At 37.6% G+C, this 57,671-nt stretch carries 46 protein-coding genes (1 of these 46 only partly in view); 7 read left to right on the top strand and 39 right to left on the bottom strand.

What is annotated here, in order from left to right; all coding sequences use genetic code 11:
- Positions 1-203: 203 nt before the first annotated feature.
- From J6O61_RS04050 to J6O61_RS03945, 22 genes are all read right to left on the bottom strand, one after another.
- The gene (locus tag J6O61_RS04050; protein WP_292209921.1) at positions 204-839 is read right to left on the bottom strand and encodes an AAA family ATPase; all 636 of its coding nucleotides are present in this window, start codon (positions 837-839) and stop codon (positions 204-206) included.
- 36 nt (positions 840-875) lie between these two features.
- Positions 876-1,808 (bottom strand): RluA family pseudouridine synthase, encoded by a 933-nt coding sequence (locus J6O61_RS04045; RefSeq protein WP_292209920.1) that lies wholly within the window; start codon positions 1,806-1,808, stop codon positions 876-878.
- On the bottom strand, positions 1,808-2,350 hold the full coding sequence (gene lspA / locus J6O61_RS04040) for a signal peptidase II (RefSeq protein ID WP_292209919.1): 543 nt from the start codon (positions 2,348-2,350) through the stop codon (positions 1,808-1,810). Before lspA ends, J6O61_RS04045 begins: the two co-directional genes overlap by 1 nt.
- A 10-nt stretch (positions 2,351-2,360) precedes the next feature.
- Positions 2,361-3,461 (bottom strand): 3-dehydroquinate synthase, encoded by a 1,101-nt coding sequence (aroB, locus tag J6O61_RS04035; RefSeq protein WP_292209917.1) that lies wholly within the window; start codon positions 3,459-3,461, stop codon positions 2,361-2,363.
- 248 nt (positions 3,462-3,709) lie between these two features.
- Positions 3,710-4,234, bottom strand: coding sequence for a cell division protein SepF (locus tag J6O61_RS04030; protein WP_292209916.1), 525 nt, complete (start codon positions 4,232-4,234; stop codon positions 3,710-3,712).
- A gap of 139 nt (positions 4,235-4,373) precedes the next feature.
- Positions 4,374-5,999 carry an HlyD family efflux transporter periplasmic adaptor subunit gene (locus J6O61_RS04025; protein WP_292209914.1) on the bottom strand — a complete coding sequence of 542 codons (1,626 nt, stop codon included), beginning with the start codon at positions 5,997-5,999 and terminating at the stop codon, positions 4,374-4,376.
- 94 nt (positions 6,000-6,093) lie between these two features.
- Positions 6,094-6,513 (bottom strand): twitching motility protein PilT, encoded by a 420-nt coding sequence (locus J6O61_RS04020; protein WP_292209912.1) that lies wholly within the window; start codon positions 6,511-6,513, stop codon positions 6,094-6,096.
- A 73-nt stretch (positions 6,514-6,586) separates the two neighbouring features.
- Positions 6,587-7,549 carry a D-alanyl-D-alanine carboxypeptidase family protein gene (locus J6O61_RS04015; protein ID WP_292209909.1) on the bottom strand — a complete coding sequence of 321 codons (963 nt, stop codon included), beginning with the start codon at positions 7,547-7,549 and terminating at the stop codon, positions 6,587-6,589.
- The gene (gene mgsA, locus J6O61_RS04010) at positions 7,533-7,928 is read right to left on the bottom strand and encodes a methylglyoxal synthase (protein ID WP_074887428.1); all 396 of its coding nucleotides are present in this window, start codon (positions 7,926-7,928) and stop codon (positions 7,533-7,535) included. The genes J6O61_RS04015 and mgsA overlap by 17 nt, the downstream gene beginning before the upstream one ends.
- Positions 7,929-7,932: 4 nt before the next feature.
- The gene (locus tag J6O61_RS04005; RefSeq protein ID WP_292209907.1) at positions 7,933-9,057 is read right to left on the bottom strand and encodes an FtsW/RodA/SpoVE family cell cycle protein; all 1,125 of its coding nucleotides are present in this window, start codon (positions 9,055-9,057) and stop codon (positions 7,933-7,935) included.
- A gap of 12 nt (positions 9,058-9,069) precedes the next feature.
- Complete coding sequence (locus J6O61_RS04000; protein WP_292209905.1) at positions 9,070-11,928, bottom strand: penicillin-binding transpeptidase domain-containing protein; 2,859 nt, start codon at positions 11,926-11,928, stop codon at positions 9,070-9,072.
- Positions 11,921-12,445: a rod shape-determining protein MreD gene (mreD, locus tag J6O61_RS03995; RefSeq protein WP_292209903.1), complete on the bottom strand. Its 525-nt coding sequence runs from the start codon at positions 12,443-12,445 to the stop codon at positions 11,921-11,923. The genes J6O61_RS04000 and mreD overlap by 8 nt, the downstream gene beginning before the upstream one ends.
- A 7-nt stretch (positions 12,446-12,452) precedes the next feature.
- Positions 12,453-13,322, bottom strand: a complete 870-nt coding sequence (mreC, locus tag J6O61_RS03990) for a rod shape-determining protein MreC (RefSeq protein ID WP_292209901.1) — start codon at positions 13,320-13,322, stop codon at positions 12,453-12,455.
- Entirely contained in the window at positions 13,323-14,327 is a 1,005-nt protein-coding gene (mreB, locus tag J6O61_RS03985) for a rod shape-determining protein (RefSeq protein WP_292209899.1), read from the bottom strand.
- A gap of 9 nt (positions 14,328-14,336) precedes the next feature.
- Positions 14,337-15,050, bottom strand: a complete 714-nt coding sequence (gene radC, locus J6O61_RS03980; protein WP_292209897.1) for a RadC family protein — start codon at positions 15,048-15,050, stop codon at positions 14,337-14,339.
- Between the two features lie 79 nt (positions 15,051-15,129).
- Positions 15,130-16,413 (bottom strand): methionine gamma-lyase family protein, encoded by a 1,284-nt coding sequence (locus J6O61_RS03975; RefSeq protein WP_330613720.1) that lies wholly within the window; start codon positions 16,411-16,413, stop codon positions 15,130-15,132.
- The gene (gene miaA, locus J6O61_RS03970; protein ID WP_292209892.1) at positions 16,406-17,344 is read right to left on the bottom strand and encodes a tRNA (adenosine(37)-N6)-dimethylallyltransferase MiaA; all 939 of its coding nucleotides are present in this window, start codon (positions 17,342-17,344) and stop codon (positions 16,406-16,408) included. Before miaA ends, J6O61_RS03975 begins: the two co-directional genes overlap by 8 nt.
- Entirely contained in the window at positions 17,341-19,344 is a 2,004-nt protein-coding gene (gene mutL / locus J6O61_RS03965) for a DNA mismatch repair endonuclease MutL (RefSeq protein WP_292209889.1), read from the bottom strand. The genes miaA and mutL overlap by 4 nt, the downstream gene beginning before the upstream one ends.
- Positions 19,345-22,023 (bottom strand): DNA mismatch repair protein MutS, encoded by a 2,679-nt coding sequence (gene mutS / locus J6O61_RS03960; protein WP_292209886.1) that lies wholly within the window; start codon positions 22,021-22,023, stop codon positions 19,345-19,347.
- A 213-nt stretch (positions 22,024-22,236) separates the two neighbouring features.
- Positions 22,237-23,697 (bottom strand): tRNA (N6-isopentenyl adenosine(37)-C2)-methylthiotransferase MiaB, encoded by a 1,461-nt coding sequence (gene miaB / locus J6O61_RS03955; RefSeq protein WP_292209883.1) that lies wholly within the window; start codon positions 23,695-23,697, stop codon positions 22,237-22,239.
- Entirely contained in the window at positions 23,697-24,944 is a 1,248-nt protein-coding gene (pepT, locus tag J6O61_RS03950; RefSeq protein WP_292209880.1) for a peptidase T, read from the bottom strand. The genes miaB and pepT overlap by 1 nt, the downstream gene beginning before the upstream one ends.
- Positions 24,941-26,878, bottom strand: a complete 1,938-nt coding sequence (locus tag J6O61_RS03945; RefSeq protein ID WP_292209877.1) for a hypothetical protein — start codon at positions 26,876-26,878, stop codon at positions 24,941-24,943. The genes pepT and J6O61_RS03945 overlap by 4 nt, the downstream gene beginning before the upstream one ends.
- Positions 26,879-27,005: 127 nt before the next feature.
- Between J6O61_RS03945 and J6O61_RS03940 the strand changes: the two genes are divergently transcribed.
- Positions 27,006-27,362, top strand: coding sequence for a DUF1292 domain-containing protein (locus J6O61_RS03940; protein WP_292209875.1), 357 nt, complete (start codon positions 27,006-27,008; stop codon positions 27,360-27,362).
- On the opposite strand, the gene J6O61_RS03935 is transcribed toward J6O61_RS03940, so the two are convergent.
- On the bottom strand, positions 27,299-29,221 hold the full coding sequence (locus J6O61_RS03935) for an ATP-dependent helicase (protein WP_292209872.1): 1,923 nt from the start codon (positions 29,219-29,221) through the stop codon (positions 27,299-27,301). The genes J6O61_RS03940 and J6O61_RS03935 overlap by 64 nt on opposite strands.
- On the bottom strand, positions 29,211-30,674 hold the full coding sequence (gltX, locus tag J6O61_RS03930; RefSeq protein WP_292209869.1) for a glutamate--tRNA ligase: 1,464 nt from the start codon (positions 30,672-30,674) through the stop codon (positions 29,211-29,213). The genes J6O61_RS03935 and gltX overlap by 11 nt, the downstream gene beginning before the upstream one ends.
- A 259-nt stretch (positions 30,675-30,933) precedes the next feature.
- Here gltX and J6O61_RS03925 point away from each other — a divergent pair, with 259 nt between their 5' ends.
- The gene (locus tag J6O61_RS03925) at positions 30,934-31,371 is read left to right on the top strand and encodes a dUTP diphosphatase (RefSeq protein ID WP_292209867.1); all 438 of its coding nucleotides are present in this window, start codon (positions 30,934-30,936) and stop codon (positions 31,369-31,371) included.
- Between the two features lie 52 nt (positions 31,372-31,423).
- Here J6O61_RS03925 and J6O61_RS03920 read toward each other — a convergent pair whose 3' ends face one another.
- The 3 genes from J6O61_RS03920 to J6O61_RS03910 all read right to left on the bottom strand — a co-directional run bounded on the left by J6O61_RS03920 (position 31,424) and on the right by J6O61_RS03910 (position 35,396).
- Entirely contained in the window at positions 31,424-34,093 is a 2,670-nt protein-coding gene (locus tag J6O61_RS03920) for a heavy metal translocating P-type ATPase (RefSeq protein ID WP_292209864.1), read from the bottom strand.
- A 5-nt stretch (positions 34,094-34,098) separates the two neighbouring features.
- Positions 34,099-34,413, bottom strand: a complete 315-nt coding sequence (locus J6O61_RS03915; RefSeq protein ID WP_292209861.1) for a metal-sensing transcriptional repressor — start codon at positions 34,411-34,413, stop codon at positions 34,099-34,101.
- A 170-nt stretch (positions 34,414-34,583) separates the two neighbouring features.
- Positions 34,584-35,396, bottom strand: coding sequence for a DUF975 family protein (locus J6O61_RS03910; RefSeq protein WP_292209860.1), 813 nt, complete (start codon positions 35,394-35,396; stop codon positions 34,584-34,586).
- Positions 35,397-35,612: 216 nt separating this feature from the next.
- Here J6O61_RS03910 and J6O61_RS03905 point away from each other — a divergent pair, with 216 nt between their 5' ends.
- Positions 35,613-36,386 carry a flagellin gene (locus tag J6O61_RS03905; RefSeq protein ID WP_292209859.1) on the top strand — a complete coding sequence of 258 codons (774 nt, stop codon included), beginning with the start codon at positions 35,613-35,615 and terminating at the stop codon, positions 36,384-36,386.
- Between the two features lie 195 nt (positions 36,387-36,581).
- Here the strand turns inward: J6O61_RS03905 and J6O61_RS03900 are convergent, their stop codons facing one another.
- Positions 36,582-38,216, bottom strand: coding sequence for a class I adenylate-forming enzyme family protein (locus J6O61_RS03900; protein ID WP_292209856.1), 1,635 nt, complete (start codon positions 38,214-38,216; stop codon positions 36,582-36,584).
- Between the two features lie 218 nt (positions 38,217-38,434).
- Between J6O61_RS03900 and iorA the strand changes: the two genes are divergently transcribed.
- The 4 genes from iorA to J6O61_RS03880 all read left to right on the top strand — a co-directional run bounded on the left by iorA (position 38,435) and on the right by J6O61_RS03880 (position 42,619).
- The gene (gene iorA / locus J6O61_RS03895) at positions 38,435-40,189 is read left to right on the top strand and encodes an indolepyruvate ferredoxin oxidoreductase subunit alpha (protein ID WP_292209854.1); all 1,755 of its coding nucleotides are present in this window, start codon (positions 38,435-38,437) and stop codon (positions 40,187-40,189) included.
- 3 nt (positions 40,190-40,192) lie between these two features.
- Positions 40,193-40,768 (top strand): indolepyruvate oxidoreductase subunit beta, encoded by a 576-nt coding sequence (locus J6O61_RS03890; RefSeq protein WP_292209852.1) that lies wholly within the window; start codon positions 40,193-40,195, stop codon positions 40,766-40,768.
- A gap of 47 nt (positions 40,769-40,815) precedes the next feature.
- Positions 40,816-42,117, top strand: a complete 1,302-nt coding sequence (locus J6O61_RS03885; protein ID WP_292209850.1) for a phenylacetate--CoA ligase family protein — start codon at positions 40,816-40,818, stop codon at positions 42,115-42,117.
- Between the two features lie 67 nt (positions 42,118-42,184).
- Positions 42,185-42,619, top strand: a complete 435-nt coding sequence (locus J6O61_RS03880) for an acetolactate synthase (RefSeq protein ID WP_292209847.1) — start codon at positions 42,185-42,187, stop codon at positions 42,617-42,619.
- Between the two features lie 13 nt (positions 42,620-42,632).
- Here the strand turns inward: J6O61_RS03880 and J6O61_RS03875 are convergent, their stop codons facing one another.
- The 11 genes from J6O61_RS03875 to J6O61_RS03825 form a co-directional block, all read right to left on the bottom strand.
- Positions 42,633-44,813 (bottom strand): ATP-binding cassette domain-containing protein, encoded by a 2,181-nt coding sequence (locus tag J6O61_RS03875; RefSeq protein ID WP_292209845.1) that lies wholly within the window; start codon positions 44,811-44,813, stop codon positions 42,633-42,635.
- A gap of 12 nt (positions 44,814-44,825) precedes the next feature.
- Positions 44,826-47,003: an NHLP family bacteriocin export ABC transporter peptidase/permease/ATPase subunit gene (locus J6O61_RS03870; protein ID WP_292209842.1), complete on the bottom strand. Its 2,178-nt coding sequence runs from the start codon at positions 47,001-47,003 to the stop codon at positions 44,826-44,828.
- Between the two features lie 16 nt (positions 47,004-47,019).
- The gene (locus tag J6O61_RS03865; RefSeq protein WP_292209839.1) at positions 47,020-47,439 is read right to left on the bottom strand and encodes a hypothetical protein; all 420 of its coding nucleotides are present in this window, start codon (positions 47,437-47,439) and stop codon (positions 47,020-47,022) included.
- 88 nt (positions 47,440-47,527) lie between these two features.
- On the bottom strand, positions 47,528-47,938 hold the full coding sequence (locus tag J6O61_RS03860; protein ID WP_292209835.1) for a hypothetical protein: 411 nt from the start codon (positions 47,936-47,938) through the stop codon (positions 47,528-47,530).
- Positions 47,938-49,365 (bottom strand): radical SAM family RiPP maturation amino acid epimerase, encoded by a 1,428-nt coding sequence (locus tag J6O61_RS03855; RefSeq protein ID WP_292209832.1) that lies wholly within the window; start codon positions 49,363-49,365, stop codon positions 47,938-47,940. Before J6O61_RS03855 ends, J6O61_RS03860 begins: the two co-directional genes overlap by 1 nt.
- A 25-nt stretch (positions 49,366-49,390) precedes the next feature.
- Entirely contained in the window at positions 49,391-50,797 is a 1,407-nt protein-coding gene (locus J6O61_RS03850) for a radical SAM/SPASM domain-containing protein (RefSeq protein WP_292209828.1), read from the bottom strand.
- A gap of 69 nt (positions 50,798-50,866) precedes the next feature.
- Entirely contained in the window at positions 50,867-52,630 is a 1,764-nt protein-coding gene (locus J6O61_RS03845; RefSeq protein WP_292209826.1) for a sensor domain-containing diguanylate cyclase, read from the bottom strand.
- A 76-nt stretch (positions 52,631-52,706) separates the two neighbouring features.
- Entirely contained in the window at positions 52,707-53,174 is a 468-nt protein-coding gene (locus J6O61_RS03840) for a GNAT family N-acetyltransferase (RefSeq protein ID WP_292209823.1), read from the bottom strand.
- 32 nt (positions 53,175-53,206) lie between these two features.
- Positions 53,207-54,760, bottom strand: a complete 1,554-nt coding sequence (locus J6O61_RS03835; protein ID WP_292209821.1) for a sodium:solute symporter family protein — start codon at positions 54,758-54,760, stop codon at positions 53,207-53,209.
- A 262-nt stretch (positions 54,761-55,022) separates the two neighbouring features.
- Positions 55,023-55,523 (bottom strand): sortase, encoded by a 501-nt coding sequence (locus J6O61_RS03830; RefSeq protein WP_292209819.1) that lies wholly within the window; start codon positions 55,521-55,523, stop codon positions 55,023-55,025.
- Positions 55,524-55,602: 79 nt separating this feature from the next.
- Positions 55,603-57,671 carry the end of a hypothetical protein gene (locus J6O61_RS03825; RefSeq protein ID WP_292209817.1) on the bottom strand. Its footprint extends 3,544 nt past the window's final position, so the window shows 2,069 of its 5,613 coding nt (coding positions 3,545-5,613); its start codon lies off the right edge, out of view; the stop codon is at positions 55,603-55,605.

The raw sequence follows: 57,671 nt of genomic DNA, 5'->3' as shown, positions 1-57,671 counted from the left end.
TGTGCAAGAAAACGTGAAATGGGAAAAAATCACACAATTATTGTTTTATGGCTCTAGCGTATCATCTTATTATCCATTAACCAATTAAATAAATATTAAATTACATATTGTTCATAATAAAATTACAAAAATATAGTTGCAATAATGAAACTTTTATTCAGTGTTAAAAAGTGTACTTTCTTGCAAGTATACGCATATGAACTTTAAATTCTTTTTGCCTGCTCGTAATCTTCAATGTACTGAGTAATAAACTTAACAGTACCTTCGATTCCAAGAATACTTGAATTAATACATAGGTCATAGCTATCAGCACGTCCCCATTTTTTTGAAGAATAATAATTATAATAGCTTTGACGCTGCTTATCCTTTTTGTTCATCATTTCTCTTGCTTTATCATCGGAATTGATGTCTTCAAAACGCTCTTTAATACGTTTAATCTTACATTCCTCATCAGCCGTGATAAAAAGATTTAATACATTCGGAAAATCTGAAAGCGCATAATCGGCGCATCTTCCAACAATCACGCAAGGACCTTCCTGAGCTATCTTTTTTATGGTGTCAAACTGTGCCAAAAACACTTTATGGCTAATCGGCATATCGACAAAGCTTGAAGAATTATATCCAAAAGAATATGTATCCATAACCAGATTATAAAGAAATGAGTTAGTTGGACGTTCGTCGTGATTTTGAATCATTTCTTCGCAAAAACCGCTTTCCTTTGCTGCTCTGGAAAGAAGCTCTTTGTCGTAACATTTAATTCCGAAGTGATCAGCAACCATCTCACCTATTTCTCTTCCGCCTGATCCAAATTGTCTTCCAATAGTGATTATAGTATTCATAAATTATCACCCCTTTCCCCTTTTTCTTATTTTACATTATTTAAGAACATTGAGCAAATGCGTAAAGTATTCAGGAAGCTCTGCATCTGTTTCAATATACTCGTTTGTAACAGGATGTATAAAGCCTAAAGTTTTTGCATGAAGACATTGTCCTTTAAGCTTAAATTTGCTTTTTCTGCCATTACCATAGACCTCATCACCAAGTAAAGGATGGCCGATATGAGCCATATGAACCCTAATCTGATGAGTTCTTCCCGTTTCCAGCCTGCATTCAATATAGGTCATATTGTCAGCTTCAAATCGCTTTAGAACCCGAAAATGAGTGATTGCTTCTTTCCCACCGGAGAGAACAACTGCCATTTTCTTTCTATCAGTGGGGCTTCTTCCTATCAAAGACGAGATAGTCCCCTCATCTTCTTTTATGATTCCGTAGCATATAGCATGATATACTCTATTAATTGAATGCTCTTTTAACTGCTCAGCAATTTTCTGATGTGCGTTATCATTTTTGCATATAATAACTGATCCGGTAGTATCTTTATCAATTCTATGAACAATTCCAGGTCTCATAACTCCATTAATACCTGAAAGGTTATCGTGACAATGATACATTACAGCATTGACCAACGTATCCTTATAGTGACCTGCCGCCGGATGAACAACCATATCCTTTGGCTTATTAACCACTAAAACATCACTGTCTTCATAAATGATATCAAGAGGTATATCTTGAGGAAGTATCTCAGGAATCTGCGCCGGAGGAATTTCCATCCTTATGAAATCATTTTCAGATATCTGGAAACTGGCTTTTACATTCTTTCCATTGCAAAAAACCTTTTTATCATCAATAAGCTTTTTTATGTAAGTACGGGAAAAAGAAGGACAAAGCTCAGAAAGAAGCTTATCAATTCTTAACCCCTCATATTCATCCGTGACTGAATATTCAAAACTTTTTACTTCATTTTCCATTACTTTATTTCCCTGAATTTCTTTTGCTGGTTAAAACTAAGGAAATTAAAATCATTTTCTTTGTAGTAAAAAAGAAAAAGTAAAACAAAAAGGAATGTCGAAACAGTAACATAAATATCAGCCACATTAAATATTGGGAAATTGATAATTACAAAATAAATAAAATCAACAACATAGTCATTTTTTATTCTGTCAATCATATTGCCGGCAGCACCGCTTGCTATCATCACAAGAAGAATATGCATGATATTATATTTTTTATCATCGGGCATTCTGAATAATACATAGGCTATAATAAACAGGATAATTACAGCAACCAATATGAAGAAAACCTTCTGATTCTGCAAAAGTCCAAAGGCAGCGCCACTGTTTTTAAGAAAATTAAGTTCTAAAATACCATCAATAATTTTGATTGCAGGCTTATCTTCCAAATGCTGTACAGCTAAATATTTAGTGAACTGATCCAAAAATACCAAAAGAATTATCAGTAAAAAATCAACGAATAAAAAGATTTTTTTCTTTTTTGAAAGTGTATTGTTCATATAAACTTAATCAGTCTCCATTCTCCACATAAATAATTTCATCAAGAGCTGCTCTCATTTCATCCTCACTAACAGATGTGTCAATGAATGCCTTTCCGATTTTTTTAAGAAGTATAAACTTGATTTTATTTCCATCAGATTTTTTATCTGACTTTGTGAATCTTATGACTTCATCCGCATCAATATCTTCAACTGAAATAGGAAGATTAAATGGTACAAACATATCTCTTATCTCGTAATACTCTTCCATTGAAATCAACTCTTTTTTCCACGAAATAAAAGCAGCAGCCACACAACCAAGGGCTACACATTCTCCATGAGGTAGTGAGAATTCCTTAGCTTTTTCTATTGCATGTCCGAGAGTATGTCCAAAATTAAGAAGCGCTCTGTCACCCTTTTCGGTTGGATCCTTTTCCACAACAGCTTTCTTAATCTCACAGCTTCTTTTAACCATTTCAAGAACAACATCTGTGTCTTTATCTTCTATTTCATACATGTTCTCAATAAGCCAGGAATAAAATGCAGCATCTTTAATAAGGCCATTCTTCATTACTTCTGCAAAACCGGATGCATACTGCCTGTCACTAAGTGAATTAAGCGTTGAAATATTCATATATACAAGCCTTGGCATATGAAATGCGCCGACCATATTTTTATATTCATCAAAATCAACGCCTGTTTTGCCACCGATACTGCTATCACTCTGAGCCAAAAGAGTTGTGGGAATCTGAATAAAGTCGATTCCCCTAAGATATGTAGCTGAAGCAAATCCTGCCATATCACCGACAACACCGCCACCAAGAGCAACTATCAAATCGTGTCTGCCAAAATGATTTTCAATTAAAAATTTATATATCTTTTCAATTTCTTTAAGATTCTTATTCTCTTCACCGGCAGGAATGACATAGGTAAATACCTTATCTGAAACTTTTAATAGCTCATCTGAAACATCTTTAGCATAGAGCTTTTCGACATTACTATCAGTGATGATTGCAATTTTTCTCTCCTCAAAGCCAAGCTCCTTAACCTTATCACTCAGGCCATTAAAATCCTTCTCAAATATAATCTCATAACATGGCTTTCCACCATAGTTAACAACTAAACTTTCCATATCTTGTATCCTTTATTATTAACGTATATTTCAGTTAACAGTGTGTATATTGAAATAAGTTTATGTATGATTTGGCTGTCTTGAAAAACGTCGGTACTTGGTTATTGTTTTATAATAACCTAGTACCGCTACGTTTTTCACGAAGCGAAAGCGTCAGTCAAAACAGACATAAACGGTTTTCAATATACACTGGTAACTGTACAAAAACTAAAAAAATTAAGCTGCTGTGAATGCAGCAGCTTGTGCGATTAATCGATTTGATGAGGTCCTTCCGGAATACCACTTCCAAAACCACTTAAAATATTCTGGAAATCACCTGATATATCTACTGACGCTGGTGTAATAATGAAAATGTATCTTGATATCTTCTGAAGATTACCTGAAATAGCAAATGTTGAACCGGATGTAAAATCAATAATTCTCTGGGCAATATCAACATCAAGTCCTTCTAAATTAAGCACTACAGTACGGTTAGCTAAAAGAGTTTCTGTGATCTCCCTGGCATCCTCTACTGACGTTGGCTTAATAACACAAACTTCCATTCCTGCAGCTGATAAAGCTTTTTTTGATCTTGACGGAACAACTTTTGGTGTGGCTTTTTTAGTTTCTTTTTCAGAAACATCAATAGTGGGATCATCTTTTCCAATAGGAGCCTGATTATTTATTGACTCAATCTTGGATCCACCATCATAATATGTGTCATCCTCGTCATAATAACCATCTTCATCCCCATTAAGCTGAATTGCTTTTAAGAATTTGTCCATTACGCTCATTTTATCTAATGCTCCTCACAAATATTTTCCCAACAAAAATCTCATTTAATATTAACGTAGTTTTACGTAATATGTCAAATTTTATAGTGATATTAACAATTTTTAATTTAATGTATTGTTACTATTTACTGAACTGTAACTATGTATTTTCAGATAAAGAACTTTCTTCACCACCGGCAGCGGTTGAACTTTCGGATGAGTTTTCTGTAGCATCATCAGAAGAACTACCTGAAGAACTATCAGAAGAACTTTCGCTTGAAGCTTCTGCAGTACTTTCATTTGAAGCATTACTACTCCCATATACGCTCTCATCCTGAATACTATTTGCTGTATCACTATTATCCTGCTCTTCATCACTTGCAGCATCCGATGCTTCAGATGCATTTTCATCCACTGTTGTAGAATCAAGAACTATATAGTCGTAAACATTAAGACCATACATAGTATTTGAACGTACTATAGCATATTCATCATTTTGATAAAGAATCTTAACCTGCCTGAAATCAGCGTATCCTTTATTAATATTATAAACTCCTATAAGAGTATCTGTCTTGCTAACAGTAAACCTTTCATTTGAATCAGGCTTGATTAGTGTGTCTCCTGCACGCAGAGTATCTGTATCAATATAATACTCCGTATCAGTTTCATTATATATCGACAAATTCACAAATTCAGTAGATGCATTGCCCTGTTCATCATACTTTTCTCTAAGTACTCCTGTGGAATTGTCATTATTACTGATGAGATAAGACTTTGGAATAAGGAAAAAGCTCTTATTTACAATTGAAGAATTCGGAATCTTAAGTCCTGTCTCATCTTCTGTAATCAATTCAACATTTAGAAATCTGTCTCTGCAGAATGTAATCATGGAATTAGTAAATGTCAGTTGAACAAAACTATCACCATCCACATTTGTATAAGTTGAAACTTTTCCCCACGATTCATCCTGATTTTTTATAAATCTTACTTTAATATATTCAAGCTCTTCAAACTCTTTAACTCTTTCAGGATCCTGTTCATTGATGATAATAGACCATTCCTCATTCGTACAAAGTTTATATACCGGATCTCCGGCTTTAACCAGAGTATTATTTATAAGCTGATTTTTTTCATAATTTTTCTGATCAAGCTTATCAATTGTCATGGTTTCAAGGGTAAGATCTTCATATCCATCAATGGAATATACAACAATTCCGGTATCCGGAGCATTTTTATAACTAATGGATGACAATTTTCCGCTACTTGAATTAAGAGACTGTATATTCTGTAAAATATTATTGTTGGAAAGTTTTTGAACCGTTCCGTCAATACTGGTTTTAAAATCATATACTGTATAAAAATTTTGAGGATCAAATGTAGAACCAAAATTTACAATCTGACTTCTGAGTTCTGAAAGATCTTCATCCCCGAGAGCAACCTCTTCGGAGCCCTGCGATTTAAGGTATTCAAGAAGCTGTCCGGACTCATCTACAGTATAAACAAGGTTACCTACTGCCACTCTTCCTCCTTCAGTAGCAAAGTAGTTCACATAACCTGCATTATCACTTGTAACTATTTTTTCTGTTCGAACAGCCACTGCATCATAGATATTATTGGTTGAAAGAGCACCTTCTTTTACCTGATATCCAACCATATGATCCCTGCGCATATAAGTAATTACACTGATAATAATATAAATTGCCATTACAGCAAAAAATATCATACCTATATTTATATTATTTATATTGCCCGGATATTTTGTAACACGGCTATTCTTTTTGGCCATTATAAGTTCCTGTTAAATAAAATAGATTTTTAAAAACATTATTACATTATATAAGCCGCGGAAAGCCCGCGGCTTATATATCTTATACTTTAAATTAAAGTGAAATTACAACTTTGGATTTAACATTCTCCGGCAGTTCTGATTCATCCATCGATACACTTAAGATAAAATCAATATTGAATTTTTCAGAAAGCTTTTCGAGTTTTTCTACAGTATCTGTTATATCCTTGCCCTCTAAACAGGAAATATTTAAAAAACCGTCGAAATACATCTGCTGGAGATCGTGGTCTTGAGAAATGATACCACTTACGAATCCGATGAACTCATCAGAATTTGAAATCATGAACTCTGGAACTACAATAAGTCTTATCTTATTGTTTAATTCATACATGTGCTTGGTGTTCTTATCAAGAAATACTACGCTTCCGAGTACATTCTTAACCTCGGTATTAACCTTGTCCAATAAACATTTTGTCTTTCCTTTACCCTTTTTCCCAACAATTAACTGAACCATCGGCATACCCTCCTGCAAGTTAGAATTAAAATTCTTATATTAATTATAGAATAATAGATGCTAAAAAACAACTCTATTTGGTTATTTCTCCGAGCAAAGATGACATATCCGAATATAGTGTCCCACTATCTGTATCGCGCATGATTACAGCAATATACGGACTTCCGTTAGTATCTCTTGCAAGCAGTATAAGGCAATGTCCTGCGGCAGATGTTGTACCTGTTTTTCCTCCGATAACAGTTACGCCCATCGGTGCAGACTGACTTCCTGATAAATACGCATTCGTATTGGAAATAGAGATTTCTTTTGAATTACCTGACGAATCCAGATAGCTTGTGGTGTACTCCGTCATATTGATAATTTCGCTGAATGTATCGTATTGCATGGCAGCATTAAAGATAAGATACATATCATATGCTGTTACATAATGATTATCATCTGTCAGACCATGAGGATTGCTAAAATGAGAATTAGTGGCTCCGATTGCAAGAGCTTCAGTATTCATAAGTTCTGCAAAACCTTCAATAGATCCTCCAATATTTGTAGCAATAAGATTAGCCACATCATTGGCGGAATAAACCAAAAGAATTCTGAGAGCCTGGTCAAGAGTCATCCTGTCGCCTTCTTTTAAGTTGACTTTCTGAGCTCCGCTCTCATTAACATAAACATTACTATCAGCTACAAGTACCTGATCAAGCTTACCATACTTAAGTGCAACAAGAGCTGTCATGACCTTTGTAAGGCTGGCCGGATGAACCTGTACATTTACACTTTTGGCATATAAAGTTTCCTTGTTATTTAAATCAAAAAGTCCGGCGCTGATATTTTCAGAAAGAGAATCCTCTTCACCTGTAACGTCTTCGTCAGCTACACACAGATCAGAAGCAAAAGTCGGATAATAAAGAGTTTTTCTGGTATCATCATCAGAAGTTGATACAGAATACTTTGCTGAATATGAAAAGTAAGAACAGCCGGTTAATCCGGTCGTTCCTACTAAAAGACATAATAATAAAGCTATCTTACTTGTACATTTCACGCCACTCAAAATCTCCCCTATCCAATGACTTTAGTAAAAGCTCGGCTGATGCAAGATTAGTAGCAACCGGAATATTATGCATATCACATAAAGACATGATATTGCTGATATCCGGTTCATGAGATTTTACAGTTAATGGATCTCTAAGGAAAATAACAAGATCTATCTCGTTGTGTTCGATAGCAGCTCCAAGCTGTTGAGCGCCACCCAAATGTCCCGCAAGATATTTATGAATCGAAAGATTTGTAACCTCTTCTACAAGCCTTCCTGTAGTTCCTGTAGCATAAAGATCGTTTTTGCTGAGAATACCTCTATAAGCTATACAGAAATTCTGCATAAGTTTCTTTTTCGCATCATGTGCAATTAAAGCAATATTCATACTGTTAACCTCTCCCCAAAATATATTTATTACCCTGAAGCTTGACATTCAGCACAAAGCCTATGCCAATATAAACACTCAGAAGTGAAGTAAGACCCGCACTGACAAATGGTAGCGGAAGTCCTGTATTGGGTAAAACACCGGTTGCAACGCCGATATTTATTATACCCTGAAAACCAATCCATCCACCTACGCCGGCAGCGATGACCTCGCCAGCCTTATCTTTAGCCCTCATGGAAACCATAAAACATTCTATGGCAATCGCAAGGATAAGAACCACAACTATACATGCGCCAATAAAGCCAAACTCCTCTCCGATAACAGTAAAGATAAAGTCTGTCTGAGATTCGGAAATAAAGCCACCATTTAGTACAGAGCTAATTTCATTAGTATTGTATCCTTTGCCATAAAGCTGCCCTGAACCAATAGCCATCATAGAATTAAGGGTCTGATAAGCTTCAGAGTTAGCATACTCCTCCGGATGTAACCATGCAAGAATTCTTCTCTGCTGATAATCCTTAAGAATGCTACTATCTTCCTGTACAGCATTATAAATTACAAATAATACTGTTGGAATTGAAACAGATAATACGAAAGCTACCAGTTTCCAGTTAACACCTGCAACAAATATCATAGATGAAAAGATCATCATTACCATAATACATGTAGACAGGTCAGGCTGTGAATAAATAAGCCCTAAAGGAATAACCAGCAATGCCAAACAAATAAAAACAAAGCTTATATTCTTAACTTTGTCTTTATATTTCATGATAAACTGAGCATAAAATAAAATCAATAAAATTTTAGCCGCTTCCGAAGGCTGAAAAGTAATGCCAAACAGACTTATCCATCTTTGAGCTCCGTTTGTACTACTGCCAAGAGGTGATAAAACGAGTCCCAGCAAAGCGGCATTTATAAGATAAAACGGAATATACAGCTTGATGATAAAAGAATAATCAAGCAGCGATATAAATATCATCAAAACTATTCCAAACACCATTCCTGCAGTCTGCTTGGAGACATATGAAGGATTGGCAGAACTAATGGCCATTATTCCGAATATTGTCAGTCCCACTACCATTATGATAAGCGGAAAATCATAATCGATAATTTTGTACTTCTTTAACATAAAAGCCCCCAATTAATCTGCGTTAGTTGCACCATCCAAAAGTTCTCTGGCTGTTCCTGACAAAATATCATCTTCGTCTCTAAGCTCGAAATAGTATGACAATGCTTCTTTTGTTATCTGGGCAGCATAACTTGATGTATAACCATACGCAATTCTTGTTGCAATCGCTATCTCAGGTTTCTCGTAAGGAGCATAGCAGATAAACAATGAGTGGTTAGGTCTGCTCTTGGATTCCTGCGCTGTACCTGTCTTACCTGCTACATTAACTCCAAGATTTGCATAATAAGATTTATCCTGAACAACCTGCCTCATTCCAAGATGTATTGCGTTCCAATAAGACTGAGGCATCTCAATGGTATTCCTGACAGAAGCACTATAATCTTCCAATAAATTACCGCTTGAATCGGTGGTTTTATCAATCAAAGAAAGATTATAGCATGTTCCGCTATTGGCAATTGTCGTTACATATCGTGCAAGTCCTACTGTTGTATATGAGTGACTACCCTGACCGATAGCTGAACGGACAGCATCCTGATCTGATACAGAAGGCTCTGACTCTGCAATCTCAATTCCGGATTTTTCTGTAAGTCCATACATATCTGCGTATGTTGCAAGTTTTTCAAGACCTGTCTCTGAAGAATAGGAGTTTCCAAGTAGTCCTAATCTATAACCCACTTCATAGAAAAATACGTTACAGGAATTTCTAATGCCGCCAGTTACATTCAGACTTCCATGTCCACTAGGATAAATCCAACATTTAGGCGGATGATCCAGTTTATCAAAAATACCGCCGCAGTAAATTGTTGAATCAGTTGTTATTACACCTTCAGTCAAGCCTGCTGTCGCAGAAACAATCTTAAAAGTAGAACCGGGAGCTGTTTTCTGCTGGGTTGCATAGTTATATAAAGGATTAGAATTATCACTGCGAAGTTTGGCGTAGTACTCAGCATCTACTCCATTGGCCATTTTATTATTGTCATAACCCGGATATGAAACAAGAGCTAAAACATCACCCGTATTAACATCTGTAACAACCATTGATCCCGTGCATGGGTCAAGGGCAAGCTGTGCAGGTGTAATATCAAGCGATGAAATCCTGTTTGTCATAAATGTATAAGCAGTCTCTCCGCCTCTGTCCCAAATGCCCTGTTCTTCTTCTGATAAAGTCACAACGTCCTGTTCGAGCAAAAGATTGCAGACTTGTGTACCTGTAATATTTCCATCAAGCAAAAGATATTTATAGAGTCTTGTCTGGAAATCATAATCAGATGACATTTTATCTATAATATAATCTACTATCTGAGAAAAAATCTCTTCAGAATCTGCATATTGATTATCAATACTAAGTTTTGAAACATCAATCCAGTTCATTGCAATGGCATACTTTAAGTATTCGGTAAGAGAAATTGTCTCATCCGTAGTCCATGCAATATAAACATCATCTTCTTTATCAACAAGAGTAGAATTAATAACACCGTCTGAATAAAGCATTGCTGCAATATGGCTCATATACCACTGATACTCACTTGAAAGAGCATTATAAGGAGTTTGGATAACTTCAAATTCATCTCTAAGATTTGATAAAACGGAAGCATTCTTTTCAACAAATGACTGATATACAGCCTTTTCAGTATCCTTAGCATCGCTTTCGGCAAAGTGAGGGATATCTACAACATCGTTATCAAATATTGCGTAATAGACATCATAAATAGGAATTACAATACTGCTTGAACTGCTGGTTTCCGTATACGTATATGTCTTAACATTCTGAATTTTTGAAACCAAAATACCTGCAAGTGACTGTTCAATAATATCGTAACAGGCTTCAGTCAGATCCTTATCAATGGTAAGATACACATCATTACCGGCAATAGAATCCACATAGTTACTGGTCTCAATTACCTGACCGGTATTATCTACATAGACTGTTTCAGAACCTTTTGTTCCCTGAAGTACAGACTCCATTGACTGCTCAATACCGGATTTACCAACAGTATCATTTAAACCATAGCTTGCATTTGTCTGTTGAAGCTCTGCAAGTTCATCTTCAGAAACCTTGCCTGTATATCCAAGAAGATGCGAAAAGTACTCTGAATCCACGTATTTTCTGGCTGTGCTCTCCTCGATTGAAACACCGTCCAAAGTTCCAAGATTCTCCATAACATCCGCAACGGTCTGATCACTGACATCTGATGCGACAGTTGTATCAATATATTTCTGATAGCTGTTGGAGTCCATATTATAACGTACAGTTAACACTTTTAGAGCCCTGTCATTCGTATACCCTTGACGGGCTACAAAAGATGAGGAATCACCTGGTGTTTCATATTCTCCGACACCGAATTTCTTGCATAGATCATCGATTACATTTTCAGGGGTTTTTGTTTTTTCCTCATACTTAAGATCGTTTATTGAAGTATGTCCGTAAATGTCTGCAAGGAACCTAAGGAGCGAGTTTCCTGTAACTTTAAACTCAAACTCATTACTCTCATTAAGAATAATATTGAAATCCTGATCAACAGTATCTCCGTTGCCTTCAATAATATCTATAAGGATATTTAAAGTCTGATTAATAGCAGCATTTTTTCCTGAGCCCGACTTGTAAACATCTTCAATCGTTACTGAATTGGCAAGCTCATTGTATGCTAAAAGATTACCGTTTCTATCGTAAATATTTCCTCTTGTCGCTGCAATTGTCTTTTCTTTTTTTATCCTAAGCTTAAATGAATCAAGGTAATAATCTCCGTTGATTATCTGCAAGGAAAAAAGCCTGTATATCATTACACAAGCCAATGAAAAAAGAACAAAAGAAACAATTACTGCTCTTGAAGTTATAAATTTTATGATATTATCTTTAATTTCATTAAACAAATTTCCTGGCGCTCCTTTGTTCCTTTTCGTCAATGGAATTATTGACTTTCAGGATAAATGGATAAATAAAAATAGCCACTATTGCTGTATAAACCACTTCCGGCAAAATAACGGTTTCCATGTAGTAACCAATATTAAACTTTGTTCTGAAAAGGAACATAAGTACATAACAAATAAAACCAAAAACAAAGTCTGAAATTGTAATTACAAGTATTGGGATAGCTACATTTTGAGAAAAAAAGATAATGTGAAGCTTTCCTACAATAAAACCTATGTACATATAAATAAGAGCATAAAATCCCAAATATGTACCAAAGAAAATATCGACAAGAAGGCCACAGAAAAAACCCGTCAAAAGACCGGCTTTATCACCCTTGATAAAAGCGGTCGAAGAAGTCATTATCATAAGGATATTGGGGGCAATACCTCCAAAATCCAAGGCTCTGAAAAGCGTAGTCTGTAAAATAAATGACACAATAATAAATATGAAGTTTACAAGTATACGCCTAATATTCATAAATAAATCAATTTCCGCCGTTATTTTTAACCTGAAGTATTACAAGTACTTCATTCATATGTTCAAAATCTACAGCCGGAGAAAGGGTTCCCGACTTTGTCAGATTATTGGAATCATCTTCAAGTGTTGCAATATATCCAATAAGGATTCCCGGCAAATACTTATCACTGATATTGGAAGTGACAATCTTATCTCCTATGCTTACTTTATCAGCATCATCCACAAGCTTTGAAAAACTGATATACCCACTTCTGTAAAGCTCCAGATCACCTGAAACTATAAGATTGTCCGATGAAGATAAAACCATACCGCTCACTGCAGAATTATCTGCAATTATAGACTGTACTTTTGCCCAGTCAGGGCCAACATCAATTACTCTTCCAACAAGTCCTGCTCCGGCGATAACATTCATATCAACAGTAATCCCGTCATCAGAACCTTTATCGATTACAAATGAATAGTACCAGTTTCCGGCATCCTTAGCGATAATTCTGGCTCCGGTCTTAGGATAATCCGCATACTTGGAATCAAGCTCATACAAAGCTCTCAATTCCGTCAATTCATACTTTTCCTGTTCAAGGTTTGTATTTGCAATTGTAAGCTCATCTATCTGTTGTTTTAGCTTCTCATTTTCGTCTAAAAGCTGAGTGATTGATGCAAGTTTATCTGTTGTATCCTTTATATAGCTGGAACAAACCGTAATACCCTTTTGAAAAGGCACCACAAAAATACCTGCAAAGGAATTAAGAGGTCCCGTAAACAGGTTTGTGTTAAATGTAATCACAATAAGTGCCGTACATAGAATTGTTAAAATAAAGAGGAGATATTTACTTGGAAGGGTAAATTCTTCTCCTCTCTGCCTTATAATAGGACTCATTTATCTATCCTCTTCAATACCGTATGCAAGAGGTTTATACTGATCATCTTTAATGATCTTGGCAAGACCAAGAGCACCTGAACCGATAGGGTTCTCTGCAAGGTTTACGTTCAGTCCTACACCATTGCTAAGTCTCTGCGCAAGATGGCAAACCTGAGAAGCACCACCTGTAAGATAAAGACCATGCTTAAAGATATCAGCTGCAAGCTCCGGCGGAGTCTTTTCAAGAGTAGCCTTAACATTATCAAGAATAACGTCAAAGTTCTCAACAAGTGCCTGATTAAGAAGGTCTGTAGGAATTTTTCTCTCTACAGGAAGTCCTGTAACAATATCTCTTCCGTAAACAACCGCATCCTTGCCCTCTTTTTCAAGTTCCTTAAGGGAAATCTTAACACTTTCAGAAGTCTTTTCACCAATAAGAAGACCAAATTCCTTACGAATAACATTTCTTATTGATTCATCAAACTTCTTACCACCAACCTTTATAAGTTTACTGACAACAATTCCTCTAAGAGAAAGAATAGAGATTTCAGTTGTATCGTATCCGACATTCACGACCAAAACACCCTGAGAGTTCATAACATCTACGTTCATTCCAAGGCCGTCTGCCAGAGGCTTTTTAACCATCATAATCTTTTTGGCTTTGATTCCGGCATCGTTAATAAGGTCATGGAAAGCTCTTCTCTCAACTTCAGTTACATCCTTGGGTACTGCGATATAAACATCGCAGGGCTTAACACTACCCTTCATCTGATCTGTTATAAAGAGCTTAACAAGGGTTTCCATATGCTCAATATCTGCGATAACACCACTGTTTAGAGGATATGAAATTTTAATCTTATCAGGAGCCTTCTCATACATCTCATAAGCGGAATTACCGTATGCAAAGATGTTAGTCTTATTTTCAATAGCTATCATGTTTTTTTCAACTGTAAGACTATCCTCATCTCTGTTAAAGATTTTGATGTTACTTGTTCCAAGATCAATTCCAAAAATATTAGCCATTTTTTCTCCTTATTGCCATAAAAGCCCTTTTTCGTTAAAGCTGTAATATGACTGATTTCCTATAATTATATGATCAAGTAATCTGACATCAAGCATATTGCCCGACTCACTGATCTTATTTGTAAGTTCTACATCAGCCCTTGAAGGAGTTGGGTCTCCACTGGGATGATTATGTAAAAGAACTATGGACGAAGCACCTGTTTTTAGGGCATGAATAAATAAATCCCTTGGTGATACCGATGCTGAGTTGACTGTTCCAATAGAAAGAACTGTCTCATTTAAAAGCTTATGTTTGTTGTTTAAACATAACAAAACAGCCCTTTCCCTGTCATCGTGGCGCATTTTTTCCATGTACTGCCCGGCAATCTGCCTTGATGATTCAAAAAAAGTACCACTAAAAGAGCCCTGATAAGCCATTCTCTTTGCCAGCTCCGACAAACATTTTAGCTTTACTGCCTTAACTTCACCAATTCCATGGACACTTTTAAGTTCATCAAGTGTAAGCGTATACAGACTGTTCAGCCCACGCTCTTTCCCGCCTGATAAATTCAAAATTTGATGTGCAATCTCAATGGGAGTCAAGGTTCCACTTCCCGTACGGATAATAATAGCCAAAAGCTCAGCATCCGTAAGACTTTCAGGTCCTGCATTGATAAAGCGCTCATAAGGAAGCATTTCCTTATATGCATCACATTCAAATAACTTTTTATTAATTGTATTCATTTTTACCTTTCTGATTTTGTGCTATACACAAGTTCTCCGGGTGATCAGAAAAGTATAAAAAGATACAGCTATTAGTTTATCACAAAGATACCATTTTTACATCATAAAGCTTTTGTAAAGTCTTTAAAATGCCATATTTGGCATGAGGCCAGGTAAGTCCTCCCTGGAAAAATACTGAATAAGGCTCCTTTATAGGACCATCAGCCGAAAGTTCAATTGATGAACCCGATACAAATGCTCCTGCAGCCATAATAACCTGTGCATCATATCCCGGCATATCCCAAGGCTCCGGTGTGACAAAAGAATCTACCGGCGCAGCGGCCTGAATGCCTTCACAAAAAGCAATAACTCCCTCAGGTTTACCAAAAGTCACAGCCTGAATAATATCAAACCTGTCTTCACTACCGTTTGGACATACATCAAACCCAAGTTTTTCATATATATTAGCTGCAAAAATTGCACCCTTAAGCGCAGAAGCTGTTACTGTAGGAGCAAGGAAAAATCCCTGATAAAACTGAGGAAGTATTCCAAGGGAAGCTCCAACCTCTTTTCCAAGTCCCGGTGAAGTTAGTCTGAATGCAGCATTTTCAACACATTCTTTTTTACCTGCAATGTATCCGCCAATTGGAGCAAGTCCACCGCCGGGATTCTTAATAAGAGATCCCACAACCATATCGGCACCAAGGTCTGTAGGCTCAATTCTCTCTACAAACTCACCGTAACAGTTATCAACCATACAGATAACGTCACTCTTTATATTCTTTATGAAGCTTATAAGTTCACCTATTCTTTCAACGGAAAGAGTCGGTCTTGTCTGATAGCCCTTTGACCTTTGAATAGTCACAAGCCTAATGTTGTCATTTGCAAGAAGAACTTTTTTAATATTATCAAAGTCAAAACTGCCATCCGGTAAAAGATCCACCTGCGAATATGAAACGCCATATTCTGCAAGAGAACCTTTAGACGGTCTGATTCCTATTACCTCTTCGAGTGTGTCATAGGGCTTTCCGACAGGTGAAAAAAGCATGTCACCGGGGCGAAGATTACTCATAAGAGCAAGCGCCAGAGCATGCGTTCCACAAGTTATCTGAGGCCTTACAAGTGCATCCTCTGTGTGGAATACCGATGCATAAACAGCTTCAAGCTTTTCTCTTCCCATGTCATTATAGCCATAGCCTGTAGTACCTAAAAGACAAGCCTCACTTACATTATTGTCCTGCATAGCCTTTAGGACTTTAAGCTGATTATATTCAGCTGTTTCATCTATAGTCTTAAACCTCGCCTCAAGGTCTTTACAAATTTTTTCTCCAAATTCATAAACTTCCTTGGAAATACCAAGTGATTCGTACATATTACTATTCATTTCCATAAATCCTAATTATCTCTTTCAATATTAAATCATCATCATGGCCAAACTTTTCTTTATCAAGCCATATTACATCTCTTTCACGTCTAAACCAGGTTAACTGCCTTTTTGCAAAATGTCTGGTATTAAGTTTGATAAGATAAATTGCTCTTTCAAGATCATAATCACCATTTATGTATCCGATCATTTCCCTGTATCCTAAACTTTGCATAGATGTTGCAGTCATCGGAATGTTCAATTTAACAAGTTTTCTGACTTCCTGTTCAAGACCATCATCAATCATCTTATCAACGCGAGCGTCTATGCGTGAGTATAACGCTTTTCTATCATCTGTCAAAACAAAATACTTAAAGTCATAAGGAGAGTCGTTACTGCTTTGTTCTTTATTGTGATCTGATATTTTTTTTCCTGTTTTCTTGTAATACTCAAGTGCTCTTATTACACGTTTTGAGTTATTCTCATGAATAACCTTCGCCGACTCAGGATCAACGCTTTTAAGCTCTTCAAAAAGTTCATGAGCCTCACCATTTTCAACTCTTTTTTCAAGTTCTTTTCTATAGGAATCATCCTCATCGGTCTCTGTAAAATCAATATCACGGAGAACCGCCTGAATATAAAAGCCGGTACCTCCCACCATAATCGGAACTTTTCCTCTGCTTGAAATATCATCGATCGCTTCTTTTACCAATTTCTGAAATAAAAAGACATTAAAATCCTCTTTCGGGTCAAGAAAATCAATCAAATGATGTCTGACACCTCCCGTTTTTTCGGGAGATATCTTGTCAGTACCAATGTTCATATACTTATATACCTGCATAGAATCAGCGGAGATAATCTCTCCGCCGATAGCTTTTGCAAGTTCAATTGATAGTTTTGATTTTCCAACAGCTGTTGGCCCGGTCAAAATAACAAGCTTTTGTTTACTCATTCAACTACCCGCTTAAATTTCTTGTCAATTTCGTATTTTGACATTGATATTATGGTTGGTCTGCCGTGAGGACAATTATATGGATTATCCAAGGTTAAAAGCTCATCCAAAAGAGCCTCCAACTCCTGCCTGCTCATTTTTGTGTTGCCCTTAACAGAAGCCTTGCAGGCCATACTTGCAATCTTATAATTTATTACATCAGGTGTTCTGTCAAGGTTTGTTTCATGGGACAATTCGTCAAGAATTTCAATGAACATTTCTTTTTCACTGTCACACCCGAAAAGATCAATGGGAATTGCCCTCATGGCATATTCATGTCCGCCAAAGTTCTCTATATTAAATCCAAGTTTTTCAAAATACTGTCTGTATTTAATAAACAACTCTTCCTCAGCAGCCGAAAGTGAGATTATAACAGGAGGATTTACCATCTGAGAAAGTTGCTCTCCTGCCTTGTATCTCTTCATCATACGCTCGTAGTTAACCTTTTCATGAGCAGCGTGCTGATCCATAAGGAATATTTTATCCTTAAAGCCTATAATCCAGTAAGTCCCAAAAATCTGTCCAATAATCTCATATTCTTTTACATTCTCTCTTGAAAGAACTTTTTCATCAAAAAGATTTAATTGAACAGGTTTTTCTACGATTACAGCTTCATCCTGCTTAATGATTGGTGAGGGCTTTTCAGCTTCCTTGGCCTTTGAACCGTCTGAATCTCCAAATATTCTGGTCCATACAGCTGATTTATTGGAATCCTCTATCTTAATCGGCTCTGCCTTTACTCCGGTAGCAAATACAGGTTCATCCTCTTTTAGACGATTTTCCTCAAAACGAATTTTTTCAAATGGCTGAGGTGCAATGCTCTTTTGAGGCTTGTCATTATCTTCAAAATCACTTATAACTTCAGTATTACTTGAATTTGATCCGTTTCCTGACACGTTACCTTCATTAACTACTTCCTCTGTCTTTTTCTTTACAGGTTCATCCTCACCAAGAAGTGCATCAGGTATCATTTCCTTATTTCGCAGAGTCGTTTCCACATTCTGCCTGATAAACTCATAAAGAGCAGGTTGATTGCCAAATCTGACTTCAAGCTTTGCAGGATGTACATTTACATCAACCATCGAAGGGTCAAGTCTTAAATGCAAAACCGCAAAAGGAAACTTATGCATCATCAGATACTGCTTGTAACCTTCTTCAAGAGCTTTTGACATCACCTTGTCTTTAACATATCTGCCATTTACAAAGAATATCTCGAAGTTTCTGTTAGACCTGTTGATGGAAGGCTCTCCGAGATACCCTTCAAGAGTATATCCGTTTTCTGATACATTTATAGGAACGAGACTTACAGAAATATCTCTGCCGTAAATACGATAGATGATTTCTTTAAGATCCCCGTTACCGGTAGTAGAAAACTTATCTTCTTTATTATTTATATAGTGAAAAGAAACCGTCGGATTATCCAGTGCAAGATGCTCCATTACATCTCCGATATAGCTTCCTTCAGTCTGAGGAGTCTTTAGAAACTTTTTTCTGGCAGGAGTATTGTAGAATAAATTTCTTACAATAAGGGACGTTCCGTCCGGAGCTCCTATCTCTTCAAATGCCACCTCTTCTCCACCGTTTATGGTATATCTGGTTCCGGTAAGATCATCAGCTGTCTTGGTTATCATATCGACCTGCGCAACAGACGAAATACTTGAAAGAGCCTCACCTCTAAAGCCAAGAGAATGAATGGTAAAAAGATCATCAATACAAGTAAGCTTACTTGTTGCATGTCTTTTAAAAGCTTTACGAATCTGACTTTTTTCAATTCCGCTTCCGTTATCCGTTACACGGATCATGTCAATTCCGCCGCCTTTTATCTCAACAGTAATAGCATTGGCACCACTGTCTATAGCATTCTCAACCAGCTCCTTTACAACACTTGCCGGTCTTTCAACTACTTCTCCTGCAGCAATCTGATCTATAGTATTTTTGTCCAGTTCGTTAATAAAAGCCATTTAGTTTTTCCACCTGTTTTTCAAATCACTCTGAAGCTTATAAAGCGTATTAAGTGCATCCATGGGAGTAAGTGTCGTTATATCTATTTCCTGAAGCCTCTTTAGTACATCTTCGTCGGTAACGGTATCAAAAAGAGTCATCTGGTCTATATCAACGTCATCATAATGTTGTACTTTTACTTTTTTGTCATTTTTTGAATCTCTGGCTATACTCTGAACCTTCTCAGTAATGTCATTGTCAGTAAGTTCAGCTACTATCTCTTTGGCTCGGTCAATTACCATATCAGGCACTCCCGCAAGCTTGGCAACCTGAATACCATAGCTCTTGTCAGCACCGCCCTTTATTATTTTTCTCAAAAAGACAATGTCATCACCATTTTCTTTAACAGCTATGCAATAGTTGTTTACGTTGTCCATTTTACCTTCAAGTTCGGTAAGCTCATGATAGTGAGTTGCAAATAATGTTTTGGCACCAAGGATTTTCCTGTTACTGATATGTTCCGTAACTGCCCATGCTATAGCAAGACCGTCATAGGTTGAAGTTCCACGTCCAATCTCATCAAGTATCAAAAGTGAGTTGGGAGTCGCATTTCTTAAGATGTTAGCCACTTCATTCATCTCAACCATGAATGTTGACTGGCCGCTACCAAGATCATCCGAAGCTCCGACTCTTGTAAAGATTCTGTCAACAACGCATATGTCTGCTTTTTGCGCAGGAACAAAAGAACCGATCTGTGCCATTAAAACAATAAGTGCAGTCTGTCTCATGTAAGTTGACTTACCTGCCATATTAGGGCCTGTGATAATTGAGATACAATGCTTTTTATTATCAAGAAACGTATCATTTGAAATAAACATATCAGAAGAATCAAGCATTTTCTCAACTACCGGATGTCTTCCATCCTTAATATTGATAACACCCTTATCATTAAGACTTGGCTTAACATATCTGTTTTTTTCAGCAACAAAGGCCAGACTTGCATATACATCCAAGAGAGCTATCGCTTTGGCAGTGTCTTGAATCCTGCCGATTTCAAGTGCGATAGAATCCCTTATTTTGCAGAACATGTCATACTCCAAGTTATTGAGCTTATCTTGAGCATTAAGGATTGTGTCCTCCAATTCCTTTAACTTGGGAGTTGTGTAACGTTCACAGTTTGTAAGGGTTTGCTTTCGTATAAAGTAATCGGGAACCTTGTCTTTAAAAGAATTTGTAACTTCAAAAGAATATCCGAATACATTACTGTACTTTATTCTGAGGTTCTTAATTCCGGTATTTTCCTTTTCCTCTTCCTCCAACTGCGAAAGCCACTGTTTTCCATTCGTTCCGGCTTCTCTGAAGTGATCAATATCTTTATCAAAACCATCTTTAATTATGCCGCTTTCCTTTATTGCCAAAGGCGGCTCTTCAACTATTGCACTGTCAATAAGGTCATGAATATCAGTTAATGGATCGAGTTTTGAAGTTAATTCTTTAATCTCAGGATCAGACTGTATATCCATAAGAGCAGTTATTATTGCAGGAATCATCTTAATTGAATTCCTGAATGCCAAAAGGTCTCTTGGATTTGCAGTTTTAAAAACAATCTTTGACATAAGTCTTTCAAGATCGTAAACAGGATTTAGATATTCTCTGATTTCTTCTCTGGTAACTACATTTTTAACCAAAGTTCCTACAGCGCCCTGCCTTAACAAAATAACATTTTTATCTATAAGCGGCTGCTCTATAAAGCTTCTTAATGTTCTGGCGCCCATAGCTGTTTTGGTTTTGTCAAGAACCCACAGAAGTGTGCCTCTTTTCTGTTTATCCCTCATAGTTTCAACAAGCTCAAGATTTCTTCTTGTCGAACTGTCAAGAAGCATGTACTTGCTTGTCAGGTATGGATAGATATGAGTGATATTGGAAATATCCGACTTTTGCATGTCTGTCAGATACTGTAAAAGAGATCCCGCAGCCACGATACCATTTGGAAAATCATCTATCCCAAGTCCTATGAGTGAAGAAACCTTAAAGTGCTTAAGTAAGAGTCTTTTACAGGAATCCTCATCATAATATCTGGAATCCAGAGGATTAACATATACTTCTAATCTGTTCTTTAAATCGTTTATATCAATTCCTGAAAATGTAAATGCTTCATTGCAGATAATCTCTGAAGGCATATATTTTACAATTTCATCGGTACATGCACGAAGCGAATCTACTTCCGTCAGAAAATAATCGCCTGTAGTCACATCGGCAATCGATATTCCTATATTATCGGGAGAATAAAGAACACTCATGATATAGTTATTCTTGGACTCCTCCAAAGCCTGCATATTAAGATTTGTTCCCGGAGTTACGATTCTTGTTACATCTCTTTTTACTATTCCTTTAGCAAGCTTTGGATCCTCTGTCTGCTCACAGATAGCAACCTTATATCCTCTTGACACAAGCTTTGTTAAATAAGAATCTACAGCATGGAATGGAACTCCGCACATGGGAGCCCTTTCCTCCAGACCGCACGCCTTACCTGTAAGTGTCAGTTCAAGTTCTTTTGAAGCAACCTTCGCATCATCAAAAAAGAGTTCATAAAAATCACCCAGTCTGTAAAACAAGATGCAGTCCTTATACTCCATTTTTGTCTGTAAATAGTGCTGCATCATAGGTGAAACTTTTTCTATATCTACATTTTCAAACATGGTAGTGTTCTCCACGTTTATATCCCCATTTCTTTTTATTCGTTGTGCAATGATGCAGTTTTTTGTTCGTGCGTAGTCATTTTGCGGACGCTTTCGCTCCGTTGTGCTTCGTAGCGGTACTAGCTCATAAAAAACATTCGCAAGTACCGACGAGCACAAAGGCTCGCAAAATCGCCTACGCACTTAGCACAAAACTGCAGCCATAGTAATCGTTTAAACAGTATGTCCCATGAAGTAGAAGCCCTTGCATTCATCGAGACTCACATCAACAAATGATCCGATAAGTGATTCATCTCCTGGGAAATGAACCAACGTATTGTTCGAAAGTCTACCTGTCATAAGAGAGTTGTCCTGCTCGTTAACACTTTCAACTAAAACCTTATCTATTTTGCCTGTCATCTTCTCGGACTGCTTTCTTGCAGTTTCCTGAACCACCTTAAGGAGTTTGTCGAAGTTTTTCTTTACCTCTTCCTCCGGAACCTGATTTTCAAAGGAGGCAGCAGGTGTCCCTGTACGCTTTGAATAAATGAAAGTAAATGCATTATCAAAAGCAGCCTTTTTTACTACGTCAATCGTATCGTCAACATCACTTTCCGTTTCACCGGGGAAACCAACGATAATATCTGTGGTAATTGAAACATCAGGAAGCATTTTATGAATCTTATCTACCAGTTCAAGATAGCTTTCCTTGGTGTATTTTCTGTTCATCCTGCGAAGAATTTCAGTATTTCCGGACTGCAAAGGCAAATGAATGTGTCTGGCAATCTTAGGATTTCTTGCTATTGTCTCAAGAAGTTCATCCGAAAAATCCTTTGGATGAGGAGTCATAAATCTAACTCTTTCAATTCCCTTAACCTTGGAAACTTCCTCCAAAAGTTCAGGGAAAGAAATTCTGTTTGAATCACCTTCCTTAAAGTCAAGACCGTAAGAATTGACGTTCTGACCAAGGAGCATTACTTCTTTAACGCCATCTGCTGCAAGCTTTTCACATTCTCTTATGATATCTTTGGGATTTCTGGAGCGCTCTCTTCCCCTTACATAAGGAACAATACAGTATGTGCAGAAATTATTGCAGCCGAACATAATGTTCACACCTGACTTAAATGGATACTTCCTAAATACAGGTAAATCCTCAACGATCTTGTCTGTCTCTTTCCAGATATCAATTATCATTCTGTCAGAAACAAGGCTGGTACATAAAAGTTCTGCAAACTTGTATATATTATGTGTTCCGAAAATAAGATCAACAAATCTGTAGCTCTTTTTAATCTTCTCAACAGCGCTCGCTTCCTGCATAAGACATCCACATATAGCAATCTTCATATGTGGATTTTTCTTTTTGTGACTTCCGCAGGATCCGAGCCTTCCATATACTCTCTGATCAGCATTATCTCTGACTGTGCAGGTATTATATAAAACAAAGTCAGCTTCTTCTGAATCAGTTTCTTCATATCCTACAAGTTTTAATATTGCCAAAAGCTTCTCGGAATCTCTTGCATTCATCTGACAGCCAAAGGTTACAACACATGCCTTAGGAGTTCTTCCAAGTTCCTCTTTAAGGTCTGCAACATACTTTTTCGCTTCTTCAATAAAGCCTAGCTGTTTTAAGCTTTCAGCGTCGCTTACTTCTTCTTTACTTGCATTTAATATATTTATTTCTTTATTTAATTCCATTACTTATAACTCTTTCCGTACTCGTTAACAATTCCAAGGAGAATATCTACAGTTTTTCTCATTTCCTGAACTGAAGCATATTCATATTTGCCGTGATAGTTGTAACCACCTGTACAAAGGTTTGGACATGGAAGCCCTTTGTAAGAGAGGCTCGCTCCGTCTGTGCCACCTCTTATCGGGAATTCAAGAGGTGTTACACCGATATCCGTCATGGCCTTTTTTGCATTTTCAATAAGGTGCATATGAGGTCTGATTTTTTCAATCATGTTCTTATACTGATCTCTCACTTTTACTTCAACTGTTCCTACACCGTACTTTTTATTAAGGTACTCAGCCGCAGAGACAAACAACTGCTTTTTCTTTTCAAACAGCTGTTCATCATGGTCACGGATAATATAACTTGCACTGGCTTTTTCAGTAGAGCCGCTGACTTCAGTCAGGTGGAAAAATCCCTCTCTGCCCTGCGTATACATTGGATTCATCTGAACAGGTAAAAGAGAATGGAACTCATAGCAGATAAGTGAAGCATTAACCATTTTGTCTTTTGCATCACCGGGATGAACACTTCTGCCATTTACAAAAATCTTCCCTTCAGCTGCATTGAAATTCTCATACTCAAGATCCCCAAGCTTACCTCCATCTACTGTATAAGCAAACTTCGCACCGAACCTTTCAATATCAAAATAAGCTGTACCCTCACCTATTTCTTCATCGGGAGTAAAGGCTATCTTAATATCTCCGTGAGGAATGTCAGGATTGGTTAAAAGAGTCTCAGCCATTGTCATAATCTCAGCTATTCCTGCTTTATCATCAGCTCCGAGAAGAGTTGTTCCATCTGTAACAATAAGTGTCTCGCCAACATGATTTTTAAGCTCTGGAAAATCTGAAGGAGAAAGCACAACGCCAAGTTCTTTATTAAGAACTATATCTCCGCCGTCATAATTTTCAACCTGTCTCGGATTTACATCCTTGCCGCTGACTTCATCGGATGTGTCCATGTGGGAAATAAATCCGATTGCAGGTCTTTCAATTCCATCATTTATATTTGAAGGAATTGATGCATATACATAGCAGTGTTCTTCATCATAATAAATATCAGAAGCGCCGATCTCACCCAGCTCTTTTACCAAAAACTTTGCAAGCTCATGCTGCTTCATGGTAGAAGGTGAAGTTCCTGTTGTATCATCAGACTGAGTGTCAAATTTGACATAATTTAAAAATTTAGAAATAACATCAGGTTTATTCATTTTCTTTTTGACTTCCTTTTACTTTTATTATCAGGATCAGATTCGCTGACATAGATTCGAACCGATCTCTCACTCATTTTTTCTACTGCTTCCTTTTTGCCGGCATGTTCCTCTATTCTTGATGCACTTTCTGTGTCAGAAATCATTTTCCATCTAAGGCCATCCGGCAATTTGGGAAGAGCTATTTCCTCCTGTGTCCAGTGCATATTATAACAGACATAGATAAAAGGACTGTTTTTATCTTCTTTATCATATTTACCGCAATAAAGCATTCCAAGAATATGACTGTGACCGGTAAAATCCGGTCTCCAGGCCTCTCTTCCGTGACAGGAAAGATCAGGATAACCGCAGGTAATGTAATCCATCAGTTTAAAAGGCTCGCTTTGATGAAGTATTCTGTGTTCAAATCGCAGGTTGACAAGGAATTTAAAGTAATCAAATATTTCAGCATTTTTTTCAAGCGCCTTCCAATCTACCCATCCCGTTTCATTGTCCTGACAATAAGGATTATTATTGCCGCCCTGTGAAGAACAGAATTCATCTCCGCTAAATATCATAGGTGTACCCTGTGCCAAAAAAAGCATTGTCAAAATATTTTTTATCTGCTTTTTCCTAAGTTCTAAAATACTGTGTTTTCTTGTACGCCCTTCTATTCCACAGTTCCAACTGAGGTTATTGTCTGTGCCGTCCTTATTGTTTTCGCCGTTTTCCTCATTGTGCTTGTGTTCATAGCTAACAAGGTCAGACAGTCTGAAACCTTCATAGTCACACACGTAGTTTATGACACCGTGACTTAGTGAACCTGTTATCATACCATGAAGAAAATCACCCGCAGAATTATCGTCACTTTTTAAAAACCTTCTGCTGGAATACAAAAAGGCGTTATTGTAGGTTGCCAGATATTTTTTTGAAACACCGGCCTCTTCATCAAACCAGTCATACCACAGCTTGGCATCAGCAAAAAGGGGCTCTCTTTTTATCAGATTTATCGGTATTTTAGCACCTTTACAGTGGAATCCGTCAACATGGTACGAGCATCTCCAATACCTTAGTGCATCCAAAATAAGACTTTCGTTCTCATTTTCCTCGAAAAAGAACTGCATTATAACTTCCAATCCGTATTTATGCATTGTCTTTACGAAGAACTTAAACTCATTTTCAGCATCATCGGGATTGGCACAGTAGGCTGTTCTCGGCGCAAAATAATACCCCTTTTTATATCCCCAGAAATTAAGCTTGGGTTTTATGGAATTTCTGTTTGATATACTTCCGTCCTTTGAATATAAAAGATCTCCCACGGACTTGCCGCCTCTGACCTTAACTGATTCTATTTCATTCATTTCAACGGCAGGCATCAGTTCTACTGTAGTTACACCTATAGATTTCAGATAAGGAATCTTATCAATAATGCCTAAAAATGTTCCTCTATGGGCAGCAGGTACCATGCTGCCCGGAGATTTAGTAAAGCCTCTCACATGAAGAAGATATACAAAACTATCTTCATAAGGAATATCCGGAAAAGCATCATCCTCCCAGTTAAAAGAATATTCGGATGCCTTCAGTGTCGATCTGTTATCAAGCTTGGCCCTTATATCGGTATCAGGCACGTCCTTACCAAAGGTTTCAAGGCCTACAAGGTGCTTGGCATAGGAATCGCAAAAGAACTCGGAATCCGCAAAATAATTGTATGAAGCATATTCATCTATATCCTCAATTCCTTTGATCCTTGCCGCGTAAATAGAACCTCGTTTTACAGTTTCCGGCAGTTTTATCTTAAGGGCAGAATCCTTATCTCCGGAAATGCCTTTATAAAGGGCAAGTCCGCAGCTTTTTGCATTATCAAAAACTGTTCGTACCACAAGCGACTTGTCATAATCAATGTAGCAACCAAGTGGGTAAGGTTTTTCCTTAAGAATTTCAAGCTTTCTGGCCATTTTTTCTCCATTCTACATGTACAAATACATAAGCCATAATATTTTATCACAAAACTTCTCATACTGCACCCGGTCGTGCTATAATCTTGATATATTAAAACGAAAAGTTTTTTCAGGAGGATTATTAATGGAATTTTCTAAAATTGCCACAGACATGAATACCAAAATCGAAAACGACGAGCAGATGACAGTAGATGTGGAACTTGATGGAGGCAAAGTTGTTACTTGTGCAATTATCATTGTCCTTACTGTAAATTCAAAGGACTATATTGTTCTTCTTCCTCTCGATAAAAACGGACAAAACAATGACGGTAATGTTTGGTTTTATGAATTCATCTATAAAGGTGAGGATGAAGATCCGGAACTGGGATATATTAGTGATGATGCCGAATATGAAGCTGTTGCCGAGGCCTTTAATCTTTATCTTGACGATGTAGAGTTTGATGAACTCGTTGACCTTCCGGAAGAAGGACTTGATGGCTGATCTTTATATTTTTCCAGCCACTTATTTTTAATTGGTCTTAAAAACCTTGATGGGAGCACAGCGTTTTCTTTTGTTCCTGTTACATAACTTACCATGAGCGCCTTTTTTGCCCTTGTCATTGCCACATAGAGCATTCGGCGCTCTTCTTCTATCTGGTCTTCTGTAAATGTTCCCCTTGACGGGATTATTCCTTCATTTATATCCGGAATCCAAACCATATCAAATTCCAGTCCCTTAGATCCATGCATTGTAAGAAGTCTTACAAAGTTACCATTATTTCTTTTGGCACGAATTTTATCACCGTTTTTTTCTTTAAATGTATCTTCTATTTCCTTCAAAAACAGTTTTGTATCAGAGTATTTTCCGGCAAGGTTTTCAAACTCATCAATTTTATCTTTTTCTTTTGGAAACTCTTTTTCTATTCCGACTTCTTTTCTTAAATACCTTACAGAAAGTGCAGGCCTCATATGAGATATCATATTAATCTGTGAAAAGAGTTTACTTACCCTATCTTTCATTTTAGGATTGCTATCATAAAATCTCTTAACCGATAGCTCATTTACCTTCTCACATAAAACAGCTTCTCTTGATATATAACGAAGCGGTTTATTCATTATTTTATAAAAATACTCACGTTTTCTTTCTATGCAGGCAAATTTAAGATAATTTATCATTATCTTTACCGCTTCGGAATCAAGAAAACATTCAGAATATCCATCAAGGTTTGTAGGGATTCCGGATTCTTTAAGCACAGACGCTACGCCCATACATTCAGAATTAGTCCTGCATATAACAGCGATATTACCAATATTATCTATTTGCTTTAAAAGAAATTTCTTTATGGAGTTGTACTGTATTTCCTTTGTGGTAAACATAAGCGGCACAAAAACGCCGCTTCCGTTAGATATATCTGCCTTAAGATCCTTTAACAGTCTGTTTTTATTATCGCCAATCACTAAAAGAGCACTATTTAATATTTCTCGTCCGCATCTGTAGTTTATATTAAGATTATAGGTCTTTGAATTATATTCTTTGTACTCATCGGCAAACTCCAGCATAAACTGTGGTTTAGAGCCTCGAAAGCCATAAATGGACTGATCATCATCTCCGACAATAAAAAGATTCTTCTCATCCCCCAGCATAAGTTCAATGACCTTATATTGCATTTCATTTATATCCTGATACTCATCTATAAGGATAAACCGAAACCTCTTTCTGCACAGATCAAGCAGCGTCTCATCATTGCATAGAAGCTCATAACACAAAAGTATCATGTCATCAAAGTCTATTTTTTCAAATTCCTTTAATGCCCTTTTATACTTCTCAAATATCTCTTTAAAATGCTTAGAAAAGGCAAAACAGCTGTTGCAGTCATCACTCTTTAAAGAGCTGTTCTTAATTCTTGATATTTCAGATAGCACATTCTTACATATGTCAGTGTCTGAATCCATTTCCTCTTTTAGAAGCGGATCTTTTTCTGCAATAGAAAAAAGAATATTATAAATGATCTTTTGCTTAAAGCTTTCATTTGCAATTTCTAAGTGTTTGGAATTATAGTGACCAGAATTTTTGATTATCTGATAAAAGATAGAATGAAATGTTCCAAAAGTCACTTCCGGATAAGAACTATCCGTATTTTTCATGAATCGCTGCTGCATCTCTAAAGCAGCCGCTTTGGTAAAAGTAATTACCAGAATACTGGATGGTACAACGCCTCTTACTTCAATGAGATAGCGTATCCTCGAAACTATAACAAAGGTCTTTCCGCTACCGGGCCCTGCAAGTACCATTGCAGGGCCTTTGTAATGACTGATAGCCATCATCTGAGCGGAATTACCTTGAAAACTATTATTTTTCAAGTAATGCTATTCCTTCTTTAATTCTCTTAATTGACTCTTCTTTGCCAATAACTTCCATGAGCTCTGTAGCTCCGCAAGGAGTCATCTCTTTTCCTGAAAGAGCGATTCTTACTGGCCAGAGAACATATCCGTTCTTGTACTCGTGAGATTTAACAAAATCTGAAAGGCATGCATAAAGTGCATCATTTGTATAATCATCATGTGCTTCAAGAACAGGAAGAACTTCCTTAAGAACTTTTAGACTGCTTTCAGTATCAGTCTTCATTTTCTTATGGCAATAAATTGCTGTGTCATACTCCGGAACTTCGTTAAAGAAGTCAACCATTGGTGCAATATCAGGCCAGATCTCAATTCTAGTCTTAACCATATTGACGATTTTCTTAAGATCAAGATCCTTTGTGATAGCTTTCTCAAGATAAGGCTTTGCAAGCTCAAAGAATCTGTCATCATCCATTCTCTTTAAGTACTCGCCGTTCATCCATTTAAGCTTTGTATAATCAAATACTGCAGGAGATTTATTTATTCTCTTGTAGTCAAACTTTTTGATGAGGTCTTCAAGGCTCATGATCTCTTCATTATCCTCAGGAGACCAGCCAAGAAGTGCTACAAAGTTAACAACAGCCTCTGGTAAAAAGCCCTGCTCGATAAGATCTTCAAAAGATGAATGTCCTGATCTCTTTGAAAGTTTATGATGCTCTTCATCTGTAATAAGTGGGCAGTGAATGTACTTTGGTACTTCCCAGCCAAATGCATCATAAAGTCTGTTGTACTTAGGTGATGATGAAATGTACTCATTACCACGAACAACATGTGTGATTCCCATAAGATGATCATCTACAACATTAGCAAAGTTGTATGTTGGATATCCATCAGACTTAATGAGGATCATATCATCAAGCTCTTTATTCTCAACGGATACATCCCCGTAAAGCTCATCATGGAATGTAGTTGTTCCCTCTGTTGGGTTATTCTGTCTGATAACAAAAGGCTTACCCTCAGCAAGGTTCTTTTCAACTTCTTCTTTTGATAAGTGAAGACAATGCTTGTCATAAACACTGATCTCTTTTGTCTCACCATCAACTTCAATTTTCTGAACAAGACTCTTAAGTCTCTCTTCATCACAGAAACAATAATATGCCTCGCCCTTATCGATGAGTTCCTTGGCATACTGCATGTAAATGCCGGCCTTCTGTCTCTCGCTCTGAACATATGGTCCAACAGGTCCACCGATATCCGGACCCTCATCATGAATGAGACCAGTCTCCTTAAGTGTTCTGTAGATGATCTCTGTAGCGCCCTCTACAAAACGTTCCTGATCTGTATCCTCGATTCTTAATATATAGTCACCGCCTTCATGCTTAGAAATAAGATAAGCATAAAGAGCTGTTCTTAAATTTCCTACATGCATACGTCCCGTTGGGCTCGGTGCATATCTTGTACGAATCTTAACCATATCTGCTCCTATCTTCTTTATTAGATGTGCTTAAAATGACTATCTTTAAGCGCCTCTATATAGTAATATCACGTTTTTTATAACAAAACAACAAATGACATTCTATCATATAACATATTTTTTTCAAGCAATTGACATCCATGTATTTTAAATAGTTCAGCACTTAAATGATCACTTTCGAAGAAGCATTTACCTTGAATCTTTAAACTGTCAAATGTATACTAACTTTAAAATGATCAAGAGCTTAAATGGAGGAAAAATGGAGAAAGTTATTAAGATCAAATATTTAAATGACAAAATCGAAAAGCTTACATATATTGATGGAAAATCAGACTGGATCGATCTTAGAAGTGCTGAGGACGTAGACCTTAAAAAAGGTGAATTTCACCTTATTCCACTGGGCGTAGCCATGGAAATACCTGAAGGCTATGAAGCTCACATTGTACCAAGAAGTTCAACCTATAAGAATTTTGGTATCATTCAGTCAAATCATATGGGAGTAGTTGACCATTCCTATTGTGGCGACAATGATCAGTGGTTTATGGCCGCTATCGCCATGAGAGATACACATATTTCATTTAATGACAGAATCTGCCAATTCCGCATTATGGAAAATCAGCCAAAGATAATTTTTGATGAATGTGATCACCTTGGTAACTCTGATCGCGGAGGATTTGGAACAACAGGGAAACAGTAATAAAAAAATCACTCCAACCTCTTTTGGTTGTGAGTGATTTTTTATTTTTGTATTAAGCTATTGAAATTACCTTGTAATCCTCATCTTCTACAGCTTTTCTAAGGACATCTTCAGCAACTTCAGCAGAAAGATTAACAACTGCTTCACCTTTCTCATGGCTGACTTCAGCGTTTGTTACTCCATCAAGTGCTTCAAGAGCTTTCTTAACAGTTGCCTCACAATGTCCACACATCATTCCTTCAATTTTCATTGTCTTTGTCATAGTATTATTCCTCTTTTCTGAATTATTTAAATTAGAAGCTGAATCTGTTTTTTTGTCTTCAGCACTATTTACTTCTTTTATTTCCTTAATATCAAGATTTATAATTCTGTTTTTAATAGTCTTGTCTTTAGATGAATCTGTAATATCAAACAGGTTAAGTCTAAGTGCATTGGTTACCACAAAAAAGCTTGATAAACTCATTGCAGCAGCTCCGAACATAGGACTAAGTGACCATCCGAAAAGCTTAATATAACAGCCTGCCGCAAGTGGGATTCCGATAACATTGTAAAAGAATGCCCAGAACAAATTCTCATGAATGTTTTTAAGCGTCTGTCTTGATAGTCTGATTGCCCTTGAAACATCAAGGAGACTACTCTTCATAAGAACAACATCCGCCGCATCAATTGCAACATCCGTTCCGGCACCGATAGCAATACCTGTATCTGCTCGGGTAAGGGCGGGAGCATCATTTATACCATCTCCTACCATTGCAGTAATACCTCTTTCAGAAAGCTTTCCAACTATCTTTTCTTTCTCATCTGGAAGAACCTCTGCCACAATGTCATCAACACCGGCTTTTCCTCCAATAGCCTTTGAAGTCTTCTCATTATCGCCTGTAAGCATTACAACGCGGATTCCCATGTTTTTGAGTTCGTTTATGGCCTGAGCAGAATCTTCTTTTATAGTATCTGCAACAGCAATTATTCCAATAAGCTTACTGTCCTGAGAAAAATACAGAGGTGTTTTTCCTTCGGAGGCAAGGCCTTCAGCCTTTTGTAAAATCTCACCTTGAATTCTGGCGTATTTCTCAATAAAGTGTCTCTTTCCACCTCGTATAATTGATCCGTTTAAATTAGCCTCAAGTCCATTTCCAAACACGGCTCTAAAATCTGTTATCTCATCATCAAGCTCTACATGAAGATCATTAACATGCTTTACTATCGCCTTAGCCAAGGGGTGCTCACTTTTTGATTCGAGAAGACCTGCTATTTTTATGAGCTGATCGTCAAAACTTTCATACTTGCTGGCTGTATAACCGCTTTTATCAATGGAATCAACAGAAAAAACATCTGTAACTATTGGTTCACCCTTTGTAATTGTTCCGGTCTTATCAAGAGCAACAATCTGTGTCTTTCCAAGCATTTCAAGAGAAGCTGCCGTTTTAAACATAATACCGTTCTTGGCGCCAATACCGTTTCCAACCATAATTGCAACAGGAGTTGCAAGACCGAGAGCACAGGGACAACTGATTACCAGAACTGCAATACCTCTTGCAAGGGCATTACCAAACTCTGCCCCCAAAAGCAGCCAGACAAATATTGTTAAAAGAGCTATTCCAATAACTACAGGAACAAAAACCCCTGATACTCTGTCGGCAACCTTGGCAATTGGTGCCTTGGTTGATGCTGCATCGCTCACCATCTGAATGATCTGCGAAAGTGTTGTATCCCTTCCAACCCTTGTAGCCCTGCACTTTATAAAACCTGACTGGTTGATTGTTGCTGCAGATACTTCCATTCCAACAGTTTTATCAACAGGAATACTTTCACCTGTAAGAGCAGCTTCGTCAACAGAACTGCTTCCTTCTATAACAACTCCGTCCACAGGGATACTTTCGCCGGGTCTTACTACGAAAACAGTTCCAATTTGTACTGACTCAATAGAAACATTTTTTTCTTCGCCTGCTTCATCAATAATATTTGCAGTCTTAGGTGCAAGCTTCATAAGACTTTTTATGGCATCTGTTGTTCTACCTTTGCTAAGTGATTCAAGCATTTTCCCGACAGTAATAAGTGTGAGGATCATTGCTGCGGATTCAAAATAAAACTCATCCATATAGTGCATTACACCATCCATATAACCCTTAACCTGCGCATCAGTCATGAGAAACAAAGATGCAAGGCTATAGACAAAGGAAGCCGAACTTCCGAGAGCAACCAAAGTATCCATGTTGGCGCCGCCATGAAGAAGTCCCTTAAAACCACTTATAAAGAATTTTCTGTTTATGAACATAATAATAATTGTAAGAAGCATCTGAACAATGCCCATTGCCACATGGTTTCCATCAAAAAATGCAGGAAGTGGCCATCCAAACATCATATGTCCCATTGAGAAATACATAAGTACAATCAGGAAACCTATAGATGTAAGTAATCTCTTTTTTAAGATTGGAGTCTCAGTATCCTTTAATGCCTCCTCTTCCATGGCGAACATATTGTCAGCCGCGCCGCCGGCATTTAACTTTTCACTGCCTGCTATATCTGCCATTGACCTTGCTCCGTACCCGGCATTTTCAACAGCTTTTATAATATCTTCCTCATTTGCACTGCCCTCAACTCCCATTGAATTAGTAAGCAGATTAACATTACAGGAAGTAACTCCTTCAACATTACTTACAGCTTTTTCAACCCTTGCCTGGCAAGCTGCACAGCTCATGCCAGTAACAATATATTTTTCCATCCTTGTCACCTCATCATTTTTTGTAGTACATCCAAAAGTTCATCTACCGTCTCATCCTTACCGGCCTTTATGTCATTAGTAACACAAGTTTTTATATGATTGGATAAAAGAACTTTTGCAAAACTGTTAAGGGCTTTGTTTGCGGCAGCGACCTGAGTAAGAATATCCGTGCAATACGAGTTGTTTTCAACCATTCCCTCTATACCTCTGATCTGCCCTTCTATTCTTTTTAGCCTGTTTACCAGATCTTTGTACTCTTTTTCTTCCCTTATTTTCTTTTTTTCATCTTTGCCATCAGATGTACATTTTGGACAAGCCATAAAAACTCCTATCTTTTTCAAATAAAAAATGATTTTATAAAATTCATTTGTCAAAAACATATTATACCCCCAAGGGGTATATTGCAAGTGTTTTTTCAAAAAAAGAAGTTAGCTTAATTTTAAGTTACAGCTAACTTCTTTCACAAAATTCATCACATTTTATTATTGCTTTATCCTTTGATTCTTCGGTAAAGCTCCGCATTTGAATTGTATTTATAAGGGTTTACATAGAAAACTGCAAGAATTCCCAACGTACATGCGGATAATATATACCAGCCTATAAAAGAAAGATCATATACAAAGCAGTTCCACTTCTGACCTTTCATCATGGCTCTTGATGTCTTTAGAGCCTCAATCGGTGAAACAGACGGATTGTCAGCAAGAATATACGGAACCATTCTGTAAGAATACGACAGGATCAGTCCCGGTATTATAAAACAGATGCAGCCGATCGCAATAACAATGTCTCTGATAAATAATCCAAGTACAGAATTGATATAATTGTTTTTAAATGCATACAAAACTTCAGGAAGCTGTGCATTTGTATCCTGATTTACCAGGAAAAATCTGTTACAACCAACCTCTAAAGGATTAAATACAAAAAGATCTATAAGTTTTAAAACAAGTAAAACCACTCCTAAAATTCCGAGTACCACCAGCAATACAAGACCAAAATCAGGATTATTCGCAGCTTCTCCTGAAAGCTGGCTTTCTACTTCCCCCTGATTGCGACTTGCACTATAAGTTGCAGATGCAAAAAACAGGGAATAAATAAATGCAACTATAACCGACATCCAGTAATTTCTTTTAAAGCTTTCCTTACCCTTTTCCTTTACTTCACTTCGAGTCCACATAATAACTCCTCCTATAAGATTGTTTAATAAAAAAATTATAGTTTTTTTTATTAGTTGTAAAAAGCTAAAAGTTCGCAAATTAAATAGCTTTATTGTTCTATTATACGAATGTTTTGAAAATAAAATCACAAAATAGTGTGAATTTAATAATTATTTTATAATATTAAAAAAATTTGAACGGAATGCAGAATGAAATATTAATCGAAAAAAACTCATTGCATTTGTGAAATAAGATTTCGTTTTACCCTAAAAAAGTGCATTTTGGTGGTTGTTTTTTCGTTCATGCATGTTACTATGATGCTAAGAAACGGAATTCATAGTTATTTTGAATAAGGAGGTCACTTTATGAGCAGCGTAGGATCGGTAGGAAGTTATGGAACTTCATATTCACCATATTCAACGATAGCTAGTGGCGGAGCACTTCAGAGCGCAGCTCAGGACGCTTCCGGACTTGCTATAGAACAGAAAACTGAAGCTCAGACAAGAGGTTTGGATCAAGGCAGCGAAAATCTTGCAATGGGCAAATCAGCCTTAAACATAGAGGATAGTGCTCTTGAAGGGATTACAGATTATCTCCAGTCAATAAGAGAGCTGGCTGTACAGGCTCAGAACGGTCTTTTATCTGATGAAGACAAAGGATATATTCAACAGCAGATAAATCAGTATCTCGATGGTATAAATGATTTAGCAAACGGAACCACCTTTAACGAGATAAATCTTTTGGACGGCTCATCAGGAGACCTTACGATTGCAGCTGATGCTGAAGGTAGTACAGCTAATGTTTCGACCTATGACAGTACTGTTGCAAGTCTTGGTCTTGCGGGATTTGATGTAACCAGTGGTAATTTTAGTATTGATGATATAGATAATGCCTTGGAAATAGTAACAAGCAGCAGGGCAAATGTAGGTGCAGAGACAAATCGTATAGATTATGCATCCAGCTATAATTCAAAGGCATCTCTTGAACTTAACGGCTACGCAATGGATAAGAATGAAGACAGAGCCATTAATGCCCTTCAGGATTTAAAGAAAAAGCAGGCACTTGATCAGTATCAGATGATGCTGCAAAAGAAACAGCAAGATGACGCTGAAAAGCGTTCACAAATGTTTTTCGCATAATAAATGAATATTCGTTACGCGGCTTTGGTGGAGCATATCTCTATCTTGGCCGCGTTTTTATTTTACGATAACACGGATTGTTTCGTGCTTTGTAATTCATATTGTGTCATAAGGTCGCTCACCCACATTCAAGACAACTTGAAGCGGGTGATGACCTTTGACCTTAGTATCTCTTTACATTCAGTAATTTTTTTCTTACCCTCGGTTCTGCTTCTCCACAAGATGATCCCCGCAATACTTCTCTCGAAGCTTTGGTTTGTCAATCTTGCCTGTAGCATTTCTGATAACATGATCGAAAATAATCTTCCTTGGTCTTTTGTATCTTGGAAGATCAACGCAGAAAGCATCTACTTCTTCCTCTGTAAGAGTCATTCCCTCTTTTACCTGAATAATTGCTGCAGCAATTTCACCAAGACGCTGATCAGGAAGACCTATAACAGCTGCATCATGGATCTTGTCATTTTTCATGAGGAAGTTCTCAATCTGAACTGGGTACAGATTCTCACCACCTGAAATGATAACGTCCTTTTTACGATCTACAAGGAATATAAAGCCGTCCTCGTCCTGACGGGCCATATCACCTGTAAAGAGCCATCCGTTTTTAAGAATCTCAGCTGTTGCTTCAGGATTCTTGTAATAGCAGACCATAACACCCGGGCCTTTGACACAGAGCTCTCCGATCTCGCCCTGCTTAACAGGATTCCCCTCTTCATCAACAATCTTTGTTTTCCATCCGTAACCGGGAACTCCGATTGCACCGACCTTGTGAACATTTTCCATTCCCAGATGAACGCAGCCGGGACCTGTAGATTCTGAAAGTCCATAGTTGGTATCATATTTGTGATGTGGAAAATATTTAAGCCAATGCCTTACAAGACTCGGCGGAATAGGCTGAGCACCGATATGCATAAGGCGCCATTGAGAAAGCTTATAATCCTCAATTTTAAGCTTACCGCTGTCAAGAGCTGCCAGTATGTCCTGGGCCCACGGCACAAGGAGCCAAACGATTGTACACTGTTCCTCTGATACAGCACTGAAAATTGACTCCGGTGAATTGCCTTTTAAAAGAACTGCCTTACTTCCCGTATACAAAGAGCCAAACCAATGCATTTTTGCACCTGTATGGTAAAGCGGCGGTATGCATAGGAAATTATCTGCATGAGTAGTCTCGTGATGCACTGCTTCCATCTGCGCCGACTGCATAAGTGCAGTATGAATATGCAAAATAGCTTTCGGAAAGCCCGTAGTTCCTGATGAAAAGTAAATCGCAGCGTCATCCTTATCTTCTATCAAAACTCTCGGAGCCGTAGACGAACTGTTGGAAACCTGTTTATAGTAATCCTCAGCATATGAAGGACACTGATCTCCAACATAATACAGCAGCATTTCTTTTTTTATTTTTTCAGCAATATCTTCTATTCTTCCTATAAATTCAGGACCATAAAAAATAACATCGGAATCTGAAGCCTTAAGACAATAATCAATTTCCTCAGATGTAAATCTGAAGTTTAAAGGAACAGCCACAGCTCCGCTTTTTAATATTCCAAAATAAATAGGCAGCCATTCGAGACAGTTCATAAGTAGTATTGCGCACTTCTGTCCTTTTTTAATGCCCCTTTCCATGAGCATATTGGCTACTCTGTTAGCTTTTTCATCAAATACAGACCATGTGATCTGTCTTCTGTAATAGGAAGTGCTTGTGGGCTGAATAAGTTCATATTCCTTCCATGTTACTCGCTGCTCTTCCTTTATCTCAGGATTTATCTCTACAAGAGCAACTTCTTCCCCATATAACTTACTGTTTCTTTCAAGTAAATCTGTAATTGGCATTTTGTAATCCCCTTCTTGTGCACTTTAAAGCACTAAAGTAGATTATAAAGACATTTATGTAAAAGGTCAATACAGGCAGAATCTGTACTTCCATTATTTCATTCTTGATTTTATGTTTAATATTTATTATTCTAATGTATATGCACTTTATCACTTTAAATCAAAACAATGTCATTCGACTTAAGTGTATGAAAATAGAATTGGTAGGAGGAATTTAAATGAGCGAAAACAATGGCAAGCAGCTCATGCTTGGCAACAAGGCAGTTGCCCGGGGATTGTATGAAGCCGGAGTATGCTTCATATCAAGCTATCCGGGAACTCCAAGCACTGAAGTAACCGAAGAAGCTGCTAAATATGATGATATTTACTGTGAATGGGCTCCTAACGAAAAGGTGGCTATGGAATCTGCTTTTGGCGCATCACTTGCAGGAAAAAGAGCTTTCTGCGCTCAGAAACACGTTGGTCTTAATGTGGCTGCAGATCCACTTTACACAATGTCCTATACAGGAGTTAATGCAGGTCTTGTGATCGTAGTTGCTGATGATGCAGGAATGCACTCATCACAGAATGAGCAGGATTCAAGACACCACGCTATCGCTGCCAAAGTTCCTATGATTGAGCCTTCTGATTCAAGCGAAGCCCTCGAATACACAAAGCTTGCATATGAAATTTCTGAAAAATTTGACACTCCTGTTCTTTTAAAAATGTGCACAAGAGTTGCACACTCTCAGTCTCTCGTAAGTACAGGCGAAAGAACTGTTCCCGATAAGCCATACGAAAAAAATATCGCAAAATACGTAATGATGCCGGGCAATGCCAAAAAGCGTCATCCTATCGTTGAGCAGAGAACAAAGGACCTTATTTCTTATGCTGAAGACTGTCCTCTTAACAGAGTTGAAATGGGTGATACAAAAACAGGTATCATCACCTGCTCTACTTCTTATCAGTATGTAAAAGAAGTATTTGGAGACAGCGTAAGCGTTCTTAAGCTCGGAATGACAACCCCTCTTCCCGAAAAGCTTATTAAAGATTTTGCCGCAAAAGTTGAAAAACTTTATGTTGTTGAAGAGCTTGATCCTATTATTGAAAACCATGTTAAGGCACTTGGTCTTGAAGTTACAGGAAAAGAGCTTTTTCCAATCGTTGATGAATTCTCTCAGAATTTGATTTCAGAGAAATTCGGAAAAAAGACAGAAGCATCATTTACTCTTGATGAAGAAATCCCTAACCGTCCACCTGTTATGTGTGCAGGCTGCCCTCACAGAGGTCTCTTTTATACTCTTAAGAAAAATAACTGCACAGTACTTGGGGATATTGGATGCTACACACTTGGCGCTGTTCCACCTCTTGGCGCTATTGAAATGACTCTTTGTATGGGTGCTTCCATAGGAGCCCTTCACGGCTTTAATAAAGTACGAGGCGCTGAAAGTGAACACAAAACAGTTGCTGTCATTGGCGATTCAACTTTCATGCACTCCGGTATGACAGGACTTGCTAACGTTGCTTACAATCAGTCAAATTCAACAATCATAATTGTCGATAATTCCATAACCGGCATGACTGGTCATCAGCAGAATCCTACAACCGGCTATAACATAAAAGGTGACCCTGCAGGTAAGATTGATCTTGAAGCTCTATGCAAAGCAATGGGCTTTGACAGAGTCAGAGTTGTTGATCCTTATAATCTTGAAGAGTGTGACAAAGTTCTAAAAGAAGAACTTAGCATAGATGCTCCTTCCGTAATAATATCAAGACGTCCTTGTGCTCTTCTTAAATATGTTAAGCACAATCCGCCTCTTAAAGTTAACAAAGACAAATGCATTGGCTGCAAATCCTGCATGAGAATCGGCTGTCCTGCAATCTCCATTAAAGATGGACAGGCAAAAATCGATGATACTCTTTGCGTAGGCTGCAATGTATGTAGTCAGCTATGTCCGGTTGGAGCCTTCGAAGCTCCCGGGAAGGAGGCTTAAGCAATGGAAACAAAGAACATTATGATTGTAGGTGTAGGTGGACAAGGTTCACTTCTTGCCAGTAAACTTTTAGGACATCTTTTAATGGCTCAGGGATATGATGTAAAAGTTTCAGAGGTACACGGCATGAGCCAGCGTGGCGGAAGTGTTGTAACCTATGTAAGATATGGTGATAAAGTATACTCTCCTGTTATCGATAAAGGTGAAGCTGATTATATTGTATCCTTTGAAGCACTTGAAGCAGCCAGATGGCTTCCATATCTCAAAAAAGATGGACAAATTGTAACAAATACTCAGCAGATTGATCCAATGCCTGTAATTACAGGTGCTGCTGAATATCCTGAAGATATCATTCAAAAAATCAAGGCTACAGGTGCAAAGGTAGATGCCTTGGACTGTCTTACACTTGCTAATGAAGCAGGATCATCAAAAGCTGTAAATATAGTTCTTTTAGGAAGACTATCTCACTATTTTGACCTGCCGGAGGATGAATGGATGAAGAGTCTTGAAGCAAATGTACCTGCCAAATTCCTTGATATGAATAAAAAAGCATTTGAACTCGGTAAAAACCATGCATAAATGATCACTTTTTAACAGTAAAAAGAATTGTTTTGGGGAGAAAAAATATGGAGCGATATTTTCAAAAAGATATTGAAACAGCACCTTATGAAGAAATAAAAAAGATTCAGAGCGAAAAGCTTGTAAAGCAGGTAAAAAGAGTCTGGGACAATGTGCCTTACTATCGCAAAAAAATGGAAGAAAAAGGCGTAACTCCTGATGATATCAAGTCAGTTGATGACCTTCACAAGCTCCCATTTTTATCAAAAAAGGATCTGCGAGATGCATATCCAACGGGCCTCCTTGGTGCTCCAATGAAGGACTGTGTAAGAATCCACTCAACATCAGGAACAACAGGTAAAAGAGTTGTCGCTTTCTATACACAGCATGACATTGATCTCTGGGAGGACTGTTGTGCAAGAGCCATAGTTGCAGCAGGCGGAACTGATGAAGATGTATGTCAGATAGCATATGGATTTGGGCTCTTTACAGGGGGCGCCGGTTTAAACGGTGGTTCTCATAAAGTTGGTTGCCTTACAGTTCCTATAAGCTCCGGCAACACCGACAGACAGATGATGTTTATAAATGACCTTAAAGCTACTATTCTATGCTGTACACCAAGTTATGCTGCATATATATCAGAGCGTTTCAAGGAAGAAGGCTATGGTCCTGATGATATTCCACTAAAAGCCGGTATTTTCGGAGCTGAGGCCTGGAGCGAGGAAATGCGTCAGGACATTGAAAACACTCTGGGAATCAAGGCATTTGATATATACGGACTCACAGAGCTGTCAGGCCCTGGTGTTGCCTTTGAATGCTGCGAACAGAACGGAATGCATATAAATGAAGATCATTTCATAGCAGAAATTATTGATCCTGACACTGAAGAAGTCCTTCCTGAAGGTTCACAGGGCGAGCTGGTATTTACTGCTGTAGACAAAGAAGCCTTCCCAATGCTGCGCTATCGCACAAGAGATATCTGCAAACTCACAAGGGGAAAATGCACCTGTGGCAGAACCTTTATAAAAATGGCTAAGCCTATGGGCCGCTCAGACGATATGCTTATCGTAAGAGGCGTAAATGTATTCCCGAGCCAGATCGAAACAGTTCTTTTGAACAATGGATATGCTGCAAACTACCAGATAGTTGTAGACAGAGCCAATAACACCGATTCTCTTGATGTTCAGGTAGAGATGACTCCTGAGATGTTTACTGATAATGTAGGTGAAATTGAGGAACGCCAGAAAAAGCTTGCTTCCGATATGTATTCTATGCTCGGTATCAAGGTTAAGATTTCACTTCTTGCTCCTAAATCAATTACAAGAAGTGAAGGTAAGGCTGTCAGAGTTATTGATAAAAGAAAAATCTGATATAACAATAATTTTTCAGCATTAATTACTAATTTATTCTATACTAGAAATATAGGAGGATTCTATCATGAGCATAAAACAGATATCAGTTTTCCTTGAGAATAAGCCCGGTACATTAAAAAAACTCACAAGCGTTATGGCAAAAAATAATATCGACATGCGTGCCACTTCCCTTGCTGAAACCAAGGATTTTGGAATTGCAAGACTTATAGTTGACGACGCTTTGGAGGCTGTAAATACCTTAAAAGAAAATGACTTTGTGGCAAGCCTTACTCCTGTTCTTGCAGTAGAAATACCCGACGAAGCAGGAGGACTTGATAAGCTCCTTGAAGTTTTTGCAGAAGCTGAAGTCAATATAGAGTACATGTATGCCTTCCCTGGAAAGGGCTCTTCAAATCATGCCTATATGATCTTCAGAGTTGCCGACACAAAAGCTGCCGAAGCAAAGCTCCTGGGAAAGGGTCTTAAGCTCCTTACTCAGGAAGATATTGCAAATATCTAAAGCCCACAAAAAACTAATCAAGCTTTTGCCTTTTTACGAGTTCAGTGAAAAAGCCATTTAAAGCCATAAGATCATCATATTTTCCACTTTCAATTATTTTTCCGTTATCCATCACAAGAATGCGGTCACAATTTTTGATAGTGGAAAGTCTGTGAGCTATAACTATTCTGGTACACCCCATCTCATCTAAAGCATCGCTCACCTTTTTCTGGGTAAGATTATCAAGTGCACTTGTAGCTTCATCAAATATCAAAATCTTTGGTTTTGGAGCTATGGCTCTGGCTATCATAATGCGCTGCTTCTGCCCTCCTGAGATATCAAGCTGCCCCTCTGAGAGCATAGTATTCATTCCCATAGGCATTGCTCTGATGTCATCTGCTATACCAGCTATTTCTGCTGCTTTCCATGCAGCGTCGAGATTAAGTTCCGGAGCAGATATCACAATATTGGAATATATATCCCCCTGGAATAATCTTCCATTCTGCATTACAACGCCTATATGTCTTCTTAGTGAACTAAGATCCAAACTGTTTATATTTTTTTTGCCATAAAAAATTGATCCCTTCCTGGGCTTTTCAAACCCAAGCAGCAATCTTACCAGTGTAGACTTACCACATCCGGTTTTTCCAACTATTGCCACATATTCTCCACTTTTAATTTTCAAAGACAGATCATTTAAAATATATGGCGAATGTTCTTCATACTTGAAACTAACATGACTTAATTCAATGCTTCCGGAAAGCCTGAATACCTCTTCGCGGTTATCAGAAGCCTCCGGAACTTCATCAAGAAACGGTTTAGCCATTTCCAAAAGAGGCTTGATCTGACCTCCTGAAAGTGCCACGCCTGCAAGAGAATTAAAAGCTCCTAAAACCATGCTGTAAGATACAGTAAATGCATAAAAATCAGACTGGCTCATATTGCTTTCCACAGCCAGAAAATATAGTATAACATTTGCTATAAGTCCAACACCAAGGGTGATCACGCTGTTCACCTTAAGAAATGTCGGAGGTGAATATACAAGCTGCACAGAATCCGCATATACCTTAAGCCATCTGGCAAAAAATCTTTTTTCAGCCCCGGCCAGTTTAATCTTGGACATTCCACTTATTACAGAATAACTTACTCCAGATTCCTTTGCTTTTAAAGCCATCTGTCTCTCACTGACTCTCATCTGTAAAAGAACTGTAATTGTACCATTTACCACTGTAATTATAAGTACCAGTATTACCGGGATAGTAAGAGCCGGCGCATACTGAAAAATCTGAGGCAAATATAAAAGTGAGGCAACTGACATAAGACCTGTCCCAAGAAAAGTTCCGATAAGCAGCCCACATATTGAATTTACAGCCTGTAAACGATTTAAAAGTTCACCGGTGGAATAACTTTTAAAAAAGCTTGCCGGGAGGCTCAGCATGCGCATTATCATAGCAGCCTGAAGCCCCAGAGCTGGTTTATACATCAATCTTTGATATAATACTCCTTTTATGGATGTGAAAAGCTGAGATGAAATAGCCGTAAACAATATGCAAAGAATCATGGATATAAGTATTTTCTCATTTCCATCCATCAGTATTGGGCCTGTAAGAGCTTTGGTATATCTTGGAAACAAAAGTCCAACAAGAGTAAGCACAAGAGCTGATAGAATAAGAAGCACAATATCACCAATATCAATATAACTTTTTATATAGCTCATAAGATGTCTAAGCTTTAGAGCCTTTTGAGGAAGAGGCCTGTAAAAACAATAGGCATCAGATTTTAACTCTTTTGCATTCTCCTTATTTATCCATATCTTTTTGTTTCTCGTATAATCAATATGATAATAACCAGCTATCTTACCGGGCAAAAGAGCAACCGGCTTGTCATCTGTCTTGCTATATCCCATTATTGGGCCAAATGCATCCTTGTACCACTTTTCAGACAAAGATATCTCTCTGCTGTATATTCCGTGTTTTCTAAGGCAATATTCAAGCTTTTCCTTATGACTTGTCAGAGCACTTGGGATATCTTCTTCTTTTAAGTTATAGTACTTAAGAATATCCTGAATAGTATTCGTGGATACTATATGTTCATTTTCAATTGTTTTTGCTGCGCCTCGTCCAAGGACTGCACCGGCAGCATGATAGAATGAATCTTCAAAGCGCTGCTGATCATATTCTTTCTTTTGTTGTAATTGATTCTCAAACCAGCTCACTATAGACACCCCTTACTCACTTGTCACGAGTTCCAGATATTTACCACCAAGCCTTATAAGCTCATCATGGTTTCCTTTTTCAACAATCTCTCCCTTATCCAACACGATGATCTCTTCACAGTCACGGATAGTTGAAAGTCTGTGGGCTATTACTATACATGTAATTCCCCTGTTTCTTATAGCCTTCATGACCTCATTTTCAGTCTTTGCATCAAGAGCAGAGGTGGCCTCATCAAGTATTATGATTGACGGAGTCTGGGCCAAAACTCTTGCAATTTCAAGCCTTTGGCACTGTCCGCCGGACAAATCTCTTCCACCGGAAATTATTTTTTCATCATAACCATGACCTCTTTCCAAAATATCATCATGGATCATAGAATCCCTTGCTGCCATGATTACTTCAAAATCCTCTATGGAATCATCCCACATCTTGATATTTTGATTGATTGTTCCTTCAAACAGAGTAATTTCCTGGCTTACAACACCTATAGAGCCTGACATTACTTCACGGGGGTACTCGCTTCTTTTCTTTTCATCAAATAAAATATCCCCTTCCCAGGGATCATAAAGACCTGCGATAAGCTTAGCTATTGTTGACTTTCCGCTTCCTGACATGCCTACAATAGCGACGCTTCCTCCAGCATTAACTTTCATGGAAAAATTTTTTAAGACAGGTTTTCCAAGTCTCGAATAACCAAATGTCACATCTCTTACTTCAAGGTTACCCTTTAGTTTATTTGCATCAGTAATATCTATTTCTTCATTTTTTACATTTTCATCGTCCGGATACTTCATTACATCTTCAATTCTCTCCATCTCCGTTCTCATTTCCTGAAGACTTTGCCCGGACTGAATAAGTGTAGATGCAGGATTCATAAATGATTGAAGAAGTCCCTGGAACATCTGCATTGCTCCAAGTGTAAACTGTTTATTCATTACCAGCCATATTCCAAGTATCAAAACCGTATAATTTGCCAGGGTGGAAATAAAACTGGGAATCATTCCAATGTAGTTGTTTACTTTAATTGATTTCATCAGCTGCGCATCATAAGATGCCTGATACGACGCCCATTTTCTGAAAAAACCTTTTTCTGCCCCGCTTGACTTTATGGTTTCAATCATATCTATACCTGATGCTGTGGCAGATATAAGCTTTGCGGTGTCCCTTTGCATAACTCTTGTAATATTCACTCTCTCTTTGGAAACTTTTCTGGCAACCATCATACTAAGTGCCAGACTTGTTATCCCGACCGCAGTAAGTAGTATGCTATGTTTAAGCATAAGCACAAGATATACCACAAGTAATAATACGTTGATAAAAAAAGGCCCGCAAATATCTACAAGGGCCTTTGCTATGCTTTCATTACTCTCTCTTCGAATCTGTATATCACCGGCAGATCTCTGTTCAAAAAACTCAACGGGAATATGAAATATCTTCCACATGTAAGTACTGCTACCAATAATAGCCAGCTTTCCATTTATCTTAAGCCCAAATAATACTCTTACTAATTCAACAATGATCTGCATTATAGCAACAACCGTCATTATCAGAATAAAGGGCATAAGCCACTGATGGTAATCGCGGGTAAGCAGATTATCTATAAATACTCGGGAAAAAACAGGATTTAAGATTCCAAATAATGAAGCAAGAATAGTCACAAATGCAACTAAAAGAATAGCTGCAGAAGAGCCTTTTAACCTTAAAAGTGCAAATTCAAGAATGCTTTTTTGTTTGCCTTCAGGTATAAAATTTTCCCCTGGTTCTATCAGAATAACTACTCCGGTAAAAGAATTATCAAATTCCTCCATAGTTACCTTTACCAGGCCTCTGGCAGGATCATTTATATAGGCATATTTGCCTTTAAAACCATTAAGTACAACAAAATGGTGAAAATTCCAGTGAATAATACATGGAAATTGCCCTGATTCAATTAGGTTTTCAGTTTCCCAGGAATAAGCATGAACCGAAAAGCCATAACTTTTTGCCGCATTTACTATGGCAAGAGCATTGGCACCGTCACGTGAAACTCCGCAATCCGTTCTTACAACTTCGATAGGGATCCACTTTTTGTAGTACGCCATAACCATGCAAAGAGATGCTGCCCCACACTCCAGTGCTTCGAGCTGCATTATTATAGGTACTTTTGCTATTCCCTTTTTTAATGGAGTCTTTACATTCTTTTTCGTCATTACAATCAGGGCCTTTCTATCTTAAAAGAAATGCTATAGGATGAATACTTTCAGTAATAATCTCAACATCATAGATGCCATCAGGTACTGAAACAGGTGCATATGCAACCGTTCGGCCATATTCATTCTTACTGACAGATGAAATGGTAAAAACTTCTTCATATACGCGGACATCCATTCCCGATTCTATTTCTACATTGTCGTTATTGACTGTTATCACAGCTGTATTATCTTTTACAACCGCAATACCACCTTCCAGATTCTCAAGATTACCTGTTGACCCCCATATAAAAAGACCTATTACCAGGGATAAGATTGCACCAAAAATAAGCCATATTTCAGGATTTATGACCTTTAAATAATCTCCAAACTGTTCCGGATCTGTAATTCTTTCCAGCGCTTTTTTTCTATAAGGACCTTTACTATTATCTGCCACAATAATGCTCCTTATCTCATTGAAAAATAAGCCATATTAAACAAGCCAGTCATGGCTCATAAATATGGCTTATTCAATCAATTGGTAATCATACTACAACTGCAACTGCAACTACAGCTGCTACAACCTCTGCTGTCATTGTAGCTGTAGTGGTTGCAACTGCTTCAGTTTCTGTAACAGTATGGAAGTGAAATACAATATTCTGCTCAGTATATACGCAATCACCACCTGTAATGCTTGCCAGTGTTTCATCCATGAGCTCCTGTGAGTCAGGTTTTGGCGTATAAGGAAGATAAATGTCCGTCTCTGTAATAGGCTTCATATCTTCAGGAGCTACAATATGGTACTTAGCACCTGGAATTGTAGGAATTCCAGCTTCCTTTAATACCTCTTCAGGATTATCCTGAAATTTTTTCAACAGCTCTGGGTCATCCCATAAGCGATTCAAAAGCTCTGCATACTTAATTCTGATTTGTTTGTTCTGTTCGTTCTGATTCATTACATGTCCTCCATTTCTTTTTTAGATTGCGATTGATGTATAAGTCCGTAGTTCCAAAGGAATTTAAGAAGTAATATAACAAGTGAATAATTCACATCCTCAGGCAAAAGATTTAATACTTCATATCCCGTATACTTTTTCTCCTTGAGCAGACTTAGTAGCTTATCAAGCACTTCCTGATCCAAGAAAGAATCATATGAAGAAATACCATTACCATGACCAATAGCCCATATTTTGCCATCTTTATTAACCAGTTCAAAATCACAGGAAGCCAGGCAGGGCCTGTCAAGTTCAAGCTGCACATTCATATACTGTGAAATCATGCGCCTTACAATTTCCTCAAGCTCATCAGCAGATGAGAAAAAAGCCTTCTCAAGAATCCATTCACCGGTAGGATGATCTTTGTCCGATACAAAAGGCGTCATAAGTCGCACACTTTTTTCCTGCATGTTTATGATAAAACCACTAGCGCATGCGATAGTTCCGTTTACTGAATCCTGATCCGTTTCATCGCGGTTTCGTCCTGCCTTTACTAAAGAAGATGCCGGTGCATCAGTAAACTGTGGCAACAGTTCTACATCAAGCAGTTCTTCAGGAGAGAATTTTTCAAATAAAATGTCTCTCATTTCAGCGCTGATTACAGAAAAACGATCAATATGCGGGTAATTCTTAAGGCCATAGTTGAGCAATGCCCTTGTACGCTCGACATCACGTGTGGATGCGGCAGTGGTGGTCTGCGGTACTTTTCCAAATTCATTGAAATAATCTTCAATGAACATTTCATAGTCTGGATTATCCAGCCCCTCACATGAATAGTACAAAGTCCCGTAACCTGCAGCATCACCTATAAGCTTATGCATGCGCTTAAGAATGTCGCGAAAAAGTCTGGCATTTTCATCAGTATGCCTGAAAATCCCCTTAAGCCCCTTTGCTGCCACACCGCAAAAAGGACATCCAACAGAGCACCCTTCAGTCAGTTCAAACATTAGCGTTGCATGGATCATCTTTTTAGCATTAGATCCCATTTCTATAAAACAACGCCTTTCCTGTCTTGCGCGCCATTCTTTAAAACCTGGTTCATCAGGTATGCATAGCTTTGTCCTAAGTTCTTCCCGTGAATCCAGTTTTTCCTGCATGAACAACATATAGCGAACATAGCAATCCGGAAGATCAAAAAGCTTCACGCTGCCATCAAGAAGAGCCTTTCTTGTTTTTTTACTTTCTTCATCATTTAAGAGCATTGCAATAGACTTTGCATCTACCTCTATTCCTGCTTCTGCCAGGGCTTTATCCGGGTTTTCTTTATATAAACTGTTAAAATCCTTATCCAACGTAAATTTTTCTAAAACTCTCTTTGTGTTGGCAACATTTTTAGCATACTCAGGATCATTAAAGTCCTTACTTATTATCAGCTTTCTCTCCACCATTCCTGTGTATTCACCCTCCTCTTTATCAGATAATTTCAGTATCCATTGGAGACAGATTTGTCCATCCCTCAAGAGCCTCTAAAAGCTTTTTGTGCCATCCGTTTTCAAAGAAATAACACTTAGTTATATCCGGAGCATTAAAATCCATATTTTTACCAGAATATAAAAGCCCCATAGCCCTGCAGCCGCCGGTACAATTCACAAAGTATTTGCAGCTTCCGCATTTAGAACTATTTTCTTTAAGATCAGCTACAGTCTGACACACCCTTTCAAGATAAGTACCACCGGAGATAAGTTCTTTTAACTTCTTATCATGCAGATTGCCCATTGATATATTTAAATCCTTAAGCACTCCGGAAACCTGATTGCATGGAACAATTTCCCCGGAAGAGGTAACTGCAATCATAGCCCTGCTACCTTTACACACGGGTTTGCTGCCCCTGTAGGTACCGGCAGGTGTATATACAGGTTCCATTACATAATCGTGGCTCTTTGGATGAATCTGCGCAAACTGCCAAATAGTCAGAATCATATGCATATCACTTTTTATGTACTGCCTGATAAGTTCGAGCATTGAGTCATAGTATTCTTCAATTGGCAAAGATGCATCGGGAGCATTTTGAGCCCATCTGGGTGTCTCGGTAGTTCTTATGATCCTCATTTTATATACCCCAATGCTTTCAAGCAGCTTTGCCGTTTCAAGCATGGAATCCAGATTTTTCCTGTGAACCTGTGTTTGAGACATAACATCAAAGCCATTATCAACACATAGCTTCATTGCATTTAGTGCAATCTCTTCTGCACCTTTGAAATTCCTCATATAATCATGGTGCCCGACTCCATCAAAAGAAATCTTCATGTGAGGTCGACATCCAATTGCTTTAATTTTATCCAGAATATCCTGCGTAATATAAAAACCATTGGTGTTTATTTCTGCCACAAACATATTTCGTTTATGTATTTCTGTAAGAATATCAAGAAAATGCTTATGAGCCATAGGCTCGCCACCTGTTATCGTGAAAGCATTTATACCACATTCAACACATTGATCAAGTAGTTTGACTATGTCTTCAAAACTCCACTCCGTCATAATAGGTGCATTGTCAGCAGCATTAAAGCAATGAAGACAGTTATAATTGCATTTCCCTGTGATCATAAGATTCATTTTGGGAAAATATTTATTGTCATACTTACGATAGGACGACCACTGCGATGAATATTCTCCTTTATCACATGGCATGATCAACTTCAAAGCTTCAAGCTGTAATACAGTGGAATCCAAACTAATATCATGTTCACCGTCACACAAAAGCATAACTTCAAATTGTTTTTGCGAAAGCGGCCTTGCATCAATCTGATTTCTTACATAATATGCACGCTGTACGTCGCTCCAACTGCGCAGAGCAATATAATCCGGAAGTCTGTAAAACAAATCTAGTTGTCCCCTTAAACGAATAATAATATTAATTTTAACATCTAAATGTTTAAGATTTTATTAACTTTACGTAAAATCTGCTATTACAACTCTATTTCTTCCTGTTTCTTTTGCCTTATACAAAGCCTCATCAGCTCTTTTTACAAATGATTCTATCGTGTCATCTGCCCGAATCATTGTGACTCCAATACTCACAGTAAGATGCCTTACAGTAACAAAGCAGGTATCATCAATTGTCTGCCGTATTTTCTCTGCAAGCTCCACTGCCTTGTCAATATCCTCATTTGGAAAAAGATATAAAAACTCCTCTCCGCCCCATCTTCCAAAAACATGATTTTCTTCAATAAACCCCCTGACAATGTTAACTATACTTTTAAGAACAGTATCACCCACATCATGCCCATATGTATCATTAACATGTTTGAAATGATCTATATCAAAGAATAATAAGGAATATTTCTTTCCGCTTTGAGCAAGTGTTATAGCTTCATTTATATTTCGCTCAAGCTCCCATCTGTTATAAATCTTGGTAAGCTGATCAGTAAAAGCAACCTTTCCAAGCTTTTTGTTCAGCTCATCAAGATCCTTTGATGTGCTTTCAAAAAATGTAAGTAATCTTTCAAAAAATGGAATTTCTCTGTTATTATCATCATCTTCCTCAATGGACAGTCCGCAATCTCCCGGGACAAAAAGATCTCTTGAGCATTTATTTTCAGTAAGTCCAACCGTAACAAGAGCACTATTAAGATCTGATATCGGGCTTTTGGGAACGGCAAATAGTTCGGAATATCCTGCCGTACTTGAATACTCAGGGAAAAACTCTCTGAAAATCTCGTATTCTTTTTTGTATATTGCGCCTAAGAATCTCTGTCTGTTACCACATTCATAAAAATAAACTCCCTCCGGTCTCAGCCAGGAAAATGCACTTATCTCTACAGCAGTCTTTTTTAAAAGCTTCTCTGGAAATGAGTATGAAAGCCTAAAATGCTCTCCCTGAAACACATCAGAATTAAAAACTATTCCTCCATCTTCAGTAAATCCTTGCGGAACTCTTGCAATTATGCTTTCGTTTCTTTTAAATACCAGTGGAAACTCGCATACATTCTGGACAAAAAACTTATTGGGAGAGACTTTAAGATATTTCCTGTAAACTTCTATTGCCGGCTTTCCGTCAATTTCTGCCACAATTCTGTCTCCATCAACCTTTGAGACAACCATCTCATTTCCGATTTCTTCCCAGTCAAGGTTATTATCCATAAATAACGAAAGGTCCTTACTCTGAAAAACCACGGAAACAATTGCATTATTGTAGCATTTGCTGCCATAAACATGGGCAGTATTTAAAGCTCTTATATTTCTTCCTGCCTTGGCTCCAAATACCGGAAGATCCTGATGACTGAATTCCTTTGAATAAACTAAAATAGACGAACTTGGAGTAACATAAAATGTCTGCATACATTTTACGTCACCAAGCTCGTCTATTTTCTCATTCATGATTCTTCCTGCCACAAACATAGTAGTGGTATTAAGATCATATTCATATCTATATAGCTTTGTCTTAAAGAAATAGGACACAGATAACTGAACCGGATCATCCTTAATATCAAATTCCTCTTCCGCTATGCTTGCAACAGTCATACCGGTAAGCAAAGCTTTGGAGCATTTTTCATTCAGCTCCCCTACAAGAAGATCCTCGTCAATATCAAGCCTTGGATTATAAAGCTGCATCAAAATTCCCGATGCAGAAATATACTCTTTTGAAGATGTAATCTCACTAATAATGCTACTTAATTCATTACAGTCGTAAAAACGATATGTCTTTTGTCTCATGCTTCAGCCCTATAATTGATATGTGATAAACCGGGTTGATGTTTCAAAATACATATTTATTTTACCATTTATTCGTTCACAGAATCAATTCCATCTGGTACTCTTTTACTTTCATATTCATATTTTTATAAAAAGCTATTGCAGAATCATTTCCTTCCCAGACATTTAACGTAACTTCATAGCAGCCAAGCTTTTTTGCCTCTTCTTTTATATGATCAAAAAGCTTTCTTCCAATATGCTCTCCCCTTTTTGACTCATCAACACAAAGATCATCAATAAAAAGAATCTTAATGGGTGCCATAAATTCGGCCTTAGGAATATCTTTTATCTGACAAAAGCAATAACCCATACACTCATCATTATCATCCGCAAAAATATACACCGGCCTGGTTTCGTCTTTCAAAATATCTTCTAACTGCTCGACAGTATATTTTGTTTTGCCGGAAACAAAAATGTCCGGTCTTATCTTAGCGTGTATTTCCAGCACCTGATTAAGTAATGTGATCATGCGGGGAATATCAGTAATTTGAGCTTTTCTGATCATTAAAGGTAAATCTCCTTACGTATTTTTAACTATTAAGCTATATTTTCCTCATCGGAAAGTGATGTGCTCTGATGAACCATAACTTCCTTATTGTAGCATGCAAAGGCTCCATCCACCAGCGCCTTTTCAGGCTTTTTGGTAAACAGAGAAATAACAGGTACTATGACAAGACCGGCTATCATGCAAAAAGCTCCAGCATTTATCGGAGACTGTAAAAGAGTTGGAAAGCTTGATCTTACAAGCATATTTGCAAGCATTACAACTGTTGAAAATACAAAGCTACACCATACTCCAGCCTTTGAAGTACCTTTCCAGTAAAGTCCATATAAAAATGGTGCAAGGAAAGCTCCCGCCAAAGCTCCCCATGATACACCCATGAGCTGTGCAATAAATGTCACATTCTGTCTGTACTGGACAATAGCTATGACAACGGATATAGCTACAAATACAACTATGAGACATCTCATAATAAGGAGCTGTTTCTTTTCATCCATCTTTTTAACCACATGCCCTTTTAAAAGATCAAGCGTAAGAGTTGAACTGCTAGTAAGAACAAGGGATGAAAGTGTAGACATTGATGCTGAAAGAACAAGAACAACCACAACAGCAATCAAAATATCAGGAAGTCCTGAAAGCATGGCAGGAATGATGCTGTCATAACCATTTGCTGCAATATCTACTCTGTCTGAAAAGAGCCTTCCAAAGCCCCCAAGGAAATAGCATCCTCCCGCAACCACAAAAGCAAAAAATGTTGAAACTATTGTGCCTTTTGAAATTGCTCTCTCACTTTTTATGGCATAAAACTTTTGTACCATCTGTGGAAGTCCCCAGGTTCCAAGAGATGTCAATATAACAACTCCCAAAAGATTTAAAGGGTCAGGTCCAAAGAAAGACGCAAAAATACCGGGTGTGCTGCTTACTGTGTCATCGGAAATCCTTGCCAGTCCGTCAAGAGATGCCAGAAAGCCTCCCTGACTGTTTAAAACAGATATTACAACTGCTGATATACCAAAGAGCATTATTATTCCCTGAATAAAGTCATTAATTGCAGTTGCCATATATCCGCCTGCAATTACATATATACCTGTAAGTACAGCCATCACTATAACACAGAAAGAATAATCAATATTGAAAGCCATACCAAAAAGTCTGGATAAACCATTATAAAGTGAGGCTGTGTAAGGAATCAAAAAGATAAAAGTAATGACAGATGCTGCAATCTTAAGTGACTTTCCACCAAATCGTGCAGCAAAGAACTGCGGCATTGTAGCAGAATCAAGGTGTTGAGTCATAATCCTTGTCCGTCGTCCAAGAACAGCCCATGCAAGAAGTGAACCGATCAGGGCATTACCTATTCCCACCCATGTTGCAGCAATACCATACTTCCAGCCAAATTGTCCTGCATATCCGACAAAAATCACAGCAGAAAAATAGCTTGTTCCATAAGCAAATGCCGATACCCAAGGGCCAACTGACCTTCCGCCCAGAACAAATCCATTAACATCCGTAGAGTTCTTTCTGCAGGTAAAACCAATAAAGAGCATTACTGCAAAAAATACCACCAACAACAGCACCTTAATAATCATACAAACCTCCCAAACAATAGTGTTTTCACATTCTTTTAATACTTTAACGCTTTAAATCGTTTAAGTCAATAAAAAAATAAGACCATCATTTACCTGTGAACGGAAAAATGTATGACTTCTTGAACTGAATTTCAGAAATCCGCATATACTGCGGATTTCGTGAGAATATGAGTGAAGAGTCAACCAAGCCTCATCGACGAAGTCGATTTAAAATGGCTTGGTTGATGCATTCTTGAATTGTTGATTCAAGAATGTATATATTTTAAAGAATTCTTTCAGCTACTACAACAAGTCTTTGAGTGGCTATATATATAGGAGTACAGGTGTAAAGCGTCAGAATTTCTTTATCCGTATTTTCCAGGATTTCTACATCATCAGGATCAACAGTCTTTATTTCGCAAACTCTATATCCAAAAGACTCAGTGGCTGTATCAATATAGATCATATCTCCAATTTCAACTTCATTAAGTCTGTTAAAGAATTTTCCGAATGTATAGTTCCTATGTCCTGCGATGACGCAATTCCCTGATTCACCGGGTAATGAAGTATCATTTTCATGTCCAAGTGCATTTTTTAATGATTCATTTGTGGTTCCTTCAACAACAAGATTCTCACTGTCTATAGAGGGAATCCTTAAAATGTATTCATTAGTATTATCCTCAGTAATATCCGCAGTGTCTAAAACACCTGTCTTATAATACTCATTTCTCTTCTGCTTTATTTTTTCAATTTCTTCATTAGTATGGTTTTGCTCTACGTTCAATTGTATTGAGGCCAGTATAATTAACGTCCCAATACATATGATCAAAATACCAATGCATGAGTTGATTATTCTAAAAACCTTATTTTTCATTAACTTTTTTCTTTCTAAACAAGACAAGGCAACCAAAAATAATCAGTATAAATCCGAAAATGTAAGCAAAAACTGTTCCAATGAAGCCGCCTGTTTTTGCAAGATAAGCTCCTTGTACATCAGGAAGATCCATTTCATCAGCACTAAGTTCTCCTGAAAGTGCATTTAAAATGTTTTCTAACACTGAATTTGAACTACTACCTGTATCTGTATCATTATCGCTATCTGTTTCTTCAGTTCTGTACTCATCCGAGTCATCGTTCCACTCATCAGGATTTGTTGAACTTTGTGAATCTGTCACTTCATCTGATGTATTATTTTCAGTTATGTCTTTATTATTTTCTTCGGAAGAATTACCGGCAGCTGCATCATCCACTTCTTCTTTTTCAGAAACAGTTTCCTGATTATTATCTATATCTGTTTTAGGTTGAGTACTATCTTCATTTTTAGCAACAGGAATAACTACAGCATTTTCTTCCTGATTATTTTCAGACTTTGGCTCCGTATCCGAAGTAGGTTTGATTTCTTCCTGAATGTTTTCAGGTTCAGGCTCTGCACTTGGAATGTTTTCAGTCTCCTTTGGAATTTCAGGTAATTTAACACTGATAGTCAGTTCTTCCAATTCTGTAGTTGAACCATCTTCTGAAATAGACATTAAAACATTCTGAACAACATCACCATTGACTATCGGAATGACAGTTAATTTTACAGATATTGCAGTTTCATTTCCATCAAAATCCTTTAAGACTTCTTTTAAAACATACACTTTCTGGTAATTAAGTAAAAGAATATTTGAAGTTCCATCTGAAATCCAGCTTGTCACCACATCAGCACTATTTTCATTGTTTTCCAACCGATAAAGTGTAATCTCAACATTTTCCAGAGGGTTCCCCAGGTCATCAACCTCTTTAAACTCAATTTCAGCTTGTATCGTATCATCAACAATATCTATAAACTGAAATTCTTTAGATTCACTCTTTTCCCCTACTTCATCTTCTGTATTTTTAAGCGTATAAATATTTCCATTATCATCAATTCGTATTATTAGTTCCTGATCCGAAGACGCCAGATACCCATAAGGGATTTCGCTTTGTCTAACAGAATATGTGCCTGAAGGTAGAGATATCCTAACGGCTTTACCTGAAGTAATATAAGTTCCTATTAAAGATGAGTCAGCCAAATTGGTAACTGAAATTTCACCTCCGCTTAAGCTTGTTCCATCCTCATCTACTATATCCACTGTAAAGGAATATGTATCAAGATTCCTGTCTACCATTTGAATCTCATAATTATCAAATGTGACGTATTTATCAGTTGCTTTATCATATATATTAAGCTTTCCGTCATCACCTATTTTAAAAAGAATATCATCTGCCTTATCATATCCGAAAGGAACATCCTCTATAGCTTCACTTAAAGTGTAAACTACACCATATGAAGCATCAAAAGAATATGCCAGGCTTTCAGTTGTAAACTTATCAGTAACAGTTGATCCATCAGTAAGTATTCTTGATATTGATAAGTTAACTCCGGTTAGTACTTCATTATAACTGTCAACTTTCTGTATACTTACTTCTTCAGACATCTTTTCAAGTTCAAATGTCACAGTAGTAGCATTATCAATTCCACCTGACGTATTTGTTGAAAAAGACACTTCTTCATCATTATATTCATAATATTCAGGAATAGATTCTTCCTGCATTTTCAAAGTGTAATCAGAACCAGCTGCCAATTTACCTACAAGTGTAGCTTTACCATTTGCCTTACTTGTTATGGAAGCAACTGTCTCACCACTCTCATTAAGTACATCAAACTTGGCGCCTGAAATTTTAATATCATTGTCATCTTTATCAACAACAGTAACAATGAGATATTGCGGAGTTACAATCCATCCGCCACCAAAAGCTGTATATGAAAGATCTGTAGAGGCGTTATTGGTATCGGAATTAGTATAGCCTACTAACTGAACTGCATTCGTATAATCGCCACCACTTGTAATATCTACGGGCATCGCCGTATAAGTTAATACATAAATATTTTTATTTTCCGTTCTTTCAG

The sequence above is a fragment of the Butyrivibrio sp. genome, from assembly GCF_017635265.1.
In the GTDB taxonomy this organism is placed as follows: domain Bacteria; phylum Bacillota; class Clostridia; order Lachnospirales; family Lachnospiraceae; genus Butyrivibrio.
This window is presented reverse-complemented; position numbering and strand designations above follow the sequence as displayed.

Coding starts and splice junctions, on each gene's coding strand:
- J6O61_RS03905 (WP_292209859.1), top strand. CDS start 35,613: ATGAGCAGCGTAGGATCGGTAGGAAGTTATGGAACTTCATATTCACCA.
- J6O61_RS04020 (WP_292209912.1), bottom strand. CDS start 6,513: ATGGTTCAGTTAATTGTTGGGAAAAAGGGTAAAGGAAAGACAAAATGT.
- iorA (WP_292209854.1), top strand. CDS start 38,435: ATGAGCGAAAACAATGGCAAGCAGCTCATGCTTGGCAACAAGGCAGTT.
- J6O61_RS03890 (WP_292209852.1), top strand. CDS start 40,193: ATGGAAACAAAGAACATTATGATTGTAGGTGTAGGTGGACAAGGTTCA.
- J6O61_RS03885 (WP_292209850.1), top strand. CDS start 40,816: ATGGAGCGATATTTTCAAAAAGATATTGAAACAGCACCTTATGAAGAA.
- J6O61_RS03945 (WP_292209877.1), bottom strand. CDS start 26,878: ATGGCCAGAAAGCTTGAAATTCTTAAGGAAAAACCTTACCCACTTGGT.
- radC (WP_292209897.1), bottom strand. CDS start 15,050: ATGAATACAATTAATAAAAAGTTATTTGAATGTGATGCATATAAGGAA.
- J6O61_RS04050 (WP_292209921.1), bottom strand. CDS start 839: ATGAATACTATAATCACTATTGGAAGACAATTTGGATCAGGCGGAAGA.
- J6O61_RS03845 (WP_292209826.1), bottom strand. CDS start 52,630: ATGAGACAAAAGACATATCGTTTTTACGACTGTAATGAATTAAGTAGC.
- J6O61_RS03835 (WP_292209821.1), bottom strand. CDS start 54,760: ATGATTATTAAGGTGCTGTTGTTGGTGGTATTTTTTGCAGTAATGCTC.
- J6O61_RS03870 (WP_292209842.1), bottom strand. CDS start 47,003: ATGACGAAAAAGAATGTAAAGACTCCATTAAAAAAGGGAATAGCAAAA.
- miaA (WP_292209892.1), bottom strand. CDS start 17,344: ATGAGTAAACAAAAGCTTGTTATTTTGACCGGGCCAACAGCTGTTGGA.
- J6O61_RS03855 (WP_292209832.1), bottom strand. CDS start 49,365: ATGGTGGAGAGAAAGCTGATAATAAGTAAGGACTTTAATGATCCTGAG.
- J6O61_RS04025 (WP_292209914.1), bottom strand. CDS start 5,999: ATGGCCAAAAAGAATAGCCGTGTTACAAAATATCCGGGCAATATAAAT.
- miaB (WP_292209883.1), bottom strand. CDS start 23,697: ATGGAATTAAATAAAGAAATAAATATATTAAATGCAAGTAAAGAAGAA.
- J6O61_RS03940 (WP_292209875.1), top strand. CDS start 27,006: ATGGAATTTTCTAAAATTGCCACAGACATGAATACCAAAATCGAAAAC.
- mutL (WP_292209889.1), bottom strand. CDS start 19,344: ATGGCTTTTATTAACGAACTGGACAAAAATACTATAGATCAGATTGCT.
- J6O61_RS03880 (WP_292209847.1), top strand. CDS start 42,185: ATGAGCATAAAACAGATATCAGTTTTCCTTGAGAATAAGCCCGGTACA.
- J6O61_RS03975 (WP_330613720.1), bottom strand. CDS start 16,413: ATGAATAGTAATATGTACGAATCACTTGGTATTTCCAAGGAAGTTTAT.
- lspA (WP_292209919.1), bottom strand. CDS start 2,350: ATGAACAATACACTTTCAAAAAAGAAAAAAATCTTTTTATTCGTTGAT.
- J6O61_RS03925 (WP_292209867.1), top strand. CDS start 30,934: ATGGAGAAAGTTATTAAGATCAAATATTTAAATGACAAAATCGAAAAG.
- mreC (WP_292209901.1), bottom strand. CDS start 13,322: ATGAGTCCTATTATAAGGCAGAGAGGAGAAGAATTTACCCTTCCAAGT.
- J6O61_RS03920 (WP_292209864.1), bottom strand. CDS start 34,093: ATGGAAAAATATATTGTTACTGGCATGAGCTGTGCAGCTTGCCAGGCA.
- J6O61_RS03840 (WP_292209823.1), bottom strand. CDS start 53,174: ATGATCAGAAAAGCTCAAATTACTGATATTCCCCGCATGATCACATTA.
- gltX (WP_292209869.1), bottom strand. CDS start 30,674: ATGGTTAAGATTCGTACAAGATATGCACCGAGCCCAACGGGACGTATG.
- mreD (WP_292209903.1), bottom strand. CDS start 12,445: ATGAATATTAGGCGTATACTTGTAAACTTCATATTTATTATTGTGTCA.
- mutS (WP_292209886.1), bottom strand. CDS start 22,023: ATGTTTGAAAATGTAGATATAGAAAAAGTTTCACCTATGATGCAGCAC.
- mreB (WP_292209899.1), bottom strand. CDS start 14,327: ATGGCTAATATTTTTGGAATTGATCTTGGAACAAGTAACATCAAAATC.
- J6O61_RS03900 (WP_292209856.1), bottom strand. CDS start 38,216: ATGCCAATTACAGATTTACTTGAAAGAAACAGTAAGTTATATGGGGAA.
- J6O61_RS04045 (WP_292209920.1), bottom strand. CDS start 1,808: ATGGAAAATGAAGTAAAAAGTTTTGAATATTCAGTCACGGATGAATAT.
- aroB (WP_292209917.1), bottom strand. CDS start 3,461: ATGGAAAGTTTAGTTGTTAACTATGGTGGAAAGCCATGTTATGAGATT.
- J6O61_RS03915 (WP_292209861.1), bottom strand. CDS start 34,413: ATGGCTTGTCCAAAATGTACATCTGATGGCAAAGATGAAAAAAAGAAA.
- J6O61_RS04005 (WP_292209907.1), bottom strand. CDS start 9,057: ATGTTAAAGAAGTACAAAATTATCGATTATGATTTTCCGCTTATCATA.
- mgsA (WP_074887428.1), bottom strand. CDS start 7,928: ATGAATATTGCTTTAATTGCACATGATGCGAAAAAGAAACTTATGCAG.
- J6O61_RS03860 (WP_292209835.1), bottom strand. CDS start 47,938: ATGAATCAGAACGAACAGAACAAACAAATCAGAATTAAGTATGCAGAG.
- J6O61_RS04030 (WP_292209916.1), bottom strand. CDS start 4,234: ATGAGCGTAATGGACAAATTCTTAAAAGCAATTCAGCTTAATGGGGAT.
- pepT (WP_292209880.1), bottom strand. CDS start 24,944: ATGAATAAACCTGATGTTATTTCTAAATTTTTAAATTATGTCAAATTT.